The sequence below is a fragment of the Mesoflavibacter sp. CH_XMU1422-2 genome, from assembly GCF_037029245.1.
GTDB classification, from domain to species: Bacteria; Bacteroidota; Bacteroidia; order Flavobacteriales; family Flavobacteriaceae; genus Mesoflavibacter; species Mesoflavibacter zeaxanthinifaciens.
In genome coordinates this window covers 174,740-232,410 of record NZ_JAYMEE010000034.1, presented here as the reverse complement: position 1 = coordinate 232,410, position 57,671 = coordinate 174,740, and the positions used below count along the sequence as shown (strand labels likewise).

Annotated in this window: 53 protein-coding genes (2 of these 53 running past the window's edge); 26 read left to right on the top strand and 27 right to left on the bottom strand. The window is 32.0% G+C overall.

All coding sequences use genetic code 11. The features are described 5' to 3' along the window. On the bottom strand, positions 1 to 404 hold the 5' portion of the coding sequence (locus tag WA340_RS05160) for a hypothetical protein (protein WP_336127680.1). It extends 7 nt beyond the left edge of the window; only the first 404 of its 411 coding nucleotides appear in the window; it begins with the start codon at positions 402 to 404; the stop codon falls past the left edge of the window. Positions 405 to 453: 49 nt separating this feature from the next. After that, positions 454 to 1,242 (bottom strand): TerB family tellurite resistance protein, encoded by a 789-nt coding sequence (locus WA340_RS05155; protein ID WP_336127678.1) that lies wholly within the window; start codon positions 1,240 to 1,242, stop codon positions 454 to 456. A gap of 243 nt (positions 1,243 to 1,485) precedes the next feature. Here WA340_RS05155 and WA340_RS05150 point away from each other — a divergent pair, with 243 nt between their 5' ends. From WA340_RS05150 to WA340_RS05140, 3 genes are all read left to right on the top strand, one after another. After that, a complete protein-coding gene (locus tag WA340_RS05150) occupies positions 1,486 to 1,896 on the top strand; it encodes a BrxA/BrxB family bacilliredoxin (protein WP_027879194.1) in 411 nt (136 codons plus the stop codon). Between the two features lie 85 nt (positions 1,897 to 1,981). Beyond that, positions 1,982 to 2,722: a lysophospholipid acyltransferase family protein gene (locus WA340_RS05145; protein ID WP_336127676.1), complete on the top strand. Its 741-nt coding sequence runs from the start codon at positions 1,982 to 1,984 to the stop codon at positions 2,720 to 2,722. Continuing rightward, complete coding sequence (locus WA340_RS05140; protein WP_336127673.1) at positions 2,712 to 3,368, top strand: HD domain-containing protein; 657 nt, start codon at positions 2,712 to 2,714, stop codon at positions 3,366 to 3,368. Before WA340_RS05145 ends, WA340_RS05140 begins: the two co-directional genes overlap by 11 nt. Before the next feature lie 125 nt (positions 3,369 to 3,493). Here WA340_RS05140 and WA340_RS05135 read toward each other — a convergent pair whose 3' ends face one another. The 6 genes from WA340_RS05135 to hemH form a co-directional block, all read right to left on the bottom strand. Continuing rightward, a complete protein-coding gene (locus WA340_RS05135) occupies positions 3,494 to 4,567 on the bottom strand; it encodes a PA0069 family radical SAM protein (RefSeq protein ID WP_336127671.1) in 1,074 nt (357 codons plus the stop codon). Positions 4,568 to 4,708: 141 nt separating this feature from the next. Further along, the gene (locus tag WA340_RS05130; protein ID WP_336127669.1) at positions 4,709 to 5,491 is read right to left on the bottom strand and encodes an enoyl-CoA hydratase/isomerase family protein; all 783 of its coding nucleotides are present in this window, start codon (positions 5,489 to 5,491) and stop codon (positions 4,709 to 4,711) included. A gap of 16 nt (positions 5,492 to 5,507) precedes the next feature. Next, positions 5,508 to 6,956: a sensor histidine kinase gene (locus WA340_RS05125; RefSeq protein WP_336127668.1), complete on the bottom strand. Its 1,449-nt coding sequence runs from the start codon at positions 6,954 to 6,956 to the stop codon at positions 5,508 to 5,510. A gap of 44 nt (positions 6,957 to 7,000) precedes the next feature. Further along, positions 7,001 to 7,549, bottom strand: coding sequence for a CopD family protein (locus WA340_RS05120; protein WP_336127667.1), 549 nt, complete (start codon positions 7,547 to 7,549; stop codon positions 7,001 to 7,003). Continuing rightward, a complete protein-coding gene (locus WA340_RS05115; RefSeq protein WP_336127665.1) occupies positions 7,549 to 8,898 on the bottom strand; it encodes an MATE family efflux transporter in 1,350 nt (449 codons plus the stop codon). Before WA340_RS05115 ends, WA340_RS05120 begins: the two co-directional genes overlap by 1 nt. After that, positions 8,899 to 9,942, bottom strand: a complete 1,044-nt coding sequence (hemH, locus tag WA340_RS05110) for a ferrochelatase (protein WP_027879202.1) — start codon at positions 9,940 to 9,942, stop codon at positions 8,899 to 8,901. A 156-nt stretch (positions 9,943 to 10,098) separates the two neighbouring features. On the opposite strand from hemH, the gene WA340_RS05105 reads away from it, so the two are divergent. Beyond that, positions 10,099 to 13,584: a TraB/GumN family protein gene (locus WA340_RS05105; protein WP_336127663.1), complete on the top strand. Its 3,486-nt coding sequence runs from the start codon at positions 10,099 to 10,101 to the stop codon at positions 13,582 to 13,584. A gap of 30 nt (positions 13,585 to 13,614) precedes the next feature. Here WA340_RS05105 and WA340_RS05100 read toward each other — a convergent pair whose 3' ends face one another. Continuing rightward, positions 13,615 to 14,508, bottom strand: a complete 894-nt coding sequence (locus tag WA340_RS05100) for an AraC family transcriptional regulator (protein ID WP_036227039.1) — start codon at positions 14,506 to 14,508, stop codon at positions 13,615 to 13,617. 198 nt (positions 14,509 to 14,706) lie between these two features. On the opposite strand from WA340_RS05100, the gene hemA reads away from it, so the two are divergent. The 13 genes from hemA to WA340_RS05035 all read left to right on the top strand — a co-directional run bounded on the left by hemA (position 14,707) and on the right by WA340_RS05035 (position 26,360). Further along, positions 14,707 to 15,969, top strand: coding sequence for a glutamyl-tRNA reductase (gene hemA / locus WA340_RS05095; RefSeq protein WP_336127660.1), 1,263 nt, complete (start codon positions 14,707 to 14,709; stop codon positions 15,967 to 15,969). After that, positions 15,962 to 17,539: a hydroxymethylbilane synthase gene (hemC, locus tag WA340_RS05090; protein WP_336127659.1), complete on the top strand. Its 1,578-nt coding sequence runs from the start codon at positions 15,962 to 15,964 to the stop codon at positions 17,537 to 17,539. Before hemA ends, hemC begins: the two co-directional genes overlap by 8 nt. Before the next feature lie 35 nt (positions 17,540 to 17,574). After that, on the top strand, positions 17,575 to 17,931 hold the full coding sequence (locus tag WA340_RS05085; RefSeq protein WP_336127658.1) for a four helix bundle protein: 357 nt from the start codon (positions 17,575 to 17,577) through the stop codon (positions 17,929 to 17,931). Between the two features lie 50 nt (positions 17,932 to 17,981). Continuing rightward, positions 17,982 to 19,004, top strand: coding sequence for a uroporphyrinogen decarboxylase (gene hemE / locus WA340_RS05080; protein WP_336127657.1), 1,023 nt, complete (start codon positions 17,982 to 17,984; stop codon positions 19,002 to 19,004). Between the two features lie 177 nt (positions 19,005 to 19,181). Continuing rightward, on the top strand, positions 19,182 to 19,925 hold the full coding sequence (locus tag WA340_RS05075; protein WP_336127656.1) for an EI24 domain-containing protein: 744 nt from the start codon (positions 19,182 to 19,184) through the stop codon (positions 19,923 to 19,925). A gap of 3 nt (positions 19,926 to 19,928) precedes the next feature. After that, entirely contained in the window at positions 19,929 to 20,831 is a 903-nt protein-coding gene (gene hemF, locus WA340_RS05070; RefSeq protein ID WP_336127654.1) for an oxygen-dependent coproporphyrinogen oxidase, read from the top strand. A gap of 3 nt (positions 20,832 to 20,834) precedes the next feature. Further along, positions 20,835 to 21,200, top strand: a complete 366-nt coding sequence (locus tag WA340_RS05065) for a YchJ family protein (protein ID WP_336127652.1) — start codon at positions 20,835 to 20,837, stop codon at positions 21,198 to 21,200. Between the two features lie 35 nt (positions 21,201 to 21,235). After that, positions 21,236 to 22,225, top strand: a complete 990-nt coding sequence (hemB, locus tag WA340_RS05060; protein ID WP_336127651.1) for a porphobilinogen synthase — start codon at positions 21,236 to 21,238, stop codon at positions 22,223 to 22,225. Positions 22,226 to 22,255: 30 nt separating this feature from the next. Then, entirely contained in the window at positions 22,256 to 23,368 is a 1,113-nt protein-coding gene (locus tag WA340_RS05055; protein ID WP_106680605.1) for a CNNM domain-containing protein, read from the top strand. Then, positions 23,368 to 23,913: a methylated-DNA--[protein]-cysteine S-methyltransferase gene (locus tag WA340_RS05050; protein ID WP_336127649.1), complete on the top strand. Its 546-nt coding sequence runs from the start codon at positions 23,368 to 23,370 to the stop codon at positions 23,911 to 23,913. The genes WA340_RS05055 and WA340_RS05050 overlap by 1 nt, the downstream gene beginning before the upstream one ends. After that, positions 23,906 to 24,436: a DUF4442 domain-containing protein gene (locus tag WA340_RS05045; protein ID WP_336127648.1), complete on the top strand. Its 531-nt coding sequence runs from the start codon at positions 23,906 to 23,908 to the stop codon at positions 24,434 to 24,436. The genes WA340_RS05050 and WA340_RS05045 overlap by 8 nt, the downstream gene beginning before the upstream one ends. 40 nt (positions 24,437 to 24,476) lie before the next feature. Continuing rightward, positions 24,477 to 25,631, top strand: a complete 1,155-nt coding sequence (locus tag WA340_RS05040; protein WP_336127647.1) for a serine hydrolase domain-containing protein — start codon at positions 24,477 to 24,479, stop codon at positions 25,629 to 25,631. Between the two features lie 15 nt (positions 25,632 to 25,646). After that, a complete protein-coding gene (locus WA340_RS05035; RefSeq protein WP_336127645.1) occupies positions 25,647 to 26,360 on the top strand; it encodes a 3'-5' exonuclease in 714 nt (237 codons plus the stop codon). 165 nt (positions 26,361 to 26,525) lie between these two features. On the opposite strand, the gene WA340_RS05030 is transcribed toward WA340_RS05035, so the two are convergent. After that, positions 26,526 to 29,384 (bottom strand): GEVED domain-containing protein, encoded by a 2,859-nt coding sequence (locus WA340_RS05030; protein WP_336127643.1) that lies wholly within the window; start codon positions 29,382 to 29,384, stop codon positions 26,526 to 26,528. Between the two features lie 182 nt (positions 29,385 to 29,566). Here WA340_RS05030 and WA340_RS05025 point away from each other — a divergent pair, with 182 nt between their 5' ends. Beyond that, positions 29,567 to 31,255, top strand: coding sequence for an ABC transporter ATP-binding protein (locus tag WA340_RS05025; RefSeq protein ID WP_336127642.1), 1,689 nt, complete (start codon positions 29,567 to 29,569; stop codon positions 31,253 to 31,255). Positions 31,256 to 31,556: 301 nt separating this feature from the next. On the opposite strand, the gene WA340_RS05020 is transcribed toward WA340_RS05025, so the two are convergent. From WA340_RS05020 to trhO, 8 genes are all read right to left on the bottom strand, one after another. Next, positions 31,557 to 32,210, bottom strand: coding sequence for a 3-oxoacid CoA-transferase subunit B (locus WA340_RS05020; RefSeq protein ID WP_106680615.1), 654 nt, complete (start codon positions 32,208 to 32,210; stop codon positions 31,557 to 31,559). Positions 32,211 to 32,346: 136 nt separating this feature from the next. Then, positions 32,347 to 33,048 carry a CoA transferase subunit A gene (locus tag WA340_RS05015; RefSeq protein WP_336127641.1) on the bottom strand — a complete coding sequence of 234 codons (702 nt, stop codon included), beginning with the start codon at positions 33,046 to 33,048 and terminating at the stop codon, positions 32,347 to 32,349. An 85-nt stretch (positions 33,049 to 33,133) separates the two neighbouring features. After that, positions 33,134 to 35,473 (bottom strand): penicillin-binding protein 1A, encoded by a 2,340-nt coding sequence (locus tag WA340_RS05010; RefSeq protein WP_336127640.1) that lies wholly within the window; start codon positions 35,471 to 35,473, stop codon positions 33,134 to 33,136. A gap of 10 nt (positions 35,474 to 35,483) precedes the next feature. Beyond that, positions 35,484 to 35,966 carry a gliding motility lipoprotein GldH gene (locus WA340_RS05005; protein WP_027879222.1) on the bottom strand — a complete coding sequence of 161 codons (483 nt, stop codon included), beginning with the start codon at positions 35,964 to 35,966 and terminating at the stop codon, positions 35,484 to 35,486. Beyond that, positions 35,953 to 37,212: a PSP1 domain-containing protein gene (locus WA340_RS05000; RefSeq protein ID WP_336127638.1), complete on the bottom strand. Its 1,260-nt coding sequence runs from the start codon at positions 37,210 to 37,212 to the stop codon at positions 35,953 to 35,955. Before WA340_RS05000 ends, WA340_RS05005 begins: the two co-directional genes overlap by 14 nt. Positions 37,213 to 37,362: 150 nt before the next feature. Beyond that, entirely contained in the window at positions 37,363 to 37,593 is a 231-nt protein-coding gene (locus tag WA340_RS04995) for a ferredoxin (protein ID WP_336127636.1), read from the bottom strand. Then, on the bottom strand, positions 37,593 to 38,837 hold the full coding sequence (locus WA340_RS04990) for a peptidase U32 family protein (RefSeq protein WP_336127635.1): 1,245 nt from the start codon (positions 38,835 to 38,837) through the stop codon (positions 37,593 to 37,595). Before WA340_RS04990 ends, WA340_RS04995 begins: the two co-directional genes overlap by 1 nt. A 4-nt stretch (positions 38,838 to 38,841) precedes the next feature. Then, positions 38,842 to 39,915: an oxygen-dependent tRNA uridine(34) hydroxylase TrhO gene (trhO, locus tag WA340_RS04985; protein ID WP_336127634.1), complete on the bottom strand. Its 1,074-nt coding sequence runs from the start codon at positions 39,913 to 39,915 to the stop codon at positions 38,842 to 38,844. Between the two features lie 484 nt (positions 39,916 to 40,399). Here trhO and recA point away from each other — a divergent pair, with 484 nt between their 5' ends. The 5 genes from recA (at position 40,400) to WA340_RS04960 (ending at position 46,353) form a co-directional block, all read left to right on the top strand. After that, a complete protein-coding gene (gene recA, locus WA340_RS04980; protein WP_336127633.1) occupies positions 40,400 to 41,392 on the top strand; it encodes a recombinase RecA in 993 nt (330 codons plus the stop codon). A gap of 94 nt (positions 41,393 to 41,486) precedes the next feature. After that, a complete protein-coding gene (locus WA340_RS04975) occupies positions 41,487 to 41,906 on the top strand; it encodes a hypothetical protein (RefSeq protein ID WP_336127632.1) in 420 nt (139 codons plus the stop codon). Between the two features lie 26 nt (positions 41,907 to 41,932). Beyond that, positions 41,933 to 42,478, top strand: coding sequence for an RNA polymerase sigma factor (locus tag WA340_RS04970; protein ID WP_336127631.1), 546 nt, complete (start codon positions 41,933 to 41,935; stop codon positions 42,476 to 42,478). After that, on the top strand, positions 42,479 to 43,951 hold the full coding sequence (locus WA340_RS04965) for a hypothetical protein (RefSeq protein WP_336127629.1): 1,473 nt from the start codon (positions 42,479 to 42,481) through the stop codon (positions 43,949 to 43,951). 122 nt (positions 43,952 to 44,073) lie between these two features. Then, the gene (locus WA340_RS04960) at positions 44,074 to 46,353 is read left to right on the top strand and encodes a hypothetical protein (RefSeq protein ID WP_336127628.1); all 2,280 of its coding nucleotides are present in this window, start codon (positions 44,074 to 44,076) and stop codon (positions 46,351 to 46,353) included. On the opposite strand, the gene WA340_RS04955 is transcribed toward WA340_RS04960, so the two are convergent. Further along, complete coding sequence (locus WA340_RS04955) at positions 46,339 to 47,076, bottom strand: lysophospholipid acyltransferase family protein (RefSeq protein ID WP_336127627.1); 738 nt, start codon at positions 47,074 to 47,076, stop codon at positions 46,339 to 46,341. The genes WA340_RS04960 and WA340_RS04955 overlap by 15 nt on opposite strands. Positions 47,077 to 47,154: 78 nt before the next feature. Here WA340_RS04955 and trpS point away from each other — a divergent pair, with 78 nt between their 5' ends. Continuing rightward, positions 47,155 to 48,123 (top strand): tryptophan--tRNA ligase, encoded by a 969-nt coding sequence (gene trpS / locus WA340_RS04950; protein ID WP_336127626.1) that lies wholly within the window; start codon positions 47,155 to 47,157, stop codon positions 48,121 to 48,123. Here the strand turns inward: trpS and dprA are convergent, their stop codons facing one another. Further along, complete coding sequence (dprA, locus tag WA340_RS04945) at positions 48,124 to 49,227, bottom strand: DNA-processing protein DprA (protein WP_336127624.1); 1,104 nt, start codon at positions 49,225 to 49,227, stop codon at positions 48,124 to 48,126. A 106-nt stretch (positions 49,228 to 49,333) separates the two neighbouring features. On the opposite strand from dprA, the gene WA340_RS04940 reads away from it, so the two are divergent. Together WA340_RS04940 and WA340_RS04935 are read left to right on the top strand one after the other, a co-directional pair. Then, entirely contained in the window at positions 49,334 to 50,272 is a 939-nt protein-coding gene (locus tag WA340_RS04940) for an SPOR domain-containing protein (RefSeq protein WP_336127623.1), read from the top strand. A 126-nt stretch (positions 50,273 to 50,398) separates the two neighbouring features. Then, positions 50,399 to 50,908 carry an acyl-CoA thioesterase gene (locus WA340_RS04935; protein ID WP_336127622.1) on the top strand — a complete coding sequence of 170 codons (510 nt, stop codon included), beginning with the start codon at positions 50,399 to 50,401 and terminating at the stop codon, positions 50,906 to 50,908. Here WA340_RS04935 and WA340_RS04930 read toward each other — a convergent pair whose 3' ends face one another. The 7 genes from WA340_RS04930 to WA340_RS04900 form a co-directional block, all read right to left on the bottom strand. Then, positions 50,909 to 52,132 (bottom strand): murein hydrolase activator EnvC family protein, encoded by a 1,224-nt coding sequence (locus WA340_RS04930; RefSeq protein WP_336127621.1) that lies wholly within the window; start codon positions 52,130 to 52,132, stop codon positions 50,909 to 50,911. Positions 52,133 to 52,134: 2 nt separating this feature from the next. Next, positions 52,135 to 52,908: a DUF4292 domain-containing protein gene (locus tag WA340_RS04925; RefSeq protein WP_027879267.1), complete on the bottom strand. Its 774-nt coding sequence runs from the start codon at positions 52,906 to 52,908 to the stop codon at positions 52,135 to 52,137. Next, entirely contained in the window at positions 52,908 to 54,272 is a 1,365-nt protein-coding gene (locus tag WA340_RS04920; RefSeq protein ID WP_027879268.1) for a tetratricopeptide repeat protein, read from the bottom strand. The genes WA340_RS04925 and WA340_RS04920 overlap by 1 nt, the downstream gene beginning before the upstream one ends. 124 nt (positions 54,273 to 54,396) lie before the next feature. Further along, positions 54,397 to 55,416 (bottom strand): sugar phosphate nucleotidyltransferase, encoded by a 1,020-nt coding sequence (locus tag WA340_RS04915; protein WP_336127619.1) that lies wholly within the window; start codon positions 55,414 to 55,416, stop codon positions 54,397 to 54,399. Between the two features lie 83 nt (positions 55,417 to 55,499). Next, the gene (locus tag WA340_RS04910) at positions 55,500 to 55,811 is read right to left on the bottom strand and encodes a GIY-YIG nuclease family protein (protein WP_336127618.1); all 312 of its coding nucleotides are present in this window, start codon (positions 55,809 to 55,811) and stop codon (positions 55,500 to 55,502) included. A gap of 35 nt (positions 55,812 to 55,846) precedes the next feature. Continuing rightward, positions 55,847 to 56,281 carry a dUTP diphosphatase gene (gene dut, locus WA340_RS04905; protein WP_336127617.1) on the bottom strand — a complete coding sequence of 145 codons (435 nt, stop codon included), beginning with the start codon at positions 56,279 to 56,281 and terminating at the stop codon, positions 55,847 to 55,849. A 6-nt stretch (positions 56,282 to 56,287) separates the two neighbouring features. Next, positions 56,288 to 57,671: the 3' portion of an oligosaccharide flippase family protein gene (locus tag WA340_RS04900; protein ID WP_336127616.1), read on the bottom strand. Its footprint extends 71 nt past the window's final position; only the last 1,384 of its 1,455 coding nucleotides appear in the window; its start codon lies off the right edge, out of view; it ends in the stop codon at positions 56,288 to 56,290.

The window sequence follows — 57,671 nt, the reverse complement described above, 5'->3', positions numbered from 1 at the left end:
TTTTCTAGAGTCATACCTTTTACCCAAAACAAGTTAGATTGATAAAAACGTAAGGCTGTTTTAATAACTCTATCCGATGTATCTCTTGGTGATTTAGATATGTACCTTGCTTTAGTTTCATTAAAATCTAAAGTGAATGTATCGTCTAAAGATGTAGATGAAAAAGAAATAACTTTTTTATCTATTTGCCAATGTCCTTTACCGTAAGTGTTGGTTTCTTTGGGTATTCCGTTTTTATCTCTTTTATAATTATGAAAGCTGAAAGTTCCGTCTTGATGTAACGTTAAGGTACGCTTTAATTCGAATTTTTCAGTATTTGTATGCAAAAGGTACACACCAGAAGTATCTTGCGCTGTGCTTGAAACACTCCAAATAAAAAATAAAAGAGCAATGCTATATTTCATATTAAAACAATTGAAAAGTTGACTTCTATATTAATCACAGGAAGACAAATTAAAACCCACGTTCTTTCTGTAACTGTTCGTAAGCTTTTTGTACTTGTCTAAACTTTGCTTCTGCGCCTTGTTTGTGTTCTTCGCCAAGATGCTCTACACGATCTGGATGATATTTCATCACCATTTTACGATAGGCTCTTTTTATTTGGTCTACAGTTGCTGTTTTATCTATTTCTAAAATTTTATAAGCATTATCAGATTGATTATAAAACATGGCTTTAATGCTATTATAATCACGACTACTTATTCCCAAATAACCTGCAATGGTATAGATTTGACGCTCTTCTTCATCTACAACAATCTCATCTGCTTGTGCTATTCCGAATAAAAAATGAAGTAGTTGTAAACGCGCTGCATGATCCATCATAGTTTTGATCTGCAAACAAACCTGACGCGTATTTATACTTTGATTATTAATTTGTTTAAATAATCTAAAGGCTTTGTTAGCTCTGTCTTTGCCATACATTTCTACAAACTTCATACGAACATAATCAAGCTCACGTTGGTCTTGACTACCATCTGCTTTTATAACTACAGAAGCTAAGATTAGTAAACTTACTTCAAAATCTCCTGAAGTGGTTTGCGCTCTTTTTTGTTGTTGTGTACGGTAATCTGGTCGTGATCTGTATCTTGGTCTTTGTTGTTTTGGTTGTCCGTCACCTAACAAAGTCCCTTTACCATCTGCAAATGCGTCTCCTAAACTACCTAAAGCTAATCCTATTATTGCACCAATTGGTCCGCCTAAAGACCAACCTAAAGTGGCACCAATCCATTTTAATGCGCTCATTAATTTGTTTTTGTTGTAAATATAATACTTTGTAAGTATACTTTTTGCTGGTTTTGTTACTGGTTTTGGCAGATAAGACGCGTTAAGGATAGAGGCTTTGTTGGAGCGCCTTGCAAAGCGCGACTGCCGATAGCCTGACCTTATGACACCATAAGTGTTATCAGGTAACGCCAAAATAACTTTTGCATGGTTTTTGCTTATCTTTGCAAAGAATAGATTTATAAATACAAAAATTACATAAATATGTATCCAGCAGAATTAGTAAAACCAATGCGCGAAGACTTAACAAACGTTGGTTTTGAAGAATTACATACACCTGAAGCTGTAAAAGCTGCATTAGCAAAAGAAGGCACAACGTTAGTAGTTGTAAATTCGGTTTGTGGTTGTGCTGCTGCTAACGCACGTCCAGGAGCAAAAATGAGTTTAAACAATCCTAAAAAACCTGATCATGCGGTTACGGTTTTTGCAGGTGTAGATAAAGAAGCTACTGATGTTGCTAGACAGCACATGGTACCGTTTCCTCCAAGCTCACCAAGTATGGCGCTTTTTAAAAATGGCGAATTAGTACACATGTTAGAAAGACATCATATTGAAGGTAGACCTGCAGAACTTATTGCACAAAACCTTATGGATGCTTATAATGAGCATTGCTAAGCCTTAACAGGATTAAAGTATTATTTAAAAGCCACGATTTTTTATCGTGGTTTTTTTATTTTTGAAACTTAAAAAATCACTACTAATGAGAAAACTTTTAGCTTATCCGTTAACTTGTATTTACTTCCTATTTTTTGGGTTAAGCTTACTTGTTTTTCATCCAATACAATGGTTTTGCTTTAATGTATTTGGCTATCAAGCACATAAAAAAAGTGTAGATTATCTTAATTTTTGCTTGACACGTTGCTTGCATTTTTTAGGCTGTAGCTATCAGTTTAAAGTGCCAAGTGATTTACCTAAAAATGTACCAGTAATTATTGTGGCTAATCACCAAAGCATGAATGATATTCCGCCAATAATATGGTTTATGCGCAAGTTTCATGTTAAATTTATTAGTAAAAAAGAATTGGGTAAAGGCTTACCAAGTGTATCTTATAATCTAAGACATGGCGGATCGGTTTTAATTGACCGAAAAGACGCTAAACAAGCGCTTAGCAAGATTAAAGAAATGGCTGCTTATATTGAAAAAAATAACAGAAGCGTTGTTATTTTTCCTGAAGGAACGCGTAGTCGTGATGGACAACCAAAACCGTTTCAGACACGTGGTTTAGCTACTTTAATCGAGCATGCTCCAAATGCTTATATTTTTCCTGTTACGATAAATAATTCTTGGAAAACATTGATTTACGGAAAATTCCCAATGGGTATTGGTTACCGCCTAAAATATACCGTACATAAACCTTTAAAAATTAGTGATTACGATACACAAACACTTATAGAAACTACAGAAAACACCATTAAAAACGCCATCACTTTTGAAAAATAATCAAATTATTGAAGCTACTAAAACCTTTGTAAAAACGACTTTAAAAGATGCCGAAGGTGGACACGATTGGTTTCATACAGAACGTGTTTACAACAATGCGTTATTAATTAGTAAAGGTGAAACGGTAGACGAATTGGTTGTTGCACTTGGTGCTTTATTACATGATATTGCAGACAGTAAATTTAATGATGGTGACGATACTATTGGACCTAAAATAGCTGGAGCGTTTTTAATGAAACAAAACGTATCTACCAAAGTAATTAATCACGTTATTAAAATTATTGAAAACGTGTCTTTTAGTTCTAATATAGATAAGACTGCTGCATTTAAGTCTAAAGAATTAGAAGTGATACAAGACGCAGATCGTTTGGATGCGCTTGGTGCTATTGGTATTGCACGTACCTTTAATTATGGTGGATTTAAAAACAGAGCTCTTTACAATCCTGATATTAAACCCAATTTAAACCTTACAAAAGACGAATACAAAAAGTCTACTGCACCAACTATAAATCATTTTTACGAAAAATTATTATTGTTAAAAGACAAAATGAATACCAAAACTGGTCGTAAAATTGCTGAAGAAAGACACAACTACATGGTCGATTTTTTAAAGCAATTTTATGCTGAGTGGCATGGTGAGAAGTAGTTTAAAATATTATTCCTAATCTTGTTCGCTGAGCGAAGTCGAAGTGAAATAAAAAAAGTAAAACACACCATCTTTTGTGCGTTATGCGATTTCTCTCTACGTTCGAAATGACTAACAAATTAATACTAAAATAACTTTAATTGTCCGTCTTTACAACTTTCGTGTAGGTTTGTGTTTAATGTTGGCATTACTTTATCTTTAAAATATTTAAGTTTAGCCAGTTGCATTAAATCTGAAACTTGTTTTGCAATATTACCTTCACCTTTCATGCGTGTTGCAAATCTAGAATCGTTTAAATTTCCGTTGTGACAGTCTTTAATTTGATTAAGTACTTTTTCTGCTCTATCTGGCATTTTTTTCTGTATCCAATCTGTAAATACTTGCCCAATTGCACCGTTAAGCCTTACTATGGTATGCGCAATACTTAATGCTCCAGCTTCACTTACTGCTTTTGCTAATGGTAAAATTTCATGACTGTTTATAGATGGTATTATTGGCGCTAACATGACATTAACAGGTATATTATTTTCACTTAAAATTTTTACGGTTTCAAGTCGTTTTTTTATGGTAGCTGTTCTTGGCTCTAGTATACGCCTTGTCTGTTCTGATAAAGATGTAATGGAAATATTTACACTAATTAACTGGTCTTTTTGCAATGTTTTTAAAAGATCTAAATCCCTTAAAACCAAAGCATTTTTAGTAATTATTGAGACTGGATGTTTGTATTTTAAAAATAGCTCTAAACATTTTCTGGTTATTTCAAATTGCTTTTCGGCTGGTTGGTAGCAATCAGTATTGCCAGACATAACAATTGGATGTGCTTTCCATGATTTCTTCTTTAAAAAATCTTCTAAAAGTTGTGGCGCATTTTTTTTTACTAGTATACGTCTTTCAAAATCTAAACCTGCACTATAGCCCCAATATTCGTGACTATTTCTTGCATAACAATAAATGCATCCATGCTCGCAACCTTGATACATATTCATAGAATATGACATACCAACATCTGGAGAATTTACTTTATTTACAATAGTTTTTGGATAGACTTCTAAATATTGTGTTTTGTCATTATCTACTACTTCTCCTTCCTTTTCACAATATTCTAAAAAATCGTCTCTTACTTCTTGAGATAATTCAAAAAAACGATTGTTTATGTTTTGCTGCGCGCCACGTCCTTTTTTTATCGAACTATTAAACATATTTTATATTTTTTGTAAAATTACAAAACAATATTATGCTTATTTTTTAATTTTTAATAAATAATACCACTCATCAAAACATATTATATAAAAAAGGTGAGCCATATTTAGCTCACCTATATAAAATTATGTTTTAATAGATTATTTACCAGGAAAATCTGCTTTTCTTTTTTCTAAAAACGCAGTTGTACCTTCTTTAAAATCTTCGGTACCAAAACAATCTCCAAAATGCTTAACTTCTACTTCAAAACCATTAATACCATCTTTATAATTAGCATTAATAGCATCTATAGCTTTAGCTATTGCAACACTAGAGTTTTTGATGATTTTTCCAGCAATTTTTTCTGCTAATGGTAATAATTCTTCTTGAGTCACCACATGATTTACTAAACCATAACTTAACGCCGTTTGTGCATCTATCATTCCTGCAGTCATAATCATTTCCATAGCACGACCTTTACCTATTAATTGTGGTAAACGTTGAGTACCACCATAACCAGGTATGACACCTAAACTAACTTCTGGTAGGCCCATTTTTGCATTATCACTTGCAATTCTAAAATGAGCCGACATTGCTAATTCTAGTCCGCCACCAAGCGCAAACCCATTGACAGCAGCAATTACTGGTGTGTTTAAATTTTGTACAAAGTCAAATAAAATTTCTTGTCCTTTTGCTGCTAATTTACCTCCGTTTTCTACATCAAAATTAGCAAACTCACTAATATCTGCACCTGCAACAAAAGCTTTTTCGCCGCTACCTGTAACAACAATCACTTTTATATCTTTATCTAGATCTGCTGCTTTAAAAGCTTGATGAAGTTCTTCAATTGTAGCTTTATTTAAAGCATTTAACTTTGATGGTCTGTTAATTGTAATTATTGCCACACCTTGATTGGATGTACTTAAAATATTTTCAAAATTCATAATAGAAATGTTTTAGTTATTTAGGAAATGAAACCGTAAAAGTAGTTCCTGTGTTTTCTTGAGTTACAAAGGTAATGGTTCCTTTATAAGTTTCTACAATATTTTTTACCATAGCTAACCCAAGCCCCATTCCGCTTGACTTGGTAGTAAATTTTGGCTCAAAAACTTTGTGTAAATTTTCTTCTGAAATACCTACACCGTTATCAGAAATATTAATTTTCACTTCTGTATCTAAATCTAATACCTGCACTACAATTTTTGGTTGTTTAGTGTCTGGTATGGCTTGTATTCCGTTTTTAACCAAGTTAGTAACTACACGTATTAACTGAGTACGATCAAACTTGGCAATAATTTCTTCTTTTTCAGGTAAAAATTCTATATAATCTTCGTTAAAAATATCTAGTGCTAAATCTATAATTTTAACTACGTTAAGCATTTCGTTTTGTTGTGCAGGCATTTTTGCAAAGTTAGAAAATGCACTTGCTATAGAGCTCATTGTGTCTATTTGCTGAATAAGTGTTTTACTGTATTCGTCTAACTTTTTGATAATATCAGGATCTTGTGGATCAAATTTTCTTTGAAAACTTTGTACCGTCAAACGCATTGGCGTTAAAGGATTTTTAATCTCGTGCGCTACTTGTTTTGCCATTTCGCGCCAAGCTTGCTCACGCTCACTTCTTGCTAATTTAACAGCACTTTCTTCTAGCTCGTCAATCATACTATTGTAAGATTTTACAAGTGTATCAATTTCAGAAGAAGACGATTTTATAACAATTTTTTCATTACGTTTTTCAAGTCTAATCTGCTTAATCTTTTCACTAATTGTTTTTAGGGATTTTGTAATGTATTTTGAAATTAAAAATGCTAAAAACACTGCTATGATTAACATCAGTAAATAAGCATATCCTAAACGCTCAAAAAACTCATTTAACTCACGTGATAGAAAATCGTCATTTTCTAAATATGGTAAATTTAAAATTGCTAAAGGCTTAAATTTTTGATCTGTAATATAGGTATAAGACGACCTAAAACTTTGTCCTTTGACATCACGTTTTTGCACATATCTATGGTCAACAGTCGAATTTAAAATATTAAGTATTTCTGCATTTAAGCATTTTTCTTTGACATCTTGTGGTAATGCTGCTTTAGACGAAATTAATAAAGTACCTTCTAAATCATAAAGATTAACTTGAAGCCCATGTACGTCTGCTATTTTATAAATTTCTTCTTTAAAGATGAAGGGAATTTTATCGGGAACAACCTCAAAAGACGTTTCTCTTATCACAAAATTTATGTGACGTTTTATACTAGTTTCTTTACGTTCTAAACGTTGTTTATGGTAGTCTTGTGTTTCTTCTCTATATTGATATGCAGCTACTAATGCTATTAATATAGAAGCTAATAGCACTAAAGAAATCATTGCTATAAATATGCGTAATCGTAAAGAAAGTTTTCCGAATTTCATTTCTTAAATATAGCAATAATCAAACCAAAATATTAGATTAAGATTTAAGCGTTAGGATTTTTTTCGCGAATGCGTTTATAGATCTTAAATCCAAGCATTAATAACACTCCTAAAACTACAATACCTATAACACCTAATACCCAGTTTATGGCGCTTTTTAAAATTACTAAAAACACAACTGCAAAGAGTATAAATGTTGCTCCTTCATTCCAAAGTCGCATAAAGTTTGAAGTCTTTTTAACTTCATCTTTTTGTAATTGTTTGTAGTAAACATGGGTCATGTAATGGTAAATATATAATAAAACTACAAAGGTCAATTTAACATGCATCCATGGTTGTTTTAACCAAACAGGCTGCAAAATAAGCAACCAAATTGCAAAAATAGTTGCTAAAATTGCGCTTGGCCAAGTAATGATAAACCATAAGCGTTTTGCCATTAGTTTTAATTGCTCGCCTAAAATTTCTTTATCTGGCGATGGTTTATGATACGCTTCTATTTGGTATACAAATAGTCGCGGAATATAGAATAAACCCGCAAACCAAGTTACAACAAAAATAAGGTGTAACGCTTTTATGTAATTATAATATTCCATTAGTCTTTTGGTACTAAGTTAGTTTTAACTTCACGATATAAAAAATAAGCGGTAATTAAAGTAGAAAGGACATCTGCAATTGGAAAACTAATCCAAACACCAAGTTCTCCAAACATATTTGGCAATACCAACAATAACGGTATAAAAATAAAACCTTGTCTTGTTAAAGTAAGTAATAATGCAGGTGTAGCTTTACCAATTGCTTGGAAATAAGCTGCACCAATAAGTTGTATGGCTATAATTGGTGTTACTGCAAAAACCCAACGCATGGCGCTTGGTGTTTCTTTTAAAACTTCTGTATCTGAAGTAAATAGTTTTGTAATAAACTCTGGAAAAACCATTAACAAAACAAACACTAATGTTCCTAAAATAACAGCGTATTTAATAGCTGTCAAAATGGTTTCTTTGACCCGTTTATAGTTTTTTGCACCGTAATTAAAACCAGCTATTGGCAAAAACCCTTGTGTAATACCATACACAGGAAATAGAGCAAACATTAACATACGACCTACAATGGCGTAAGCTGTAACCGATGTTTCTCCTCCTAATTTGTATAAAATATTATTTAAAAATAAATACGTAATACTAACTACAGCTTGTCTAGATAAAGTGACAAATCCAAGACTAGCTATTTCTTTTACAATTGGAGCATCTAACCTAAATTGATTAGTTTGAATTTTTAAGGTTGAATATTTTGAGTAGAAATACCATAAGATATACATAAAACAACATAAGTAAGATCCTGTTGTTGCCCAAGCAGCGCCTGCCATTCCTAAATCTAAAAACTTGATAAAAACAACATCAAGTATAAGGTTACCAATAGACGGTATTAACATTGCGTACATTGCAAATTTTGGGTTGCCTTCTGCTCTTATTACTGTATTACCCATCATGCAAAGCGCCAAAAATGGAACACCATATAGCACTATTGTATAGTAGACTTTTGCTGGCTCAAAAATATCACCTTTTCCGCCAAAAGCGGGAATGATATTATCTACAAAAAACAACCCAAAAACCACAAATATTATTGTGAATAATAGAGTTAACGTAATTTGGTTACCAAAAACACGTAATGCTTTTTTGTAATTATTTTCACCTAAAGCACGAGATATAATAGAGGATCCTCCTACACCAATACTCATCCCTAAAGCAGCAATAAAAAAAGACACAGGAAGTACTACATTAATTGCCGCAATAGCAACAGATCCAATCCAATTACCCACAAAAATGGTATCTACTAAAATGTTTAAAGACATTACTAGTATACCTATTGATGCCGGAACTGCTTGTTTAACCAATAATTTACTTATGGTTTCAGTTCCTAAATTAGATGAGTTGCTATTTTTCATCTAGATTGTTGCAGGTGTTTTTGCCCATTCTTCAATCCATTTCACTAAATTATTTACCCAATTTTGATCGGTATTTAAGCATGGTACCGTGGTAAAATCTTTACCGCCAACTTCATGAAAAATCTCTTCACCTTCCATAGCAATTTCTTCTAAAGTCTCTAGACAATCACTAACAAAAGCTGGCGTTACTATTGCCATATTTTCTATACCACTTTGACCTAAACGCTCTATAGTACGGTCTGTATAAGGTTGTAACCATGGATCAAACCCTAACCTAGACTGAAAGGATGTTGAGTAGGTTCCTTCTTCTAAATTTAAATATTCTGCAACTAATCGTGTTACTTCTTTACATTGATGTTTGTAACAAAATTCATGTGCTTTACTTTCGGTTTTACAACATGCACAATCTATAATATCACTTGGTTTACAATGTCCGTTGGTGATGTCACTTTTTCTAATATGGCGTTCTGGAACACCATGATAAGAAAACAATAAATGGTCGTAATTTTTACCTTGTAAATGAGATTTTATTGATTCTGAAAGCGTTTTTATATACTCTGGTTTGTTATAAAACGCTGGCAGACTTTCAATCTTTAAATTAGGGAAATGTTGTTGCCTAATTTCTTCTGCTAAAACCAAAATAGTCTCTGTAGTTGCCATAGCAAATTGAGGATAAAGCGGTATTAAATATACGTCTTCTACACCTTTATCTACTAACTCTTGCAATCCTTTTTTTATGGTCATACTTCCATAACGCATTGCTAACGCTACAGGATACTCTACTTGCTCTTGTACTTTTTGTTGTAATTCTTCACTAATAACAATTAAAGGCGATCCGTTTTCCCACCAAATTTTTTGGTACGCTTTAGCGCTTTGTTTTGGTCTTGTGTTAAGAATAATCCCTTTAACTAAAAGGGTTCTTGCCCATTTTGGCACATCAATAACACGCGGATCCATCAAAAATTCTCCTAAATATTTTTTTACGTCTTTCGGGTTAGGGCTATCAGGAGAGCCCAAATTAACTAGAAGTACTCCTTTTTTCATTTGCAAAAATTTAAGAGTGTAAAAATACAACTCTAATTTTATAATACCATTTTATTTCTTTTAGTTATACATACTTAAAGTCTATGATTACATAAATAAAACCTTTATTATCAAATTTAGTTTAATATATTTACCTTACTGCTATTACATTAACATATGAAAAAATATATCATTGCGCTTTTCTGCGCAATTTCGCTTACATCAATTGCTCAAGAAAAAAATCAAAGTTTATTATGGGAAATATCAGGTAATGGTCTAACCAAACCATCCTATATTTATGGGACAATGCACGTTAGTAAAAAAGTAGCTTTTAGACTAGACGATGTTTTTTTTGAAGCTTTAGATAAAAGTGAAATTGTAGCTTTAGAGTCTGATCCGTCTTCTTGGTTACCTTTTAATTACCAAACCCTTACACTTTCTCCTCAAAATTATAGTTACAGAAATTATGACAAAAATTTTTACTCTAATTTAATGGGAATTGAACATCCTGAAGAAGTAGAAATTAGAGGAAGTATAAGAGCAGATAATCGTATGATTAACGGTTATTTATATCGTAAAGATGGATATTCTGACAACTTTGAAGAAGAAACTTATCTAGATATGTTTATTTACCAAGCTGGTAAGAAAAAAGGAAAAGATGTTTATAGTTTAGAAGATTTAGAAGAGTCACGATTTTTAGTTGGTAAAGCTCAACACAATGCCACAAAACCAAAAATAGATCCTTGGTTACAAAAAATCTACGAAAAAGAAAGTCCGTATTTGCTTCAAGAAAACACGTACAGAGACAGAAACCTAAAGCTTTTAGACTCTATTGGAGAAGCTACAAATACAGAGTTTTTTAGAGAACACATGCTATACAAGCGTAATGCAAATATGGTGCATGTTATGGATAGTTTAATGCAATCTAAAACCGTATTTGCAGGTGTTGGTGCCGCACATTTACCTGGCTCTAAAGGCATGCTAGAAATGTTTAGAAACAAAGGATACACGGTAAAACCATTATTATCTAAACAAACCGAGGTTGGCAAGGCTAAAAAAGATGCAATTGAGGATTATATCCTACCAGAAAAAACAACTTTAAATAGTACACCAGATCATTTTATAAGCCTAAATACTTTTACCAAATTATATGAGTTTGCTTACGGAAGTCAAAAATATTATATCTCTCCAGATATGACTAATGGTGCATATTTAACCATTAATCGCTTTAATTCTTTTAACTATTTACCTCATGAAAAAGACATTACTTTAGAACGTTTAAATGACTTTTTATTTGAAGACATTCCTGGAGACATCATTAAAAAGGAAAAAATAACATCACCTTATCCTGGCATAAGTATTTTAAATAAAACCAAAAAAGGCGATTATCAAAAATACCATATCTACAAAACACCTTTAGAGATAATTATTATAAAATTAGCTGGTCCAAAAAATTATGTTTTAAATCAAGAGGCAGATATTTTTGACTCTGTTACTTTTAAAACACAGACTTCAGAGTTTAAAAATTTCACTTCAAACTATAATAAATATGAAGTTGACTTTCCTGAATATATGATTACAGAAAACCTTGAAAATGCAGGACAAAAACTTATACAAGGTAAAGTTGATAATAACTACTACTTCTTAAAAGAAGGCGCTTTTAATGATACTTTTTACATAGAAGAAGATAAGTTTGAAGCTAAATTTATTGTCACTAACTTTTTTAAAGATTTAGATATTGACGACCATACTGGTAGCTTCGATAAAAAACCATATTACAGTTATACTGGTATTGCAAAAAAAGATTCGACCAACGCAGAAAACATACATCTTAAAAGCATTATAAAAGATGGTAGTTATTATCTGTTAGGTTACGTTGGTGAAGATACCCAAAAAGCAAAAGCATTTTTCGATTCGTTTAAATTTAAAGCTACCAAACATCACGGATTTAAAAAAACTATAGATACTACACTATATTTTTCGGTAATTACAAACACAAAAGCACCATCTTTTGATAATTACTACGGTTACAGCAGTAAGAAAAAAGATTATGAAGAAAAAACAAAAAGCACTACTTACTTCTCTAAAGCTAACGAGCAAATTAACATCACTAAAACCAAATTTCATGACTTGCAGATGTACAAAAACATTGATAGTTTATGGGACGAGATTGACAATAAATTAAATCCTTTTAAGGATTATAAAGACTACGGTAGTGATTATAAAAAATATATAATAACAGATAAGAAAAAGTATCAAAGAGATGATAAATATTACTATGATTTCACTATAAAAGACTCGTTAAGCGCTAAAGAAATCTTGGTAAAAAACATCCTTAAAAAAGGTGCTCTTTTTGAACTTAAAACTTTAACAGATTCTATTGCTGAACCTTCAGAATTTATCACTAAATTTTACGACACCTTTGAACCGTTAGATACACTTTTAGGTAAATCGGTATTTAACGATAAAACCATTCTATTCTTTGAAGCATTAAAAAATAATGACAGCATTGTCTTAAATGCAGAATCTAAAATTAAGTTTAGCAAAGCTAATGCTAGCACAATGATAGATTTGATTAAAAACTTCGAATTCCCACAGAATAAAGAAGATTTAAAAACCTTTTTAATTTCAGAATTAAATAACTTAGAAGATCCTCGTACCGATGCTTTTCTAAGACAATTATACTTAGATTCCTACTCAGAGCCAGACATACAAACAACCATTTTAAAATCTTTAATTAATAAAAAGACAAAAAAGTCTTATAGTCAGTTTTTAGAATTACTAAGTAAAGATTTACCTCTAGATAAATCTATCAATTACATGTTTTACAGCTATCAAGATTCTTTAGAATTAAAAAAGATGCTGTTTCCTAACATCATGCAATACACTACAATAAAAGAATACAAAGAACCTGTATACAAACTTTTAACTAGACTAAAAGATAGTAATGTAGTAAAAACTAAGATTTACAAAAAATACAAAAAACAGATCTTAACAGACGGTAAAATTGAGATAAAACGTAGTTTAAGTAATGGTAACAATTATGGTTACAAATCCTATAATAGTATCTTACCACAATATGTAAAACTACTATTTCCTTATAGAAACGAACAAAACGTAAAAATCTTTTTCGAAAAACTCTTAGACAGCGACAACAACCAAGCACTAACAACCTATTACGTACTGTTAGAAAAAGCTAAAGAAGATATCCCAGAAAAGCTTAAGAAAAAAACCATAGAAGAATTTAAAAATCAAGCTATATTAGTAGATAAAATGTATCGCCATAAGCTATTTAAGCCATACTTAAAAGAAAAAATAACTCAAGAGATGTATGCAAAATCTACTCTTTTTGAAAATAAAACAATTCAAGAAGAACGTGATTCTATTCAATTTATAGGCAAAAGAAAATTTACAACAGACAACAATAAAGAAGGTGAAATTTACTTTTACATGTTTATCAAAAAACGTGAAAAAGATGAAGATAAACGCTTCTACTACGCTGCATTTTTGAATCCAGAAGACCCTAAAAAACTACAAACAAAAGTATTCTACAAATCTGGTTATAGTGGTGATTATATTGACGACAATAAAGAAGACGATAAACTTATTGAAGACGTTCTAGATCAAGTCAAATACAAAAACAGAAAACGACTTAATGATTAATAATAAAAGAGGCGCTAAAAAGCGCCTCTTTTATTTTGATAAAATATATTTTTTTGGTGTTATGCCATACTTTTTCTTAAAAGCAGCTATAAAATGACTTGCTGTACTATAACCAACCCTTAATCCAACTTCATTCACATTATGCGCTCCAGACTCTAATAGTTTTCTAGCAACTTCCATTTTATAATCAAATAAAAAACTAAATACAGAATCTCCGTAAATTTGTTTAAAACCTTCTTTTAATTTTTTTAAAGGCAAACCTATTTCGTCAGAAAGCTCTTGTAAAGTTGGTGGTTCTGACATCCTTGTAATTATAACATCTTTAGCTTTTTTAATTTTTGCAACATTGCTTTCGTCTACTAAAAATGGACATTGCTCTATATCTGCATCTTCACCTTTATTAAAATAAAGACTTAAAAGCTCATAAGCTTTTCCCTTAAAGTATAGATTTTTGATAGACGAATTTAAATTATAATTCACAATTTGATTTAATGTAATAGCCATAGATGGCGAAATTTTTCCGTCCTTATAATATTTTTTATCACGATTATCTTCACTTAAAAAGGTGATATAATTTGCTTCTTGAGAAAATAAACCGTGAAATTTTTCTATTGAAATCAATAACGTCACCAACCAACAATTTGGGTTTACCTCTAGATGTATCGGTAAATCTCTTTCTGGATTGTAAAGCAATAAAGAAGATTCTTCCTTAATGTCCAAACGATAAGTTCCATTATTAAAAACAAAAGTACTTTCACCTTTTAAACAAAAATGAAACTGTATAAAACTACTATCTATAAAACGTTCAATAACTTGATTTTCAGAGGTTTCATTTTGATAAGTTAAAACAAAAACCTCATCATCAACTTGGGTTTCATTAAAAGAACCTTTAGCGTTATTTTTTTTAGCTATTGAAAGTGACATATTTATCTTTTATTTAGAATGATTCTAAACAAAAACGCTTAAAACCATTGTATTCACTGCTAATGTATGACATTTGTCATTGTTATAAAAAAAAGACGCTTAAAAAACGCTAATCGATATTAAAAGTTCCTTTAGCGTTATTTTTTATTTAGCTTACTATATAAATTTGTAGCCTAATAAAGTCCCAGTCAGGTAAACATGGAGCATTATCAAAAGTCTTTAGGCACGTATTTTTATGCCTTAGGTTTAAGTTATAAAAAAGCAGATGCAGAAATTAGAGGTCATTTTAGTTTAGATGAAACCTCTAAAAATGCGTTATTGCAACAAGCTAAAGCCAACGGAATAGAAAGTTTAGTAGTCACTTCAACTTGTAACAGAACCGAAATTTACGGTTTTGCACAACATCCATATCAGCTTATTCAATTACTTTGTGACAACTCAAAAGGTAATGTAGAAGAGTTTCAAAAATACGCTTACATTTATAAAGGTAATGATGCAGTCTCACATTTATTTAAGGTCGGATCTGGTTTAGATAGTCAAATTTTAGGTGATTTTGAAATTATTGGGCAACTTAAAAAGAGTGCTTCAGAATCAAAAAAATATAATTTACTAAACCCTTTTTTAGAGCGTTTACTTAACTCGGTTATACAAGCTAGCAAGCGTATAAAAACCGAAACCGATATTTCTACAGGTGCAACTAGTGTGTCTTTTGCATCTGTACATTATATTTTGAATAATGTAGATGATGTTTCAGAAAAGAACATTTTACTATTCGGAACCGGAAAAATTGGTCGTAACACGTGTGAAAACCTAGTAAAACACTCTAAAAATTCGCACATCACATTAATAAACCGTACAAAAGATAAAGCCGAAGCTATTGCAGGAAAATTTAATCTTATTGTAAAAGATTATGCAAACCTTCAAGAAGAAATTAACAAAGCAGATATCTTAATTGTAGCTACAGGTGCACAAAACCCAACGGTTGATAAACATCTTATTCAATCTAAAAAAGGGCTATTAATTTTAGACTTATCTATACCTAAAAATGTCAACGAAGATGTAACCGACTTAAAAAATGTAAAGCTCGTACATTTAGATGATTTATCACAAATTACCGATGAGACTCTAGAACGTAGAAAAAAACATATTCCTGTTGCAGAGTCTATCATTCAAGATATAAAAACCGAATTTGACGCGTGGTTAACAACACGCAAATTTGCACCCACAATAAAAGCTTTAAAAGATAAATTATTAGATTTTAAAACTGCTGAATTAGATACGCAACGCAAAAAAATGGCTAACTTTAACGAAGAACAAGCCGAATTAATTAGTAATAACATCATTCAAAAAATTACTAACCATTTTGCGCATCACTTAAAAGACGATTTAACCTCAACAGACGATAGTCTAGAACTTATAAAAAAAGTGTTTCAATTAGAAAACACCACAACCAATGTCTAAAACCATTAGAATAGGAACTCGCGATAGCGAGCTAGCTCTTTATCAAGCCAAAGTAGTACAAAAATTATTAGAAGAAAAAGGTCATAAAACCATATTAGTACCTTTAAAATCTACAGGAGATATTGTTTTAAACAAACCACTTTACGAGCTTGGTATTACCGGAATTTTTACCAGAACATTAGATATTGCAATGCTTAATCACGATATAGATATTGCTGTACATTCTTTAAAAGATGTTCCTACAATATTACCAAAAGGCATCGTGCAAGGAGCTGTTTTAAAACGTGGCAACATCCGTGATACATTGGTGTTTAAAAAAAATGAAGAGTTTTTAGCTTCAAAAAAAGGAACCATCGCTACAGGTAGCTTACGCAGACGCGCACAATGGTTAAACCGCTATCCAACCCATAACGTTGTAGATTTAAGAGGAAATGTAAACACACGTTTACAAAAGCTTGAAGATAACAATTGGGACGGCGCCATTTTTGCAGCAGCAGGAATAGGTCGTCTAAATTTAAGACCAGAAAACTCTGTAAATTTAGAATGGATGGTACCGGCACCAGCACAAGGTGCTATTATGGTTGCAGTTTTAGATGAAGACGAAGAAACTAAAAACATCATCTCTGAAATTAATCACGAAGAAACAGAAATCTGTACAACTATTGAACGTACATTTTTAAATAAATTAGAAGGTGGTTGTACTGCTCCAATAGGTGGATCTGCTTTTATAAAAAATGACGAAATTCACTTCCATGGTGTATTACTAAGTAAAGATGGCACTAAAAAAATTGAAGTTAAGCGCACAAAACCTGTTGGCGAGCATTATGATTTAGCCGAATGGGCTGCAGAATACATCATTGAACGTGGCGGAAAACGTTTAATGGACCAGTTAAAAGATGAAGACAAACAAGTTAACATCTACTCTACAAAATCATTTACAGAAGATCAACGCTTCTTATTTAATGAAAAAGTAACGCCAGAAAGTAGTGACTTTATCAAAATAAGCCTTAACCGCATTCATCCAAGATTTGTAAAAAACGAAATTGAAAACGTAGTTATTACTAGTAAAAATGCTGTCGAAGCTTTATTAACAAGCTTCTCTCCTATCGAGCTTCAATTTAAAAACATCTATTGCGTTGGAAGACGTACCAAAAAACTAATAGAAAAAAGAATTGGCAAGGTTAAACACAGCGAAAAAAACGCAAAAAAACTAGCCAATTATTTAGTTGAATATATGGAAGGTACAGAAGTAACTTATTTCTGTAGCAACTTACGCTTAGACGACTTACCTAGCATTTTAGAAAACAACAATATTAAGGTAAACGAAATTGAAGCCTATCAAACAAAATACGATAGTTTAAAAGTACCTGAGTCTGTAGAAGGTGTTATGTTTTATAGTCCTTCAACAGTACAGAGTTATAAAAAAGAAAACATTGCTAATGGTATTGCATTTTGCATTGGCGAAACTACAGCAAAAGAAGCAAGCAAACATTTTAAAGATGTACGTGTTGCCAAAGTACCAACTGTAGAAAGCGTTATAGAATTAGTAAACGAGTATTTTATAAAATAGCTATTAGCACTTAGCTTTTAGCCTTTAGCAGGGAAATGAGAGATTTTAAAAAGTTAGAAATTTGGAATAACGGGATAGAACTTGTTAAACAAGTTTATAAACTTAGTAGTTCTTTTCCTTCAGAAGAAAGATTTGGATTGACAAGTCAAATAACTAGAGCTGTAGTTTCAATTCCTTCAAACATTGCAGAAGGTTGCAGCAGAAATAGTGAAATTGAATTTAAACGATTTTTAGAAATAGCTATCGGTTCTTTATTTGAAGTTCAAACGCAATTAATTATAGCTAGAGAATTAAACTTTTTAGAAGAAAGCGATAGTTCTAAAATAGAAATTTTATTAGAAAAAGAAGCAAGAATGATTAACAGTTTAATTAGTAAAATAAAAAACAACTAATTATACAAAATATAAAGCCTAGCGCTAAAAGCAAATAGCCAGAAGCCAACATGAAAAACGATTTATTTTTAAGAGCATTAAAAGGAGAAACTGTAGAACGTCCACCAGTTTGGATGATGCGTCAAGCAGGTCGTTACCTTCCAGAATTTATGGAAATTAAAGCCAAATACGATTTCTTTACACGTTGTCAAACACCAGAATTAGCAAGCGAAATTACCGTACAACCTATACGTCGTTACGGTATGGATGCAGCTATTTTATTTAGTGATATTTTAGTAATTCCTCAAGCCATGAATATTGAGGTACAAATGAAACCTAATTTTGGTCCCTATTTACCAAATCCAATACGCACACAACAAGATGTAGACAATGTAATTGTACCAGACGTTACAGAAGCATTAGACTACGTATACCAAGCCATAAAAGCAACCAAAGAAAAACTTAATGACGAAATTCCGTTAATAGGTTTTGCAGGTTCACCATGGACAATTTTATGTTACTGTGTACAAGGACAAGGCAGCAAAAACTTTGACAAAGCCAAAAAATTCTGTTTTACAAATCCAGTTGCAGCGCATCAAATGCTTCAAAAGATAACAGACACAACCATTGCTTACTTAAAAGAAAAAGTAAAAGCAGGCTGTAACGCTGTACAAGTGTTTGATTCTTGGGGCGGAATGCTTTCTCCTGAAGATTATCAAGAGTTTTCATGGAAATACATTCAACAAATCATAGATGCCTTAAAAGACGATGCTCCAGTAATTGCATTTGGTAAAGGTTGTTGGTTTGCGTTAGACGTTATGGCAAAATCTGGCGCATCTGCATTAGGTGTAGATTGGACGTGCTCACCAAGAAACGCGCGTTATTTAACTGGTAATAACATTACTTTACAAGGTAATTTTGATCCAACACGATTATATTCTTCACCAGAAAAAATTAAAACTATGGTGACAGATATGATTAACCAGTTTGGAAAAGATAAATACATCGTTAATTTAGGTCATGGTATTTTACCAGACATACCTTTAGAAAACGCAAAAGCATTTATAGATGCTGTAAAAAACTATAAAGCTTAAAATTTTTAAGGCGTTACCTACTTTTTTAGTAACATTTAGTCATAAATTTCAACTAATAGATGTAAAAAAGTAGGTCGCGCTTTCACTACTCGCTCTCTGCGAGGAGCTCAAACAAACCGTTCAATCGCTAACGTGTCAAGGAGAGCGTAGTAAAAGCACAACTTTTAAACTAAAGTTATGATAAAACACATACTACAAGGATTACAAGGTTATGCAGGTGCTTTCGGCTTAATTTCAAAATTAAAACTCTGGAAATATTTTTTCATTCCCATCATCATTAGCTTTGTAACAGCAGTAATTATTAGTGTTTCAGCTTACGGATTATCAGATAATATTGGAAATTTTATCGCTAAAGTTTGGTTTTGGGATTGGGGAAAAGAAACCTTTACAACCATTTCTTCTTTTATTGGTGGTTTTGTAGTCGTTGCTTTAGGCTTAATTCTTTACAGACATATCATTATGGCACTTTCTGCACCATTTATGAGTCCAGTTTCAGAAAAAATTGAAGCACATTTAACAGGCGTTCAACAACACCAACATCGTAACACGTCGTTTTCAGAGCAATTATCAAGAGGTATCAAAATAAACCTAAGAAATTTAACTAGAGAATTATTACTAACCATACCAATATTACTAATTAGTTTTATTCCTATAATTGGCATAACATCAGGTATATTACTATTTTTAACACAAGCCTATTTTGCTGGTTTTGGTAATATGGATTACACCTTAGAAAGACATTTTAAGTATAACGAAAGTATAAGTTTTGTTAGACGTTATCGTGGTATTGCAATAGGTAATGGTATTGTTTTTATGTTACTACTTTTAATCCCTATTTTTGGTATCATACTAGTATTACCTTTGTCTGTTACTGCTGCGTCTTTAAAAACGGTACAACTGATTAAAGCAGATAAAAATTAAAAAATGAAACATAAATTTTACCAATACATACAAGACTTACAAAACACAATTACTGCTGGCTTAGAAGCTATAGACGGAAAAGCCAAATTTGAAGAAGATATTTGGGTTAGACCAGAAGGTGGCGGCGGACGTACACGCGTGATCCAAAACGGAAATGTGTTTGAAAAAGGCGGCGTCAATATTTCTGGAGTACACGGTAAATTACCAGATAGTATGCAAAAGTATTTTGGTGTAGAAGATGCCGATTTTTTTGCATGCGGTTTAAGTCTTGTTATTCACCCAAAAAGTCCAATGGTGCCAACGGTACACGCCAATTGGCGCTATTTTGAAATGTATGACCAAGATGGAAATATTGTAGACCAATGGTTTGGTGGCGGACAAGATTTAACGCCTTATTACCTTTTTGAAGAAGACGCAACACATTTTCATCAAGTGTGTAAAACCGCTTGCGATAAACACAATCCAGAGTTTTACCCAAAATACAAAGCACGTTGTGACGAGTATTTTTATAACACACATCGTAACGAAGCACGAGGTATTGGCGGATTATTTTTTGACTATTGCAAAGCAACCGAAGAGATGAGCATGGAAAATTGGTACAATTTTGTAACCGAAGTTGGTGATAGTTTCCTTGAAGCCTATCTTCCTATAGTAGAAAAACGTAAAGAATTACCATACACAAAAGCACAACGTGATTGGCAAGAAATACGTCGTGGTCGTTATGTAGAATTCAATTTAGTACATGATAAAGGCACTTTATTTGGTTTAAAAACTAACGGACGTATAGAAAGTATTTTAATGAGTTTGCCGCCACATGTACAATGGGTTTACGACCATAACCCAGAAGACGGTAGTGACGAAGCTAAATTGTTAGAGCTATTAAAAAACCCTAAAAACTGGGTGTAACTTATGGATTGCTATTGCGGATCACTAAAATCCTATAAAGATTGCTGCGAAATCTTTCATAAAAATGGAGGTAAAACAGAAACAGCAGAACAATTAATGCGATCAAGATATTCTGCTTTTGTATTAGCAAATGGCGATTATCTAATGCAAACACATCATAAAAGTACAAGACCTACAAAAGACAAGAAAAATATCGTAAAATGGGCAAAATCTGTTCAATGGATAAAATTAGAAGTATTAGAAACTACTGAAGATACCGTTAAATTTAATGCTTTCTTTTTTGAAAACGGAAAACCAGATGTTATCCATGAAAATTCTAAATTTGTAAAAGATAATAACCGTTGGTATTATCTAGGTTTTGCAAAATAAATCACTTAAGTTAAATACTTAAAAAACAAAATTACATGTATCCTTTAAAAAGAAATAGAAGACTAAGAACTAACGAAGCAATAAGAAGCTTGGTTAGAGAAACCATCATATCTCCAAACGATTTTTTAGTACCACTTTTTGTGGTAGAAGGTAAAGGCGTAAAAGAAGAAATTGCATCTATGCCAAACTATTATCGCTACAGTTTAGATTTATTAGAAAATGAAGTCAAAGAACTATGGAAATTAGGCTTAAAATCGGTATTACTATTTGTAAAAGTACCTGATAACTTAAAAGATAATAAAGGGTCAGAAGCCTTAAATCCAGACGGATTAATGCAACGGGCTATCAAAACAGTAAAAAATGCCTGTCCAGACATGTTAGTGATGACAGATGTGGCTTTAGATCCATTTTCGTCTTACGGTCATGATGGTATTGTAGACAACGGACAAATTATTAATGATGATACTGCTGAAGTTTTAGCAGAAATGAGCGTATCTCATGCAGAAGCTGGTGCCGATTTTGTAGCACCAAGCGATATGATGGACGGACGTATTTTAACCATTCGTGAAGCTTTGGAAGACGAAGGTTTTATCAACACAGGTATTATGAGTTATTCTGCTAAATATGCATCTGCATTTTATGGACCATTTCGTGATGCGTTAGACTCTGCTCCAGTAGACATGGTTGATGTTCCAAAAGACAAAAAAACCTACCAAATGGATTATGCTAACCGTTTTGAAGCCATAAGAGAAACCGAAATGGATATAGACGAAGGTGCAGATATTGTTATGGTAAAACCAGGGTTATGCTACTTAGATATTGTAAGAGAAATTAAAAACGAAGTCGATGTTCCTGTAGCAGTTTATCAAGTCTCTGGTGAGTATGCCATGCTTAAAGCTGCTGCCGAAAAAGGTTGGCTAGATCACGATGCAGTAATGCTAGAACAAGTTACTGCTATAAAACGTGCTGGTGCAGACATCATTGCTAGTTACTTTGCTAAAGATGTTGTAAAATTATTATCGTAACTTAGCATAAACTAAAACCAAAAACAACCTATGGGATTACTCCTATTTTACGCTTTTATATCTATTTTCTTTTCGTTTTTATGCTCTATTTTAGAAGCTGTTTTACTTAGTATTACGCCAACATTTATTAATGTAAAAAAACAAGAAGGTAAACATTATGCTGAAGATTTAGAATCATTAAAAAAAGACGTAGATCGTCCATTAATAGCTATTTTAACACTTAACACTATTGCACATACAGTTGGAGCAATATTAGTTGGTGTACAAGCAAAAGCAGCCTATGCAGAACTTTATGGTACTGAAGCAAAAACTATTTTAGGTGTAAGTTTCACAGAAGATTTAATGGTTGGTGTTGTTTCTTCTATTATGACGGTTTTAATATTAGTTGCATCAGAGATTATCCCAAAAACCATAGGCGCAACGTATTGGAAAAAGTTAGCTAACTTTACTACAAAAGCACTTCATATTTTAATATTTCCGCTAAAATGGACAGGTATTTTATGGATTTTACAACTTACAACAAAGTTAATTGGCGGTAAAGGTCATCATGGTAGCGTACTAAGTCGTGAAGATTTTCATGCGATGACAGATATGGCTCACGAAGAAGGTGTATTTCAAGAAAACGAAAGTAAAATCATAAAAAATCTTTTAACCTTTAAAGATGTAATGGCTAAAGATGTTATGACGCCTAGAACAGTTATAAAAACTGAAAGTGATACCACATCTGTAGAAGACTTTTTTAAGAAAAACCTAAACCTTCGTTTTTCAAGAATTCCTATTTATACCGATGCAGAAGATAACATTAAAGGATTAGTTTTAAAAGACGAAATCTTTAAAGAAATGGCTTTAGGTAATGGCACAAAAAAGCTAGCAGATTTAAGAAGAGATATTATAATTGTTCAAAGAAATTTACCAATACCAACCCTTTTTGAAAAACTAGTAGAAACCAGAAACCATATGGCGTTAGTAGTTGACGAATACGGAAGTGTTAGTGGTTTAGTAACTATGGAGGACGTTATAGAAACGCTTTTAGGACTAGAAATTATGGACGAAAGTGATAACGTTTCAGATCTTCAACATTTAGCAAGAAAAAGTTGGGAAGCACGTGCTAAAAAACTAGGTATTATAGAAAACGAAAATTAATGGAAAGCTGCTACATCAATTCGCCTTTAGGAGTCACTAAAATCGAAGGTGATGTAGATGGCATAATGTCTATTTCGGTATTAAATAATAATGAACTCGCCGAAACTAATGAAGGCGAAACCGATAGTTTGTCATTCCCACGAAAGTGGGAATCTAAAGAAAAACTAACCGATATCATTCCAGAAGTCTTACAAGACTGTGTTTATCAACTTAACGAGTATTTTGAGGGTAAACGACAAACCTTCAGTTTAAAATTAAATCCGCAAGGCACAGATTTTCAGCAAAAAGTTTGGGACGCTTTGCAAACTATACCTTACGGTACAACAACAACTTACCTTAAATTATCACAACAATTAGGCGATGTAAAAGCTATTAGAGCTGTTGCTAACGCCAATGGTAAAAATCCGCTATGGATTGTTATTCCATGTCATCGCGTTATTGGCAGTGATGGAAGTTTAACAGGTTATGCTGGTGGATTGCACCGCAAACAATGGTTGTTAGAGCACGAAAGTCCTTACAAACAACAAACTTTATTTAATGTATAAAACAGCGACACAGTTTTTAACCCGTTTTTTAAAACCTTCAACCATTTACAAATATGGCTTTAATTGGTCGCCAATGTATAGACGTACTACAGCAAAAATAATTTCTGTAAGTGATAATTTACATTACGTAAAAATCAAAATGTCTTTAAATTGGAAAAACCGAAATTATGCTGGTTCTATATTTGGAGGAAGCATGCTTGCAGCAACAGATCCAATTTATATGATTCAACTAATTCAAATACTTGGTAACGATTACGTTGTTTGGGATAAAGCTGTTACTGCACGATATAAACGACCGGGAAAAGGGACTATTTATGGCGAATTTATTTTTGATAAAAACGAAATCCTTGATTTAAAATCACAACTACAACAAACACCTCAAATAGACATTATAAAAACCATGCAATTAGTGAATGATAAAGGAGAAACGATTGCCGAATTTGATAAAACTCTTTACATCGCTACTAAGACTTTCTACAAAGAAAAAATTGCGTCTAGAAACGCAAAGAAAAAAACTAACTAGAATTTATTTATATTTAATTTATCTAAACTAACTTTCTAAAATGAGAATCTTAAAAAAAACTTTAAAAGTAATAATCATACTTTTTGCACTAATAATTGCAACCCTTTACATTACCGATACAGACTATTTAATAAAAGCAGTACGTACCATCTATCTACGTGGTTATACTACTGCATTTTTAGATGATTATAAGCGTTTTGATAATGCAATAATAGATATTAGCCAACCTCAACCATGGAATAATCATATAGACTATAATACAGTTAATCCCACCAAAAAGCTTGAGGAAATAAACAAACAAAATCAAACTATAGCTTATGTTATTATAAAAAATGACAGCATTTGGTTTGAAAAATACTATGATGGCTATGATGAAAACTCAAAATCAAACTCATTCTCTATGGCAAAAAGCTATGTGTCTGCTATGTTAGGTAAAGCTATTATGGAAGGTCATATAAAAAGTCTAGATCAACCAGTTTGTGATTTTTTACCAGCTTTTTGCGATGGTAAAGCAGCGCAAATGACGGTTGGAGATTTATCTTCAATGAGTTCTGGAACCAATTGGGATGAAGCTTACTACTCGCCTTTATCCATCACTACGCGTGCTTATTTTGATGACGATCTAGCAAAAGTAATTAATGGTTTAAAGGTTGTTAATCAACCAGGACAAGCCTTTAAATACGCAAGTGGCGACACTCAAATGCTAGCTATGGTTATAGAAAAAGCAACAGGTAAAAAACTGTACAACTATTTAGAAGAAAGCTTTTGGAAACCTTTAGGTAGCGAAAACCAAACCCTTTGGCAATTAGACAGCGAAGCACACGATTTGGTAAAAGCCTATTGCTGTATTGCAAGTAATGCTAAAGATTTTGCACGTTTAGGAAAACTATACAAAGATCACGGGAAATGGAACGGGCAACAAGTCTTGGATTCTGCATTTATTGCAAAATCGGTAACACCTAGATTTAAAGAAAGTCCAGAATACGGTTACGGTTGGTGGTTAAAAAAGGTAGGAGACAAATCCTTTTTTATGATGCGTGGTCATTTAGGACAATATGTAATTGTAGAGCCAGAAGACAACGTAATTATTGTTAGACTTGGACACAGTAAAGGACCTGGTGATGCTGTAGCTACTTTTACACCAGATATTTCAACATATATAGAAGAAGCTTATAAAATGCTAGATGAAAACTAATTAATAATCTTAGTAATGATTAGCAAACTAAACCTAGAACACATATTATTTTTAGATATTGAAACCGTTCCAGAAACGCAGAATTTTTCTGATTTAGACCCTACTAAACAAGCACTTTGGGAACACAAATCGCAATACCAACGTAAAGACGATTTTACCGCAGAAGAATTTTATGAACGTGCAGGTATTTGGGCAGAGTTTGGTAAAATTATATGTATTTCGGTTGGTTATTTTAAAATTCATGGTGATACAAGAGTGTTTAGAACAACTTCTTTTTTTGGTGAAGAACAACAATTGTTACAGGATTTTAAAAACCTGCTTACGACGCATTTTAGTCACGCAAAACATTTACTTTGTGCGCATAATGGAAAGGAATTTGACTTCCCGTACATTGCAAGACGTATGATTATAAATAATATAGAGTTACCATATAAACTAAATCTTTTTGGTAAAAAACCTTGGGAAGTACCTCATCTAGACACTTTAGAATTATGGAAGTTTGGCGACTATAAAACCTTTACTTCTCTTAAATTATTGACTAATGTTTTAGGTATACCTTCTCCAAAAGATGATATAGATGGTAGTGAAGTATGCAGAGTGTATTATGAAGAAAACAATATTGACAGAATAATTACCTATTGCGAAAAAGATACTATTGCTGTAGCACAAGTGTTATTGCGTTTAAGAGGCGATAATTTATTAGAAGAAAACGAAATACTTCATGTTTAAAATCTTTCAAAATTAAAGTGTCAGGTCGAGCACGTTGTCAGGTCGAGCGCAGTCGAGACCTAACTCTTTTTAATTCTAAACCACATTTGAGGTAACTGAAAATAAAAAATCCAGAGTTTTCACTCTGGATTTTCAAGTTTAATGGTTAAATGGTTAGTTAAGGGATTATTCTTTTATAAATCGTTTGACTTTGGTTTTTTCGCCAATATTCAATTGTAAAATATAAACTCCACTATTAAACTCAGAAACGTCTATACTAGACTTATAAGTACCTTTTAGTACTGTTTGTCCAAGCATATTTTTAATTTCAAAACTTTGCGCTTCAAAACCAACTAAATCTACATTAAGTATTTGCTTAACAGGGTTTGGGTATAGTTTAAACTGCTTATCAAAATCATCCTTTGTAGTTACTATACTAGTAAATGTTTTAACGTTATTTGTTAAACAGAAATTAGTCGTTTCGTTACTTGTAAACGATCCACCAGAAGCTAAAACAGCACCCGTATCTGTGTTTGTTAATGTGTACGATCCATTTCCGTATGAACAACAAATACCATCTCCGTAAGCATCTGTAATTGTAAAGTTATAACAACCATCTTCTAAACATCCAACAGGAATATTTAAAGTAGATCCATCTGCTTGCGAACCGTAAGTACCGCCAGACGCAACTGTTTGACCTGAATTGTTGGTTAATGTCCAAGCGGTTTCTTCTGGATAGTTATCAAAAGTAATTGATAATGTTACATTAGAACAACCTGCATTACCGCCACCAGAAGTAGATAGGTTAATAGCATCTACCGCCATATCGCCTTGCCAAGTTGTACCAGTTACACCATTAAAACGCAATTGAACAGTACCACCAACATAAGCACTTAAATCTACAGTAGCAGTTTGCCAAGAATTACCTTGGTTACCTGATTGACTCCAAACGTTAGTCCAAGTTGCTCCGTTATTATCACTTGCTTGTAACGCTAAACTTCCCATAGAAGTTGCGCCGTACATATGATAATCAAAACTAAAAGTTGCTTGAGATTCTGCACTTAAATCAAAACAAGGCGAGTTTAAAATCGCTCTTTTTGTCGAGTAATTAGGTGAAGAAGATTCCATGTACACATAATACGTACCAGCACTTGCGCTAGATGGTCCTGTATTACTAGAAGGCGTTCCGTTGGCATCAACAGTCCAGTTAAAATCATCTGACGTTGATTGCGTCCAAGCCCCTAAAGTATTTTCAAAGCTTTCAGAATAAGGGAAAGCACTAATACCGCCAGTACAAGATCCTGTTGTTGGTTGTGTAACAATTACTGTTCTTGTTACTTGTGTAGCAGCGTTTCCTGCTGAATCACTAACATTGTAAAATCTTGTGTATGTTCCTGCTGCGTTTGTATTAACAGTTCCTGTTATTACAATACTTGAAGAAATATCTCCATCTTCATTATCTGTCGCAGTTGCACCTAATTCAGTATAAGTGTCTCCAACTTCTAAATTAATTGTAGATGCTCCAGTTAATGTAATTACTGGTGGCGTTATATCTGGTGTTCCTGTTATAATATTAACCGTATAATCTTCAACTTCACCATAAGAGAATGCCTCACAAGACGTTGGTATACCGTTATATTTCATAGAAACTCTCATTCTAGTTGCTCCGTTTGTTGCAGAAGCTGGTACAGTAAAACTTCCACTAACTGGCGAGTTTTGTGTTGCTGCATTTGTCCAAACTTGCTCACCAGAATCTGTAAAATCTCCATCTTGGTTATAATCGATCCATACAGAATATTCTTCTGAATAAGTTGTTCCTGTCCAAATTGGTGTAACTGTTACTGTATAACCAGAACCTTTAGATAAGTCAGTAGATACACTTGTAAAATCTGAATACATTTGTGCACCAGAAGCATTATCAATACTTGCTAATTGTACTCTAGAAATATATTCGTCATTAACATTATTTCCTTGAGAAGCACAATATTGTGGACCTGTTTGACAAGGTGCGCAAGATCCGCCACAGTCTACACCAGTTTCATCTCCATTTTGTACACCATCGTTGCATGTTGGTTGTGGCACTGCACCACATTTGTCTGATAAAGCAAGACTTCTTCTTACTCCGCCAGCTTCTAAAACAGCACGCATACGGTTTTTTTGACCTTGTGTAAATAGGTTCATACAAGAATCGTCTGAGTAATCCATATAATTTTGTGGCATATCTGTAGATCCACAAGACGTTTGTCCAGTTGTACAACCATAATTAGCGGTTTGGTGCGTTGGTGTGTCACTTACAAAATCATTACCACAATTGGAATCTCCCCAAATGTGTCTTAAATTTAAGTAATGACCAACCTCATGAGTTGTAGTTCTACCACCATCAAAAGGAGCAGAAACACTACCTACACGACCAAAATAATTATATGCCATTACAACACCATCTGTTGCAGCATTACCACCTGGAAATTGTGCGTATCCTAATATTGTACTTCCTCCACTTGTCATTCTTGGAACAATCCACATATTAAGATATTCACTAGTATTCCAAGGATCTACACCACCAGTAGATGATCTTTTCATATCATCACTTGTTCCCCAATCTTGTCTAGTTACTTGTTTTCTGGTAATACCAGTTGTCGCATTTCCGTTAGGATCTACAGTTACTAGACAGAATTGAATCTCGGTATCTGCAGCTTGCGACCAAGTGTTATCTGCATCTGGATTTGTTCTTCTAAAATCTTCATTTAACACGTCTAATTGAGATTGTATCTGAGCTACACTAATATTTTCAGTAGAATTTCGATACAAAACATGTACTACAACAGGTATAGTAATTATACTACCATCTACCCTATTGGTGTTACTTTGCATTTGCTGAACTTTGGTTTTAGTAAACGCCTCAATTTGAGCCATTCTTTGCTCAAGTTTAGGATCTAACTGTTTTCTGTGTTCTAAGTTTTCCATAGTTGCACAATGACGTTGTTGTGCAAACGCAAAAACTACAAAAAACAAGCCTAAAATTGTTAAAGTAATTTTGTTTTTCATGTGTAATGATTAATAAATTAGTTAATAATTTGTGAAATATTTTCTGAATGTATCAATAAAACAATTAATTAAATAAGAAATATTTAAAATATTCGATAAAAAACACTTAAAAAGTTTTTATAAGACTTTACCTACGGTTTTAACCGTATCGCATTGAAAGAATTTGATTACTTTTACCTAAAATGAGCGAAAAATTACTTCAAATAAAAAACCTTTCTATTGGTTTTAAATCTGAAAATGGATTAAAACCAATTATTAAAAATATTTCATACAACATATTTGAAAATGAAATTGTTGGTGTCGTTGGCGAATCTGGTTCAGGAAAATCCGTTTCATCACTAGCAATAATGGGATTATTACCAAAAAAAATAAGTCAAATTACTTCTGGAGACATCATTTTTAATACTACCGAATTAACAACACTTAACGACAAACAATTTCAAAATATAAGAGGTAATGAGATTGCTATGATTTTTCAAGAACCTATGAGTTCTTTAAATCCTTCCATGCGTTGCGGTAAACAAGTAGAAGAAATTTTATTTAAACACACATCATTAAGCAAAAAAGAAGTTAAAGCAGAAGTGATTTCACTTTTTGAAAAGGTAAAATTACCAGATCCTAATCGTGCTTACTCAGCCTATCCTCATGAAATTTCTGGCGGACAAAAACAGCGTGTCATGATTGCTATGGCTATTGCCTGTAAACCAAAATTATTGATTGCAGACGAGCCAACAACCGCACTAGATGTTACCGTACAAAAGGATATTATTTTATTGTTGAAAGAACTTCAACAGGAAACAAAAATGAGCATTTTATTTATTACTCATGATTTGTCTTTAATCTCTGAAATTGCGCAACGTGTGTTAGTGATGTATCAAGGTAAAATTGTAGAACAAAACAAAACCGATCTTATTTTTAAACATCCAGAAAACGAATACACCAAAGCACTTATTAAAGCTAGACCGTCTTTAAAAGAAAGGCTTAAACGTCTACCAACCATAAAAGATGTGATGCAAAAGACAGTTTCTAAAGAAACTATTACTGCCGAATTAAGAGCCAAAACACACAAGGAAATTTACAGTAAAGCTCCTATTCTTGAAGTCGTTAATTTAGAAAAAGAGTACATTTCTAAATCAGGTCTTTTCTCTAAACCAGAAAGTTTCAAAGCAGTTAACAACGTTAGTTTTAAATTATATAAAGGTGAAACTTTAGGTTTGGTAGGCGAATCTGGTTGCGGTAAATCTACCTTAGGAAACGCTATTTTATTGCTTAACAGACCAACATCAGGTCACATTTTTTATAAAGGAAAGGATATTACAATTCTTAATAAAGCTGAAGAAAAAGCATTACGTAAAGACATTCAAATTATTTTTCAAGATCCATTTGCTTCTTTAAATCCGCGTTTAACCGTTGGACAAGCAATTATGGAACCTATGCAAGTACATAAGCTTTACAACTCAAAATCTAAAAGAACGGAAAAAGCAATTGACATCTTAAATCGTGTTGGCTTAGATAAAAGTGCTTTTAACCGTTATCCACATGAGTTTTCTGGCGGACAACGCCAGCGTATTGGTATAGCACGTACAGTTGCGCTTCAACCAAAACTAATTGTTTGTGACGAGTCTGTTTCTGCATTAGATATTTCTGTACAAGCACAAGTTTTAAATCTTCTTAATGAAATAAAAGAAAACTTTGGCTTTACCTATATTTTTATTTCTCATGATTTAGCAGTTGTTAAATACATGAGTGATCAATTATTAGTTATGAATAAGGGTAAAATGGAAGAACTAGATGATGCAGATGCCATTTATGAATCTCCTAAGAAAGAGTACACAAAAAAATTAATAGAAGCTATCCCTAAAGGATTATAGCATAAATAGTTTTTTGGTAAGTACTAAAAGATTTTTAGTTAATCTAAATGTATTTTTTAAACCAACATAAACTTTGCTTATAATTTGTAGGTTGTTCAGGTAGGTTTGAAGCGTAATACATAAGCAAAAGTTTATGGTAGATTCGGGATATCTATTTGGTATAATTTGGGATTGCTAATATGAGATTTATTTTAATTAAATCGGTTTAAAAACATAAAATTTCGATGAAATGCATTATTTTTTAACATTTCATCGAAATTTTATAAATATTCGTGTTATTTTTCTTACAAAAAAATATTATCTAAATATCCATTTCTGGTATATCGCCATTAATTATTAATGTGCCTTCTGTAGCATTTTTAATATCTTCAACTGAAACTCCTGGAGCACGTTCTAATAGTTTAAACCCTTGGTCTGTTACTTCTAAAACAGCCATATTAGTTACTATTTTTTTAACGCAACCAACACCTGTTAATGGTAAAGAGCATTTTTTAAGAAGTTTAGACTCTCCTGCTCTATTGGTATGCATCATAGCAACAATAATATTTTCTGCACTAGCTACAAGATCCATTGCTCCTCCCATACCTTTTACCATTTTTCCTGGTATTTTCCAGTTTGCAATATCTCCATTTTCCGCCACTTCCATTGCGCCTAAAATGGTTAAGTGTACGTGTTGACCACGAATCATAGAAAAACTCATGGCGCTATCAAAAAAACTAGCTCCTGGTAAGGTTGTTATGGTTTGTTTTCCTGCATTGATTATATCTGCATCTTCTTCACCTTCAAAAGGAAATGGTCCCATACCAAGCACTCCGTTTTCACTTTGAAATTCTACCTCAATATCGTCTCTTACAAAATTAGCCACTAAAGTTGGTATACCAATACCAAGGTTAACGTAATAACCATCTTTAACTTCTTTTGCAATGCGTTTTGCTATTCCGTTTTTATCTAACATTTTTAGTTGTAAGTTATAAGTGCCTTAAATACTTAAAGTTAGGCACAAAATTAATATTTAGAATATAAAGGACTTTCTGTTAATTGATTAAGATAACTTTAGACACTTTAAATACTTTTTAACTTTAGACTCCTATTTAACTTTTTGGTCTTACTGTACGTTGCTCTATACGCTTTTCAAAAGTTTCTCCTTTAAAGATACGTTGCACAAAAATACCTGGTATATGTATTTGATTAGGATCTAATTCTCCTGCCGGTACTAATTCTTCTACCTCAGCTACGGTAATTTTTGCTGCGCCACACATTACTGGATTAAAATTACGTGCTGTCCCTTTAAATATTAGGTTTCCTGCTTCGTCACCTTTCCAAGCTTTTATAAAAGCAAAGTCTGCTTTAAAGGCATGTTCTAAGACATACATTTTACCATCAAATTCTCTGGTTTCTTTACCTTCTGCAACTTCGGTACCATAACCTGCTGGTGTATAAATAGCAGGAAAACCAGCTTGAGCTGCTCGGCATCTTTCGGCTAATGTCCCTTGTGGAATAAGTTCTACGTCTAATTCTCCAGACAACATTTGTCTTTCAAATTCGTCGTTTTCTCCTACGTAAGAAGATACCATTTTTTTAATTTGCTTTTTTTGAAGTAATAGCCCTAAGCCAAAATCGTCTACTCCTGCATTATTAGAAATACATGTTACGTTTTTTACGTTTCGTTTTACTAATTCTGCTATTGCATTTTCAGGAATTCCGCTTAACCCAAAACCACCTAACATAAAAGTCATGTTATCTTCGACACCATCTAAAGCTTCCTGAACTGTATTAACGGTTTTTTTTATCATCATTTAGTTTTTTAGTGGTTTAAATTTAAGAATAAAAAAAACCATTCTGAAAAGAATGGCTTTTAAAATTTATCGTTGAAATATTTTAGAATTCTAATTCATCAGGAACATCTTCTTCTGGCATATCTAAATCGCCTGAATTTGAATTATTTCCTTCCTCATACTTATCGCAATCTACAATAATAGAAAGGTCTTTAGGTTTTTCAAATTGATCTTTTGATACATCTAATTCTTTATCTTCATAACAACTTTTCATGTACATACCCCAAATTGGTAACGCCATAGATGCACCTTGACCGTATGTAATCGATTTAAAGTGAGCTGCTCTATCTTCTGCACCAACCCAAACGCCAGTTACTAGATTTGGTACCATACCCATAAACCAACCGTCTGATTGGTTTTGTGTTGTTCCTGTTTTACCAGCTATTGGGTTTGTAAATCCATATGGATAACCTGTTATAATTTCTTTATAAACACCACTATTTGGCATCCAAGTACGACGTAATCTAGCTCCTGATCCTTCTGTGGTTACTCCTTCCATAAGTTTAACTGTAACATAGGCAGCTTCTTCACTTAAAACATCTCTAGTTTCTGGTACAAATTGGTATAAAACAGTATCGTTTTTATCTACAATAGTAGTAACCATTACTGGTTTTGTGTAAACTCCTTGATTTGCAAATGCAGAATATGCGCCTACCATTTCATATAAACTAATATCTGGTGTTCCTAATGCTATAGATGGTACTGCTGGTATTTCTGATTCTACACCCAAATCTCTTGCTAATTTAGATACTGGTTCTGGACCTACTTTATCCATTAACCTAGCTGTAATGGTGTTAACCGAGTTGGCTAATGCTGCCTTTAAGGTCATTTCTCCACTATAATCTCCATTTGAGTTTTTTGGTGCCCAAGCCTTTTGGTTTCCAAATTTACCAGCCTCAATAGTGTATGGTGCTTTAGGTAATTTATCACATGGCGACATGTGCAATTGATTAATTGCTGTTGCATAAACAAATGGCTTAAATGTAGACCCTACTTGGCGCTTACCTTGTTTTACGTGATCGTATTTAAAGTGTTTATAATTCATACCACCAACCCAAGCTTTAACATGTCCGGTTTGTGGATCCATACTCATTAAACCTGGTTGTAAAAAGTGTTTGTAGTAACGCATAGAATCCATTGGTTTCATAATGGTATCTATTTCTCCTCTTTCCCAAGAGAAAATGGTCATTTCTGTTGGCTTATTAAAAGATGCTATAATTTCTTTTTCAGATTTCTTCAAATCGTACTTCATGTGTCTCCAACGTTCTGATTGACGCATAGAACGCTGCATAAGACTTTCTATTTCATCTTTATCTAGATCTAAAAATGGTGCTGTTGGATTGCGATCTGGAGTATTTTGATGAAAAAATTCTGCTTGTAATTTTTTCATGTGTTTTACAACTGCGTCTTCTGCATATTTCTGCATACGCGAATCTATAGTTGTATACACTTTTAATCCATCTTGATATATATTATATTTAGATCCGTCTGCTTTATAATTTTTCTTATCGTTTGCCCAGTCTTTTAAAAATGCTCTAAGGTATTCTCTAAAATAGGTAGCTGTACCATCGTTATGAGATTCTGGATTAAAATTTAAATCCAACTCTGTTTTTTGAAGTGAATCTTTAATTTTTTGATCTAAAACACCATATTTAGTCATTTGTGCAAGAACAACATTACGTCTATTTTTAACACCTACTGGATTACGTCTTGGGTTGTATAACGATGAATTTTTAAACATACCTACCAACATGGCAGATTCTTTTACTGTTAGCTCTTTTGGCTCTTTACCAAAGTAAATTCTTGCTGCAGATCTAATACCGTCTGCATTGTTACCAAAATCATAGATATTAAAATACTGAGCAATGATTTCTTCTTTTGTATACTGACGTTCTAAACGAACTGCAATGATCCACTCTTTAATTTTTTGTATTAAACGCTCTGCAATATTTTTTGATCCTTCACCATGAAATAACTGTTTAGCTAACTGTTGAGAAATGGTACTTGCTCCTCCACTTCCTGGTTTTAAGACTGCACGTAATAAACCTCTTGCATCAATACCAGAATGGTCATAATATCTAGCATCTTCTGTAGCGACTAAAGCATCTATTAAGTTTTGAGGTAAGTCTTCGTAACGTACAGGTGTACGATTATCGTTTAAATAAAATTTAGCTAATGTTTTACCGTCTGAAGAAATAATTTCGGTAGCTAAATTGGTTTCTGGGTTTTCTAATTGTGTATGGTCTGGCATTTCACCAAAAGCACCAACAGATGCTAAAAAGAATATTAAAACGATTAAAAGAATGCCTCCTAAAAAAAGCATCCAAAACCATCTGATGTATTTTTCGAAACCTGTAGTTTCTTGTTTTTTAGTTTTTGCCATCTATGCCAATTTATTCTGTTTTTTCTATCCTAAAACCTACGTCTGTAATACCTTCTAAATTTACTACGCCATTTACATTTCCATTTTGGCGCATTGCGTGCTGTATGTTTACTTTATATTCTCCTTTTTCTTTAAAAATTACACCTTCTTTATACCACAACTTATTTTCTTTTACAGAAGATAATCCTTCACCAAGCCATTCTCCATTTGGTTTTGTCATTGCATATTGTAAAGTGTCTGTTATTGCTTTTCCGTGAGGAAATTTCATCTCAACAATTAAATATAAATTACTGAATTTATAAGCATTGGTGTTTCTTAAATTAACAAACAGGTTGTAAGGTTTTATAGAATCTGGTGGATTTATTTTAAAACTTACTACATCTTCTTTATTCCAAGCTGTAGACACACTTTTATACTCGTCATAAACAGCTTTAGAGTCGCAAGACATTGCTAAAACAAATAGTAATAAAACAATTATATTATTTGTTTTCATTATTGTTGTTTGGTTTGTTTTTGTTTGGTCGACGTTTTTTAGGTCTTCTTTTTTGATTGTTTGATTTGCTATTAGTGTTTGTATTACTTTTAGCTTCGACTTTATTTGGTCTATTACGCTTTCGGTTTTTATTAGTTTTACGTTTCTTATTGTGTTTTGGTTTATCAAAGCGTGTTAAACTATCTTGACCAACAACGTTTTCAAACTCGGTTTTAGTATCTACAGTTAAGTCTGCAGCGTATTCTTCTAAACTAGCAACTTTCTTTTTTTGTTTATTAATTTCTATAATTTCGTTGGCTTGTTCTGTGGTAATTAAGTGCCAATTCATCCATTCGCCTTCATAAGCGTACCACATATGTCCTTTAAAAATGTCTGTTTTTTGGCATACTGCAGTACCTTTTTCGGTATATAGTTTTGTATCTGTTTTAGGAAACGATTTTAAAGCATCTAAATACGCATCAAGCTCGTAATTTAAACAACATTTTAACTTACCACATTGACCTGCTAATTTTAACGGATTAAGCGATAATTGTTGGTAACGAGCTGCACTTGTACTTACCGATCTAAAGTCTGTTAACCAGGTAGAACAGCAAAGCTCACGACCACAAGAACCAATACCACCAAGTCTTGACGCTTCTTGACGAAAGCCAACTTGTTTCATCTCTATTCTTATTCTAAACTCTTTAGCGTATACTTTAATTAGCTCTCTAAAATCTACACGTTCTTCAGCAGTATAATAAAAGGTTGCTTTGCTTGCATCACCTTGAAATTCGATATCAGAGATTTTCATTTTAAGATTTAAATCTATAGCAAATTGACGTGCTTTAACCTTCATTGGTTCTTCGCGGTCTCTTGCTTCGCTCCAGATATCTATATCTTTTTGTGATGCTTTACGGTATATTTTTAAGACATCGTTTTTGGTATCTACTTTCTTGCGTTTTATTTGTACACGCACTAATTCGCCCGTAAGGGTAACCATACCGATATCGTGACCAGATTGTGCTTGAGTAGCAACAATATCTCCAATACTAAGTGTTAATTTTTCGGTATTTTTATAGTAGTGTTTACGTCCGTTTTTAAAACGTACTTCTACCCAATCAAAAGGTTCTTCTCCGTTAGGCAAAGACATGTTTGCTAACCAGTCAAAAACCGTTAATTTATTGCAACTATCTGTACCACACGTTCCGTTATTTTTACAACCTTTAGGCTGTCCATCCTTTCCTGTAGCGCAACTTTGACAAGCCATACTATTTTATGTATATATTGAATCTAAAGGAGTTAGCTTTAGATGACGATTAATAATTTGTGACTTTTCGCTTTTGCGGAAAATGAGCCACTTCAATTTGTAAAGATAAGATTATTCTTATGACTTTAAAATAATAAAATTTAGGTGTTTCTATACGTCTTTAACCGAAATTATATTTACTGGACATGCTTTTGAAGCTTCTGTACATGGTTCTAAAACCTCGTAATCGTTAGATTTTAGAGTAAAAAAACCTTTCCTATCGGTTGAATGTAGCAAGACAGTTTTACCGTCTTTTTTTGACATCCTAAACTGGTTTGGCGCCAACTCTACACAGTAATTACAGCCAATACACTTGTTTCTTTGTAAGGTAACAACAACCATTAGGCTTCAACTTTATTTTCTACAATTTTATAAAGTTTGTCTGATGGTCTTACTCTAAAGTCTAATGGAATAGTGATTGAGTCTCCTTTTGTTCCTTTTTCTAACGCTTGATCATTAACCAACATTTCTTTAAGCTCAAACTCTTTAGCACCTGTTGTTGGACCAGTAATTAGCAAAGTATCACCTAATGACAAATCGTAAGCCTCAATTTTAAATTCGCCAATTTTAGCTTTTGGATAAAAATGAACGCCTTTACCAATATACACCTTCTTTTGCGTTGCGTGCGAGCCTGAACCTTTACTCCATTCGCCTAATTTTTGTCCTAAATAATAACCACTCCAAAATCCACGATTATAGACTTTTTCTAGCTCTTGCATCCAACCAATAACTTTGTTTTTATCGTAAGTGCCATTTTCTACACTATCAATTGCATCTCGGTAACACTTGATGACTCTAGCCACATATTCTGGTGCACGACCACGACCTTCAATTTTTAAAACTTTGATTCCTGCATCTGCTACTTGGTCTAAAAAATCGATAGTACAAAGATCTTTTGGAGACATGATATACTCGTTATCCAATTCCATTTCAAAACCAGTTTCTTGGTCAATAACGGTATATTTTTTTCGGCAATTTTGTTTACATGCGCCACGATTTGCAGACGAGTTATGTGAGTGTAAACTCATATAACACTTACCAGAAACCGCCATACACAATGCACCATGACCAAAAATTTCGATCTCTACTAAACGACCTGATGGTCCTTTAATTTGTTCTTTTTCAATTTGCTCTGTTATGTGTTTTACTTGACGTAAACTAAGCTCGCGACTTAACACCATTGTATCTGCAAACATGGCGTAAAACTTAACCGTTTCTATGTTTGTGATATTAATTTGTGTTGAAATATGAACTTCCATACCCAACTCTCTAGCTACAGCAATTACAGCTTGATCCATTGCGATTACTGCGGTAATATTAGCCTCTTTAGCTCTTTTTACTAAGGTTTTTACGATAGATAAATCGTGATCGTAAATAATAGTATTAAGAGTTAGGTAAGTTCTTACATTTTTTGCTTGACAACGTTTAGAGATTTCTTCTAAGTCGTCTAAAGTGAAATTAATAGACGCACGAGCACGCATGTTAAGTTGCTCTACACCAAAATAAACCGAGTCTGCGCCATTATCTAAAGCAGCTTGCAAGGATTCAAAATTTCCTGCAGGCGCCATTAATTCTATCTTTTGCATCGCACTAGTCTTGTTTACTTTTTAAAGTTTCAAAAATATTACGCAAGTCTTTTTTATACGGCAAATGGTCTGCACGTCCTTTTTTGAAGATGTCATTACTGTTACCTTGTCCTTTACGTAGTGCTTTTTGCTCTTCGTAAGGCAATGCGTTTATTTCTTTACAAGTTGAAGAACAGCAATTGTCCATTTCAGCTTTACAATCTTCACACTGGATAAATAGTAAATGACAGGCATCATTTGCACAGTTTACGTGCGTATCACAAGGCTTTCCACATTGGTGACATTGTGCAATTACATCGTCACTAATTTTTTCTGCTCTTCTTTCGTCAAACACAAAATTCTTTCCTATAAACTTATTTTCTAAAGCTTTTTCGTTGACTTGTCGTGTGTATTCTATAATTCCTCCATCAAGTTGATAGACGTTTTTAAACCCTTTGTGTTTAAAATAAGCACTAGCTTTTTCGCAACGGATACCACCAGTACAATACATTACTAATTTTTTGTCTTCTTTGTGTGCTTTTAAATCGTCTTCAATAATATCTAAAGATTCTCTAAAGGTATCTACATCTGGCGTTACGGCATTTTTAAAGTGACCAATTTCGCTTTCGTAGTGATTACGCATATCTACTAATACCGTGTTTTCGTCTTCGATTAAATCGTTAAACATCTCGGCATTAACGTGCATTCCTTTGTTGGTAACATCAAAAGTTTTGTCGTTTAATCCATCTGCAACAATCTTATCTCGCACCTTAACTTTCAGTTTTAAAAAAGACATGTTGTCTTGCTCTACTGCAATGTTAAGTCTTACATTTTCTAAAAAATCAATGCTATCTAAATGCGTTTTGAAGTTTTCAAAATTATCTGCTGGAAGTGATAATTGTGCGTTAATACCTTCGGTAGCGACGTAAATTCGACCTAAAACATCTAAACTGTTCCATTTAATAAACAGTTGGTCTCTAAATTCCTGAGGATTGCTAATGCGCGCATATTTGTAAAAAGACAGAGTAAGACGTTCTTTACCCGCTTTTTCAATAAGTTCGGCACGTTCATTAGCACTTAATTTGTTGTACAGTTGCATGCTATACTTTCGTTTTAAGAGTTAATAAATGAGGTGCAAAGGTAGAATTTAAAATTAGTATTGCAAGATTAAAGGTTGCATTTTGATGTTATTTTAATGAAAAACAAACAGTTAACCTATAAAAAGAAAAAAGTCCTTTGTGTTTTACAAAGGACTTTTAACAGACTAACTCGTTAATAATTTTTTAATTTTTTTTATTAAAAAATGTTACGAGTTAACCTCCATCGGCTTTACAACTGCTATTTAAAAAAATAGAGATTGAAACGCCTAATGCATTAATCAAGATTATTTTTTTTAAATATTTCATTCCTTAGCAGTTTAGAATTAATATCTATAAAGAGGAATAAATTTTTTTCTTTTTCATAGCTATTTTTTCCCTCTTTTGTTAATTAGATGCAAAAAGTTTAAAAAGGTTGCGTGAGAAAAATAAAAATGGTTAAAAAAGTAGTATTTTAGCATTGAAATTTTATAAAAAGAACTGAAAATGAGCAAAGAAAACGAAGCAAAATTAAAAGCTTTACAACTAACACTAGACAAGCTAGATAAAGCCTACGGAAAAGGAACAGTAATGAAAATGAGTGATGCTGCTGTTGTAGATGTAGATGCTATACCTTCTGGATCTTTAGGTTTAGATATCGCTTTAGGTGTTGGTGGTTACCCAAGAGGAAGAGTTATAGAAATATATGGACCAGAAAGTTCTGGTAAAACAACTTTAACATTACATGCAATTGCTGAAGCACAAAAAGCAGGTGGTATTGCAGCATTTATTGATGCAGAACATGCTTTTGACCGTTTTTATGCTGAAAAACTAAATGTAGATATCGATAACTTAATTATTTCTCAACCAGATAATGGTGAGCAAGCTCTAGAAATTGCAGATAATTTAATCCGATCTGGAGCTATAGATATTGTTGTAGTCGATTCGGTCGCTGCATTAACTCCAAAAAGTGAAATTGAAGGAGAAATGGGTGATTCTAAAATGGGATTACACGCACGTTTAATGTCTCAAGCATTAAGAAAATTAACAGCTTCTATTAGTAAAACCAATTGTACCGTAATATTTATTAACCAATTACGTGAAAAAATTGGAGTTATGTTTGGTAACCCAGAAACTACTACTGGTGGTAATGCTCTTAAGTTTTATGCTTCTGTTAGATTAGATATTAGAAGATCTACACAAATTAAAGACTCTAACGGAGATGTTATGGGTAATAAAACAAGAGTTAAAGTGGTTAAAAACAAAGTAGCACCGCCATTTAAAACAGCAGAATTTGATATTATGTACGGTGAAGGTGTTAGTAAAGTTGGAGAAATTTTAGACGTAGCTGTAGATAAAGGCATTGTAAAGAAAAGCGGATCTTGGTTTAGCTACGAAGACACTAAATTAGGACAAGGTAGAGATGCTGTAAAACTAGTTATAAAAGATAATCCAGAATTGTTTGAAGAATTAGAAAGCAAAATAAAAGAAGAACAATAAAATAAAATCCCGATTAATTCGGGATTTTTTATTTTTATACGCAACCTTTTTACAACTAATGCATCTATTAAGTACTTAATAGCAATAAACATATATGAAAAAATTAATATTATTACTGATAAGCTTTAGCTTTATCATTACTTCTTGTAGTGTAGAGGATGATACACCAACAGAAAATTATCATATAGAAATACTACCTGTAGAGTCTGCTACTGTGCCAGAATCTTTTACCTATGGAGAAGATCATGAAATTACGGTTAGCTATATTAGACCTAGCACTTGTTACGAATTTAATGACATATATTTCTTAAAAAATAATAATGTAAGAAATGTTGCAGTAATGACCACAGTATGGGATAACGTAGTAAATTGTGTAGACTTACAAAGCGTAGAAGAAAAAACATTTACAGTTAAAGCAACTCAATTAGAAAACTATATTTTTAAGTTTTGGCAAGGTGTTGATGATAGCGGAGAAGATATTTACTTAACCGTTGAAGTACCTGTTGAGCAATAATTTTTTTTAATTAATAAAAATATGCATTGAGTTTAGACCAGCTCATATATAATTGTCAAAAAAATGACACAAAAGCGCAAAGTGAATTATATGAACTTTTTTCAAGTAAATTATTCTCAATCTGCTTAAAGTATTCTCGTAATTACGCAGAAGCAGAAGATAATTTACAAGACAGTTTTATTACCATATTTAACAAAATAAAACAGTATAAAAATAAAGGAAGTTTTGAAGGTTGGCTTAAAAGAATAACAATCAACACTGCATTACAGCGTTACAGACAACAAAAAGTATTTGACATTGTTAACGAAGATGCAATTGAAGAGGAAGAAGAAGTAGATATAGATGAAAATAACGTAAGCCTTGAGTTTTTATTAAACTGTATACAAGAGTTACCAGATAGATACAGGCTAGTTTTTAACTTATACGTTTTAGATGGTTATTCTCATAAAGAAATATCACAAATGCTAGACATAAATACAGGTACTAGCAAATCTAACCTAGCAAGAGCTAGGCTAATATTAAAAGAAAAAATAACAACATATACTAGCGGTAGCAATTCGCAAAGTTTATAGATGAGTAAAAAAAATTTAGATAGACTATTTCAAGAAAAGTTTAAAGATTTTGATGCTAAGCCAGATAAACATGTTTGGCAAAACATTAAAAAACAACTTGAAGAAGAAAAAAACGACAAGCCAGTGTTAATCATTCCACTATGGTTAAAACTTTCTGGCATAGCTGTTTCTTTATTATTAATGTTGTTTTTAGGCAACTCCTTATTTAATACTAATATAGAAAATCAGCCTATAATTGTAGATTCTCCACAAAAAATAGAGAGTGACACGACAACTAAAAAGCCTAAATCAGAGCTAAACAATAAAGAAACTAATATTACTACTACAGTAAAAAATAAAAACTCTGTTACAGAATCTAACTTACATAAAACAGAATCTTTTAATAAAAAAGAACCATTAAATAACCAAAACACAAATAACTTAACTACTTCTAGTGTAAAATCTGCTGTATCAGCAATAAATAACTCTGAGACAACGTCTACAAAAAAACAAAGTACTTCTAATAATAAAAAAGCTGTTTTAGAAGATAAATTAGATCAAACTGGTATTGCAAAATCTTCTAACAATACTGATAACAGCAAACTGCCATCAAATAATCTTAAAGGCATACAAAACAATAATTTAAAACTTGATAGCAGCAAAGCTTTAGCAGAAAACAGCTTAGAAAAAAATAATTTAGATAAAGAAGAAGAAAACCAAAAAGAAAACGCAATTGAAACTGCAATTGCAGAAAACGAAGAATCAAATAATGAAAAAGAAGAAGATTTTAACAGGTGGAGTATCTATGCTAATGCTGCACCTGTTTATTACAATAGTTTTGGTAATGGGTCTTCTATAGATGAGCAATTTATGGGTAATAATAAAACCGGCGAAATAAATGCTGCTTACGGACTTAAGTTTGGTTACGCAATTAACGATAAGGTTAAAATTAGAACAGGTATTAATAAACTAAATTTAAGTTATGATACCAATGATGTAATTGTTTATCAAAACGTAAGTAACAACCCTAAAGTTATGAGAAACGTTAGATTAAATAAAATTAACAACTTGGACATAAACGTTATTAGCGGAAACGAATCTTTTTTACAAGTACCAAATATAGGTTTTGTTAGAAATGTTTCTTTAAGTCAACGTATATCTTATTTCGAAGTTCCTTTAGAAGTAGAATATAATTTAATAAATAAAAAAATTAGTTTAAATATTATTGGTGGTGTTAGTTCTTTCTTTTTAGACGATAACGAGTTAATATCTGAATTTGAAGGAGATCAAACTAAAATAGGAGAAGCTAATAATTTAAATTCTGTGAGTTTTTCTACAAACTTCGGTGTTGGATTATATTACAATTTTTCTAGACATCTTCAGTTAAATTTAGAACCAACTTTTAAATATCAAATTAATGCTTACAATAATACATCTGGAGAGTTTAATCCTTATATCATAGGGTTATATTCTGGCTTAAGTTACAAATTCTAAGTTTTAGTTGTTCTTCTTCAAATAGAAGAAAAACTGCTATTACAAAAAGCTACTCTGTGCCAAGAGTAGCTTTTTTTTGGCACAATAGTTGATTAGAATAAATAATCAACATAAACCAGCTCATGAAAAAAATCAACTTACTAATCGCTCTATTAATTTCTATTCAATGTATATCTCAAAACATAGATCAACTTTATTCTAATTATTTTGAAAACACTAGAGAAATACCTTACCTACATCTTAATAAAACTTCCTTTATAAAAGGTGAAGAAATTTGGTTTCAATCTTACGTTATTGAACAAAACTCTAATAAACTTCACACAACAACATCAAATCTATATGTTTCTGTTTTTGATGAAGATGGACACCAAAAAGAACAACATTTAATACATATTAAAAATGGTATTGGCTATGGTAGTATCCCGATAGACTCTTCATTTACTCAAAATAACTATTACATTAAGGCGTCTACAAACTGGATGAGAAACTTTAGTGAAGATAATTCATTCACTCAAAAAATCTCTATCCTATCAGACCAAGATAATACCAGTAATAAATCTATCTCTCAAGACGATTTTTATGAATTTAAACTCATGCCTGAAGGTGGTCATTTACTTGAAAATACAGTTAATAATATTGCTGTATTAATTAAAAATCAAAACAATAAAGGTGTAAAAACTAAAACAGGTATTATTAAAGATAGTAACGGTAATAGTATTGGAGCATTTAATACTAACGCTCTAGGTTTTGCTAATGTAAACTTAGCTATTAAAAAGGGTGAAATTTATACTTTTGAAGCTACACTTAACAATGGGACTACTTTAACACAAAATACCAATGTGCCAAAACAAATTGGTGTTACGCTTAATACAAAAATATTAGATGATTATTTTGTATTAAATATTCTTACCAACATAAAATCTTTAAACATCCTTAATGGTAAAAAATATAGAGTCTTTATACACAATACCAGAAGCTTTAAAAACATTTTCTTTGACTTTAATAATACCGATAAAAACTACGTTTTATTACTTAAAAAACAAGAGCTCTTTAAAGGCATAAATATTATTACAATTTTTAACGAAAAAAACCAACCTGTCTTAGAAAGGTTGATTTATAACGATCTTGAAGATGTGTCTAATCAAATTAAAGTTACAACCTCTAAAGTAAAATATGATTCTATTCAGGCTACAGTAACTAACTACTCTAAAGAAAAAATATTTTTAAGCTCAAGCTTTTTACCTTCTAATACTAAAGCATATAACCCTAACAATAATATTAAGTCACAAATACTATTACAACCATATATTAATGGAGTTATAGAAAACGCTGATTATTATTTTAACGCTTCAAAAAATAAATCTAAAGATTTAGATCTATTATTGCTTACTCAAGGCTGGAGCAAATACAACTGGAGTAATATTTTTAATAATACGCCTACAGATAACTTTGATTTTGAAAACGGTATAGATGTAACTCTAACTTTTAAAGAAAAACTAAGCTCTAAACAGTCTATTTTAATCTTCTCTGATCAAAATAACCTAGTTAAAGAAATAAAAGACAATCAATCTGATGTAAAATTAACTAACCTTTATCTAAAGAAAGATAGTGACTTTAATTTTGGATTAAAACTTAACGGAAACACATTAAAAGTAACACCTTATATAAACTACTACAACTATAGTTTAAAAGATGTATTTGATAAAAAAAAATTAATACTTAATAAAAATTTTGAAATTAAAGTTTCAAACTTTAAAGATTTACCATCTAATGTTACGGTTCTTGAAGAAGTCATCCTTAAAGCTAATAAAAAAGATAAAGAAATTAAACCTTATGGTGCTGCTACTATCCTTACTAATGTTAAAATGAAAGATGTCTTAATCCCTTCTGGCGAAACAATTATTGAATTTTTAAAATTTAAAGGATATGGATATGCAAATGACAGCATTCACCCAAGAAGAAAGAAAAGTAGATTTGTCAGAGTTTACTTAGATAACAATGAAATAACTAATTCCCTTTGGATAATTGAAAGTATGTATACTAATACAGTCAAAGAAGTTTATTATGGCGCAAACCCAGGAAGAGTGAATGAGGAAATTCATATCTACACTCTTTCACCTCAAGAATATGCTTCTAAAAAAAATCAGTTTTCCACAGTCAAAATACCTATAGGCTTTAACCAAGAAAAAGAATACTACTCACCAAAATATCCATCTTTTTCAAACTCAACTTATAAAGAGTTTGGTGCAATTTATTGGAAACCAAACATCATATTAGAGCCTAATAAAACTATAACTTTTAGTGTCCCTAAAAACTATCAAAAAGAAGCTAAAATATTTATTGAAGGCATAACAGAGTCTGGTCAATTAGTATCTAAAAATCAATTATTAAACTTTGAATAAATTTAATTGTTTTAATATAATTGATCTAGCCTTTTCATTTAAAGACTTTGTATCATTAACGCTTAAATCTAATGTCGGTATAAAAGGATGCATGGTTGCTCTTAATACACCTGGTCCACCGCTAAAAAAGGTATAAGAAAAACGTTTTTTATTATCTGCAAACGTTAATGGCACAATCGGTATTTTGTGATTTATAGCTAGTCTAAAAGCTCCATCTTTAAACTCGGCTAAATCTATATGTTCTTCAGGCACCATACCTTCAGGAAAAATACAAATACTTAAACCTTGTTTTAATCGTCTTTGAGCTCTCATAAAAACACGTTTTCTGCTTTCTGCATCTCCACGATCAACCAAAATACACGTACGTTTATAGAAAAACCCAAACAACGGAATTTTTGCCAACTCTGCTTTACCAACAAAAACAAAAGGATTTTTTACTGCTACTAACATTAGCATAATGTCAATCATAGACGTATGATTAGCAATAAACATATAGCTTTTTTTGCGCTCGGTTTTTTGCAGATAATTAATTTTTGTTGGCATACCCATGCCAACTAAAATAAAACGCGCCCAAAAGCGGGCTAGTTTAAAAAAGTATGGATACCAAGATTCTTTAGAAATAGAAATTAAAAGCAACGGAAATAACACAATTATTGGTAAGGCTACCATAACGTAAAACCAAATACGGTAAAATGTCCAAAAAATGTACTTAAATATCTTCATTTGGATTCAAAACTAATTAAATTAATTGAGCTATTCTACTAAAAAAATTACCTTTGTCATTCAGAATTAAATTTAATCATGGCAAGAATACTTACAGGAATTCAAAGTACAGGAACACCACATTTAGGTAATATATTAGGTGCAATTTTACCTGCTATAAAATTATCCGAAAACAGTGATAATGAGTCTTATTTGTTTATAGCAAATTTGCACACTTTAACACAAATTAAAAATGCAGAAGAGTTAAGACATAACACCTACTCTGTTGCTGCAACCTGGTTAGCTTTTGGATTAGACATAGAAAAAACAGTGTTTTATAGACAAAGTGATATACCTCAAGTTACAGAACTTGCTTGGTATTTAAACTGTTTTTTTCCGTTTAAAAGAATGCAATTAGCCCATGGTTTTAAAGATAAAGCAGACCGTTTAGAAGATGTAAACTCTGGATTATTTATGTACCCAATGCTTATGGCTGCAGATATTTTATTGTATGATGCAGAGATTATTCCTGTAGGTAAAGACCAACTTCAGCATATCGAATTTACAAGAGATGTTGCCTCTCGTTTTCATGCAAAAATGGGTGAAGCTTTTGTTTTACCTGAAGAAAAATTGCAAGAAAACACCATGCTTATCCCAGGTACTGATGGCGAAAAAATGAGCAAGAGTAGAGACAACTACATCAACATCTTTTTACCAGAAAAACAACTTCGTAAAAAAATAATGAGTATTGAAACAGATAGTACACCGCTAGAAGAACCTAAAGACTGGAGTACGTGTAATTGTTTTGCTATTTACAGCTTATTAGCTAACGAAGAACAAATTGCAACAATGAAAGCTAATTACGAAAATGGTAATTACGGTTACGGTCATGCTAAGCAAGCGCTTTACGAGTTAATCTTAACCACTTTTGATGCTCAAAGAGAACGCTACAACTATTACATGCAAAACTTAGATAAAATAGACGAAGCTTTAGCTATTGGTGCAGAAAAAGCTAAAAAAGTAGCAGATAAAGTATTAGCTAGAGTTAGAGAAAAGGTTGGATATTAATTAAATAAGCTCAAACAATTTTCCTGGTAAAGGTCTAACAACACCTTTTAACTCCATATTAAGTAAAATACTTGCCATTTTGTAAGTTGGTAATTTGCAGTTTATAGCAATAACATCTAAAAGCTCTTTATCGTTATCTTTTAGGTAGTTATAAACTATTTTTTCATCTGCATCTAACTCTACAAATAACTGTTTTTGTACTGGCGGCTTTTTTAACGCTTCTAATTCCCAATTAAGCATATAAGGAATATCGAATGGTGTAGATAGCAAATGTGCTTTTTGCTGTTTAATTAGGTTATTACAACCAACACTTTGGCTATCTGTTATGCGACCTGGTACCGCAAAAACATCTCGGTTATAAGAATTAGCAATATCTGCAGTTACAAGGCTTCCGCCTTTTTCTGCAGATTCTATAACAATTGTAGCTTGACTTAAACCTGCAATAACACGATTTCTTTTTAAGAAGTTGTTGCGATCAAAAGTATCACTACTCCAAAAATCAGTATAAAAACCGCCATTATTTTCTACTTCAGCCACATATTTTTTATGCACTTTAGGATAAATTTGGTTTAATCCATGCGCTAAACAACCAATGGTTTGCAATTTGTTTTTTATTGCTGCTTTATGTGCAGTTATATCTGTACCATAAGCAAACCCAGAAATAATTATAGGCTTATATACCGCTAAATCTTCAATTAATTTTTCGCAAAAAGCCATACCAGATGTTGTAATTTTTCTAGTACCAACTATGCTAATAATGTGTTGATTATTTAAGTTGATATTTCCTGACGAGAACAATAAAATAGGACCATCTAAACAATGTTTTAATTTTTCAGGATACGTTTCATCTAAAAAATAATGACAATTTATACCTTCATCTCTTATGTATTTTAGTTCATTTTCTGCAGCTTCAAGATGATTTGATTTATGCAATTCACTCAATAAAACTTCACCAATACCGTCAATTTTTAAAAGATTACTTCTTTTTTCTTTAAAGACAGCTTCTGCACTTCCGCAGTGATTAATTAACTTTTTTGCAGTAGTATCTCCAATTTTTGATACGTGTTGTAAGGCTAAAATATGCAGTAATTGGCTATCTTTCATTTTATATTAATCTGATTTTTAAGCTACAAGAAAAGAAATTTATTGCTGTTAATAAATAATAGGGTCTAAATTTTATTCGCTTTTAAAAATTTATAACTTTGTTTTTATGCAATTAGAAACCTACATCAGCGATTTGTTATACCGTTACGATTGTGTGACTGTGCCAGAGTTTGGTGCTTTTTTAACACAACGTAAATCGGCTACAGTACACGATTCTACCAACGCGTTTTATCCGCCAAAAAAAGTATTATCGTTTAATGAACAAATACAAAACAACGACGGACTTTTAGCCCGTTACATTGCCGATGTAGAAAAAATACCTTTTGAAGTTGCTACGCAAAACATTGCAATGCGTGTCAAATCTTTAAAATCTTATTTAACCGAAGGTGAAACTTTAACCTTTGAAAATATTGGCGATTTAAAGTTAAATAATGAAGGTAAAATACAGTTTACACCATCTTATCACCTTAATTATTTAACAGATGCGTTTGGGTTATCGCAGTTTGTAAGTCCTTCTGTAACTAGAGAAGAATACAAAAAAGAGGTTGAAACTATTGAAAAAGAAGTACCAACCATTGCTATTACTAAAGAAAAACGTAAAAGCAGACCTTATCTTAAATATGCTGCAATTGCTATTATTGCTTTAGGTTTAAGTGGTTTTGGAGTAAATAATTACTACAAAAACATAGAAAACCATAACCAAATAGCTCAAGAAGAAGCAGACGCACAATTAGAAGACCAAATACAAGAAGCTACTTTTGTAATCAGTAATCCTTTGCCAGCTGTAACATTAAATGTAAATAAACAAATAGGTAATTATCATGTGATTGCTGGTGCTTTTAGATTAGAAGAAAATTCTGATAAAAAAGTAGAACAGTTAAAAGCTTTAGGTTTTAAAGCAAGAAAAATTGGTACAAATAAATACGGATTACACCAAGTTGCATACGGTAGTTATACGTCTAGAGAAGACGCTTTTAAGGCTTTAAATTCAATAAGAAAAGAAAATAATAAAGACGCTTGGTTGCTTATAAAAAAGTTAGACTAAGTAATGTTTAAAACAAATATTAAAAGCCTCACAATTATAATTGTGAGGCTTTTTGTTTTCATAATTATTTGTAAAAAGATAAACTAAAAATGTAAATCGTCTTACCTTTGCAAAAAAATAAATTTCATGACACCAAAAACTGCCGAAAGCTCTAAAACAACATTAACCGATTTAGTATTACCAAGCGAAACTAATCCGTTAAACAACCTTTTTGGTGGCGAGTTACTAGCACGTATGGATCGTGCAGCAAGTATTAGTGCAAGACGCCATAGTAGACGTATTGTAGTAACTGCTTCTGTTAATCACGTAGCATTTAACAGAGCTGTGCCTTTAGGTAGTGTTGTAACTGTAGAAGCTAAAGTATCTAGAGCCTTTAAAAGCTCTATGGAAATATTTATTGATGTTTGGATTGAAGATCGTGAGTCTGGAGAACGCACAAAAGCTAATGAAGCTATTTATACCTTTGTTGCTGTTGACGAAACGGGAAGACCTGTAAAAGTACCAGAACTTGTACCAGAAACAGACATTGAAAAAGAGCGTTATGCTGCTGCTTTAAGACGTAAGCAATTAAGTTTAGTTTTAGCAGGGAAAATGAAACCTCAAGACGCTACAGAACTAAAAGCTTTATTTGAATAATTACATTTTATAAACCCATTCCGCAGGGTTTTGTGATGCATTATTTTTATAAACGCTAAACTTTAATAAGGTTTGACCATCGCTGTCTGTAAAGACTTCGCCAATCTCTTGTTTTGTAGAAATCTGTTCGCCTTTTTTAACGTAAACTGTTTTTAAATTACCATAAGCTGTAATGTAATTACCATGTTGGATTAAAACCACAGGATTACTCTTTTTTTGCACCATTACAGCTAAGACTTTACCTTTAAAAACAGCTCTAACTTTAGCATCTTTTTCGGTAGCTATTCTTACACCGCTACTTTGTATTTCGACACTAGGATTTATAGGAGATCTTTGTTTTCCATAACGTAGTTTTACAATTCCCTTTTCTACTGGCCAAGGTAATTTTCCTTTATTACTTATAAAGTCTGCTGCTATTAATTTTGCTTCGGCTGTTAGTGCAAAACCAGATTTGTAAGTAGACGTTTTGCCTGCTTTTTTATTAGATTTTGCTATTTCGGCTTTAATAATTCGGTCTATTTCTTCATCTATTTTAGCAGCTTCACGCTGTTTTTCTTTTATTTGAGCAGCATACTTATTTAAGTCTTTTTTAATCTCTGCCATTATAGATTGATGTTGCTTTCTATCGGCTTCTAATTGATTTTGAATGACCTTATTTTCTGCAATTAACTTATCCTTTTCTTCTTTTTGCTTAACTAAATCTAAGTTTAAATCTTGAAGCTTTTTTGCTTTTACTTTTATGTCTTCGGCTTGTTGTTTCTGCACCTTTGCATATTGGTTCATGTACTGTAAACGCTTATAAGCTTGTCTAAAATTATCTGAAGACAATAAAAACATTACACGGCTTTGTTCGCTTTTATTTTTATAACTTTTTTGAATCGTTTTTGCGTAGTTTTCTTTTAAAATGGTAAGCTCGTCACGCAATTGCGAAATTTCTTTTTGATTATTATTTATAGATCTAGTTAATAAATTAGCTTGTTGATTGGTGACTTTAATTAAGTTATTAGTCACACTTAACTTATAGTTTAAGTCTTCTATTAAAGCGGTTTGATCCTTCTTTTTATTTTGGTTAGAAAAAAGAAGACTGTTTATTTTCTTAATTTCGTTTCTAAGCTCTATTCGTCTTGCTTCAAGCTGATCTTTTTTATTGTTTTGCGCTTGCGCGGAAGTGATGCCAAGCAACAAAAACATTAATGAAAGGGTTAGAAACTGATTGAATTTCATGGTTATAATTCTATTTTTTTATATCCTGAAGGAATGCTAAACGGAAAACGTACATCTTCATTCAAATCTACAGATTTTAATTCTAAATTAATCACTAGTTGATCTTCATTTTCTATAGCAAAAATCTTTGTTTCTGAAGGTAAAGTTAAGTTGTCTACTTTTTGATAAGATAAATAGTCTATTTGTAAAATTCTACGTTCTTTAGGTTGTGCAATTTGCTGAGAATCCATTTTAAAATGACTTGGGTTGAACATTAAAAAAAGCTCGAATAAATCGCGTTGTTTTTTTGGTTTTAATTGGTACGATTGGTCAAAAGTATCAATCTCATAATCTTTATCATTAAGTGCAAACATAGACTGACCTAATAGCATATTTTGTACTTTTTGAAAATCTAATTCTGTCCCTAAAAGATTACTTAAGTACGTAAAATCGCCATCAAAATAAGTGTTATCTAGTTTGTTATAAAACGCGACTCTTGTTGGTGTTATTAGCGCTTTAACTAACCCTAATTTACTCATCCAAATGGTTTTATCTTTTTCTATACGAAGACTAACGGTTGTTCCTTCAGATTTATTTTTTTCTATGTATTCAATTTTCATTTTACCGACTAAAGTCTTAAAATCTGACTCTACTTTTTCGGTTTGTTTAATTAATTGTTTTGCTGTTAATCTATTGTTTAGTTCGCCATTGGCAACAATAGTTTTGGCTGATTTACAACCAACAAATACAAATAAAAATAGTATTGTATATAGAGAAAATTGAGTTTTAATAGTCATTAATTAGATAATTGTAATTTTTTTGCTTTATCACTAAACGTTTTTGCTTTATTTAAATTGTTTGTTGCAGTATAAGCTTTGGCTAATTGATTATAAAAATCTGCTTCCATTGGTTTGTCATCAATAATGTAATCTAAGCCCATTTCTAAGCTTTCTATAGCTTCTTTTGGTCTGTTTAGATAGTTTAATGACACACCATGAGTAAGATATAAAACTGGTTGCGATGGGAAAATTTCTATACCTTCTTGGCTACGATCTGCTGCTTGTTTAAATTGTTTTAAATCTATGTGAAGAAGTATTATATTTCTTAATATCCCAAAGTTTTCTTCTTCTTTTTGAAGTGCTTGTTCGTAAAAACTTATTGCTTTTTGTTTTTCGCCTTTAAGTAAATAATATTGAGCTAACTCTACCAACGTTTTACCACTAGATTCAATTTTTGTTAGCATTGAAGTTACATCTACTAAGTCTTGCTCGTATTGTTGATTTTTACTGACAAATTTTACAAAATCTGCTAGTACTTTTATTTTAGATTCGGGATTAATTTTTGAGCTTTGTAAAGCAATTTTCATAGAATTAATTGCTTTATCGTGGCTACCTTCATCTAAATAAAATTTATATAATGCTAGATGAACAAGTTGGTTTTTTGGATTAATTTCTAATAGCTTTTTTGCTGTTTCAAATGCTTTTTTCTTGTCGTTATTTTCGCTGTAACGATAGATTAATCTTAAGTAAGTTTCTTCAGATTCTGGATTTTTATCTACGCGTTCTTCAAGATTTTCAATTTGATCTTTTTTTCTACCTGTTGCGTTGTAAATGCGGTTACGTAGTAAGTCTCTATCGTCTGTAATACCGTACTCTTCATCTAACTCGTCTAAGATTTTAAGTGCATCTTTAAAATTACCTGTTTGTACGTAAATATTGGCTAAATCCTCTTTATAATCTGGATGGTATTTTACCAATTGTCTTACGGTTTTTATGGCTTTGTTATATTCTTTTTGCTGAATGTAAACATGATACAGCTCGTCTAAAACCCATTCGTTATCAGGCTCTATTCTTAATGCATCTTTTAATGCATCTTCAGCTTCTCCAAAATTTTTAAGCTTGTTGTAGTTTTTTCCTAATTGATAATAAATAACCACATGAGAATCGTCTAATTCTAAGCATCGTTTTAAGTTATCTACAGCACGGTCATAATTTTCTATACCGTGTTGTTTCATGGCTTCGTAGAAATTATTTTGAAATTCGTCTTCAAAATTTCCTAAGTCGTCATTTGGTGTTTTATTAAAATCTACTTGGGCATAGTTAGTCTGCGGAATGCATAACATTCCGAAAAGGAAGTATAAGATGTAAAGCGTTTTTTTCATCTAAATAACCTTTTGACTAAGGTTTAAGTGACTTTTTATTTTAATTAGGTCAATAATTATACCAATTTATGTCTTTAAGATTTCTGCTTTCCCTTCGACTTCGCTCAGGGTAAAACTCAGAAATTTATTCCAAAACAGAATAATCGCCAATGCTAATTTTAGTAAACTTACCGTCGTACTTAACGTGGTTACCAATCATAGCTTCGTCTAAATTAGCATTTTTTATACTAGTTTGGTTTTGTATTAAACTATTTTTAACGGTTGCATTTTCGATAACACAATTATTACCAATAGAAACATATGGTCCAACCGTTGCGTTTTTAAGTACTACGTTTTCGCCGATATAACAAGGCGCTATAATTGTTGAATTTTCATTATTTACAGAGTCTGAAACTAATTGCTCTTCTCCATCTGCTTGTAAAAAGCCTAACATACGTTGGTTTGTGTCTAATGTTATGGTTTTGTTTCCGCAGTCCATCCACTCGCTAACTTCGCCTGTTTTAAAGACTTTTCCGTCTGCCATCATGCCTTTAATTCCGTCGTTAATTTGATATTCGCCACCATTAATAATATTATTATCTAATACTTTTTGAAGTTGATCTTTTAACTGACTTACTTCTTTAAAATAGTAAATACCTATAACTGCCAAATCGCTAACAAATTGTTGTGGCTTTTCTACAAGTTCTACAATTTCTTTATTATCGTTTAATTTAACAACACCGTAAGCTTCTGGTTGATCTACTTGCTTTACCCAAATTACTGAGTCTGCTTCTGGATCTAAATTAAAATCTGCACGAATTAAAGTATCTGCATAAGCGATTACTGCTGGTCCTGATAAACTGTCCTTTGCACACATGATAGCGTGACCTGTACCTAAAGGTTGATCTTGACGATAGATTGAGGCTTTTGCACCTAAACTTGTCGCTAAATCTGTTAAACTATCTACCACATCGTCTCCAAACCAAGCTGGATCACCTAAAACAAAAGCAACTTCGGTTATTGGTTGTTTTAAAACCTTTGCGATATCTTTTACTAATCTATGTACAATTGGTTGTCCAGCAACAGGAATTAATGGTTTTGGGACTGTTAAACTATGTGGTCTTAGACGAGATCCTCTTCCCGCCATAGGTACTATTATTTTCATTTTTTCATGCCTGCGTAAGCAGGTATCTTTTTTTAATTAAACTTATTTTTTGGGTTTGAGATTTCTGTTTTTACAGGAATTTATTATCTTATTTTATTAAAGTTAAGATTCCAATTCAGACTCAAATCTGTCCAGTTAGGATTTATTTCTTCTATTAACTCAATTTTCCAGTTTCTTTTCCATTTTTTAAATTGCTTTTCTCTTTTTTCAGCAATTAATCCATTTTCATATTCTTCAAAATAAACTAATTTATCACAATTGTATCTAGCTGTAAATGATTTAGGGTATGCTTTTAACTTATGCTCCTTAACTCTTTCGTCTATATTGTTAGTTACACCTATGTATAATATTCCATTAAGTTTATTTGTCATGATATAGACGTACCAAAGTTTCATTTTTACCTGCTTAGAGATTCCTGCTTTCGCAGGAATTATTTGACTCCTGTGCTGCCAAAACCTCCTTTTCCACGAGATGTTTCAGAAAGAGTTTCTACTTCAATCCATTCGGCACGTTCGTGCTTAGCAATTACTAATTGTGCAATACGCTCGCCGTTTTCTATCGTAAAATCTTCGTTAGAAAGGTTGACAAGGATAACACCTATTTCTCCTCTATAGTCTGCATCAACTGTTCCTGGTGCGTTTAAGACGGTTATTCCTTTTTTTGCAGCTAAACCACTTCTTGGTCTTACTTGCGCTTCAAAACCTATCGGTAACTCAATAAATAAACCTGTTTTAACTATAGTACGATCTAAAGGTTTTAAGGTTATTGCCTCATCTATATTTGCTCTTAAATCCATTCCAGCAGACGCAATAGTTTCATAATGCGGTAAAGCGTGATTGGATTTATTAATGATTTTTATTTGCATGAAATGTTATTTGAGTAGTTTTTTGATTTCATTTTTTTCAAGTTGAAAAACTATGCCTAAAAGTACAATTATTGCAGTAAAACCAATAAAATAATTACCTCTAAAATTATAAAAATAGATGAAAGAGAAACTAATCGACACCAATAAATAAATGACTATTTTCTTTAAATTGTAAGGAATTGGATAGTATTTTCTTCCATAAAAATAAGATAAAAACATCATTAAGCTATAAGCACAAAGCGTTGCAATTGCAGAGCCTTTAAATCCTATTTTAGGTATTAAAATGTAATTGATTAACAATGTAATTACTGCACCAAAAACCGAAATATAGGCACCATATTTAGTCCTGTCTGTAATTTTGTACCAAACGGATAGGTTATGATAAATACCAAGACAAAAGTTTGCTAATAGAATAAAAGGCACTATCCACATGGCGTCATAATAAGCTTCACTTCTAATAATTATAGGTTTTATTATATCTGCAAAAACAACAACTGTCACTAAGATTATTGCTCCAAATGCAATAAAAAACTCTAATATTTTGGCGTAATTTTTTTGTGGATCTTTAGTTTTTGAATGACTAAAAAAGTAAGGCTCTATCCCTAATCTAAAAGCTGTTGCAAAAAGCGTCATAAATAACGCTAGTTTATAACATGCAGAATACATACCTATTTGGTCATCTGCTATATTTTCTGGCAATAATTCTTTTAAAAGAATTCGGTCAAAGGTTTCATTTATAGAATACGCTACACCTGCAATAAGTACAGGTAAAGCATAGTTCATCATCTTTTTCCAAAGTTTAATATCTATTTTAAACTTCACTTTTCTATAAAATGGCAACAACCAAACCAACGTTAATGCGCTAGCAATGACGTTAGAAATGAAAATATAATTGATTTCAAATTTTGGTTTATAAATAGAATTGAAAATGGAGTTAGTTTCGGCTAAATCTTTTAAATAAACTAATAAAAACACATTAAGTCCTAAGTTTACAGCTACGTTTAAAATCTTAATTATTGCGTATTTCATAGGTTGACTTGTAGCTCTTAACCAAGCAAATGGTATAATTACTAATGCGTCTAAAAGCAATATTAGAAAGACTAAGTTTAAGTATTGTAAGTCAATTTCAATTAAAGATGAAATTTGATTTCTAAAAAGAAAAGCAATACCTAAAACAGCTAAACTACTTACTGTTAACGATGTTGCTGATGTATTTAAAACATTTTTTTGATTTTCTTCTTTATTAAAAAATCTAAAAAAGGCGGTTTCCATCCCGTAGGCTAAAACCACATTAAATAAAACGAAATAAGCAAAAATAAAAGATACTTCGCCATATTCAGCTCTTGATAACACTGAAGGATCTGTGTATAATGGCACAAGTATAAAGCTT

Excerpts from the sequence above, each read along its gene's own strand:
- hemH (WP_027879202.1), bottom strand. The coding sequence starts at position 9,942 with ATGAAAAAAGGAGTACTTCTAGTTAATTTGGGCTCTCCTGATAGCCCT.
- WA340_RS04925 (WP_027879267.1), bottom strand. The coding sequence starts at position 52,908 with ATGACTATTAAAACTCAATTTTCTCTATATACAATACTATTTTTATTT.
- WA340_RS05120 (WP_336127667.1), bottom strand. The coding sequence starts at position 7,549 with ATGGAATATTATAATTACATAAAAGCGTTACACCTTATTTTTGTTGTA.
- dprA (WP_336127624.1), bottom strand. The coding sequence starts at position 49,227 with ATGAAAGATAGCCAATTACTGCATATTTTAGCCTTACAACACGTATCA.
- hemB (WP_336127651.1), top strand. The coding sequence starts at position 21,236 with ATGTATCCTTTAAAAAGAAATAGAAGACTAAGAACTAACGAAGCAATA.
- WA340_RS04960 (WP_336127628.1), top strand. The coding sequence starts at position 44,074 with ATGAAAAAAATCAACTTACTAATCGCTCTATTAATTTCTATTCAATGT.
- hemA (WP_336127660.1), top strand. The coding sequence starts at position 14,707 with ATGGAGCATTATCAAAAGTCTTTAGGCACGTATTTTTATGCCTTAGGT.
- WA340_RS04995 (WP_336127636.1), bottom strand. The coding sequence starts at position 37,593 with ATGGTTGTTGTTACCTTACAAAGAAACAAGTGTATTGGCTGTAATTAC.
- WA340_RS05145 (WP_336127676.1), top strand. The coding sequence starts at position 1,982 with ATGAGAAAACTTTTAGCTTATCCGTTAACTTGTATTTACTTCCTATTT.
- WA340_RS05155 (WP_336127678.1), bottom strand. The coding sequence starts at position 1,242 with ATGAGCGCATTAAAATGGATTGGTGCCACTTTAGGTTGGTCTTTAGGC.
- WA340_RS04975 (WP_336127632.1), top strand. The coding sequence starts at position 41,487 with ATGAAAAAATTAATATTATTACTGATAAGCTTTAGCTTTATCATTACT.
- WA340_RS05055 (WP_106680605.1), top strand. The coding sequence starts at position 22,256 with ATGGGATTACTCCTATTTTACGCTTTTATATCTATTTTCTTTTCGTTT.
- WA340_RS04915 (WP_336127619.1), bottom strand. The coding sequence starts at position 55,416 with ATGAAAATAATAGTACCTATGGCGGGAAGAGGATCTCGTCTAAGACCA.
- trpS (WP_336127626.1), top strand. The coding sequence starts at position 47,155 with ATGGCAAGAATACTTACAGGAATTCAAAGTACAGGAACACCACATTTA.
- WA340_RS05010 (WP_336127640.1), bottom strand. The coding sequence starts at position 35,473 with ATGGCAAAAACTAAAAAACAAGAAACTACAGGTTTCGAAAAATACATC.
- WA340_RS04965 (WP_336127629.1), top strand. The coding sequence starts at position 42,479 with ATGAGTAAAAAAAATTTAGATAGACTATTTCAAGAAAAGTTTAAAGAT.
- WA340_RS05035 (WP_336127645.1), top strand. The coding sequence starts at position 25,647 with ATGATTAGCAAACTAAACCTAGAACACATATTATTTTTAGATATTGAA.
- WA340_RS05020 (WP_106680615.1), bottom strand. The coding sequence starts at position 32,210 with ATGTTAGATAAAAACGGAATAGCAAAACGCATTGCAAAAGAAGTTAAA.
- WA340_RS05065 (WP_336127652.1), top strand. The coding sequence starts at position 20,835 with ATGGATTGCTATTGCGGATCACTAAAATCCTATAAAGATTGCTGCGAA.
- WA340_RS05015 (WP_336127641.1), bottom strand. The coding sequence starts at position 33,048 with ATGATAAAAAAAACCGTTAATACAGTTCAGGAAGCTTTAGATGGTGTC.
- WA340_RS04920 (WP_027879268.1), bottom strand. The coding sequence starts at position 54,272 with ATGAAAAAAACGCTTTACATCTTATACTTCCTTTTCGGAATGTTATGC.
- dut (WP_336127617.1), bottom strand. The coding sequence starts at position 56,281 with ATGCAAATAAAAATCATTAATAAATCCAATCACGCTTTACCGCATTAT.
- WA340_RS05030 (WP_336127643.1), bottom strand. The coding sequence starts at position 29,384 with ATGAAAAACAAAATTACTTTAACAATTTTAGGCTTGTTTTTTGTAGTT.
- WA340_RS05005 (WP_027879222.1), bottom strand. The coding sequence starts at position 35,966 with ATGAAAACAAATAATATAATTGTTTTATTACTATTTGTTTTAGCAATG.
- WA340_RS05000 (WP_336127638.1), bottom strand. The coding sequence starts at position 37,212 with ATGGCTTGTCAAAGTTGCGCTACAGGAAAGGATGGACAGCCTAAAGGT.
- WA340_RS05050 (WP_336127649.1), top strand. The coding sequence starts at position 23,368 with ATGGAAAGCTGCTACATCAATTCGCCTTTAGGAGTCACTAAAATCGAA.
- WA340_RS05100 (WP_036227039.1), bottom strand. The coding sequence starts at position 14,508 with ATGTCACTTTCAATAGCTAAAAAAAATAACGCTAAAGGTTCTTTTAAT.
- hemF (WP_336127654.1), top strand. The coding sequence starts at position 19,929 with ATGAAACATAAATTTTACCAATACATACAAGACTTACAAAACACAATT.
- WA340_RS04910 (WP_336127618.1), bottom strand. The coding sequence starts at position 55,811 with ATGAAACTTTGGTACGTCTATATCATGACAAATAAACTTAATGGAATA.
- WA340_RS05125 (WP_336127668.1), bottom strand. The coding sequence starts at position 6,956 with ATGAAATTCGGAAAACTTTCTTTACGATTACGCATATTTATAGCAATG.
- trhO (WP_336127634.1), bottom strand. The coding sequence starts at position 39,915 with ATGCAACTGTACAACAAATTAAGTGCTAATGAACGTGCCGAACTTATT.
- WA340_RS04935 (WP_336127622.1), top strand. The coding sequence starts at position 50,399 with ATGACACCAAAAACTGCCGAAAGCTCTAAAACAACATTAACCGATTTA.
- WA340_RS05025 (WP_336127642.1), top strand. The coding sequence starts at position 29,567 with ATGAGCGAAAAATTACTTCAAATAAAAAACCTTTCTATTGGTTTTAAA.
- WA340_RS05085 (WP_336127658.1), top strand. The coding sequence starts at position 17,575 with ATGAGAGATTTTAAAAAGTTAGAAATTTGGAATAACGGGATAGAACTT.
- WA340_RS05040 (WP_336127647.1), top strand. The coding sequence starts at position 24,477 with ATGAGAATCTTAAAAAAAACTTTAAAAGTAATAATCATACTTTTTGCA.
- WA340_RS04955 (WP_336127627.1), bottom strand. The coding sequence starts at position 47,076 with ATGAAGATATTTAAGTACATTTTTTGGACATTTTACCGTATTTGGTTT.
- WA340_RS05105 (WP_336127663.1), top strand. The coding sequence starts at position 10,099 with ATGAAAAAATATATCATTGCGCTTTTCTGCGCAATTTCGCTTACATCA.
- WA340_RS05130 (WP_336127669.1), bottom strand. The coding sequence starts at position 5,491 with ATGAATTTTGAAAATATTTTAAGTACATCCAATCAAGGTGTGGCAATA.
- WA340_RS04990 (WP_336127635.1), bottom strand. The coding sequence starts at position 38,837 with ATGCAAAAGATAGAATTAATGGCGCCTGCAGGAAATTTTGAATCCTTG.
- recA (WP_336127633.1), top strand. The coding sequence starts at position 40,400 with ATGAGCAAAGAAAACGAAGCAAAATTAAAAGCTTTACAACTAACACTA.
- WA340_RS05115 (WP_336127665.1), bottom strand. The coding sequence starts at position 8,898 with ATGAAAAATAGCAACTCATCTAATTTAGGAACTGAAACCATAAGTAAA.
- hemC (WP_336127659.1), top strand. The coding sequence starts at position 15,962 with ATGTCTAAAACCATTAGAATAGGAACTCGCGATAGCGAGCTAGCTCTT.
- WA340_RS05045 (WP_336127648.1), top strand. The coding sequence starts at position 23,906 with ATGTATAAAACAGCGACACAGTTTTTAACCCGTTTTTTAAAACCTTCA.
- WA340_RS04940 (WP_336127623.1), top strand. The coding sequence starts at position 49,334 with ATGCAATTAGAAACCTACATCAGCGATTTGTTATACCGTTACGATTGT.
- WA340_RS05135 (WP_336127671.1), bottom strand. The coding sequence starts at position 4,567 with ATGTTTAATAGTTCGATAAAAAAAGGACGTGGCGCGCAGCAAAACATA.
- hemE (WP_336127657.1), top strand. The coding sequence starts at position 17,982 with ATGAAAAACGATTTATTTTTAAGAGCATTAAAAGGAGAAACTGTAGAA.
- WA340_RS05150 (WP_027879194.1), top strand. The coding sequence starts at position 1,486 with ATGTATCCAGCAGAATTAGTAAAACCAATGCGCGAAGACTTAACAAAC.
- WA340_RS04930 (WP_336127621.1), bottom strand. The coding sequence starts at position 52,132 with ATGAAATTCAATCAGTTTCTAACCCTTTCATTAATGTTTTTGTTGCTT.
- WA340_RS05075 (WP_336127656.1), top strand. The coding sequence starts at position 19,182 with ATGATAAAACACATACTACAAGGATTACAAGGTTATGCAGGTGCTTTC.